Annotated in this window: 41 protein-coding genes and 2 pseudogenes (1 of these 43 running past the window's edge); 25 read left to right on the top strand and 18 right to left on the bottom strand. The window is 72.7% G+C overall.

Annotation, left to right across the window (positions count from 1 at the left end; all coding sequences use genetic code 11):
* Positions 1-493: the final stretch of a hypothetical protein gene (locus ABZX40_RS35790; RefSeq protein ID WP_355732733.1), read on the top strand. Its footprint begins 632 nt before the window's first position; 493 of the gene's 1125 nt are visible here — the last part of the coding sequence; its start codon lies off the left edge, out of view; it ends in the stop codon at positions 491-493.
* A gap of 944 nt (positions 494-1437) precedes the next feature.
* Here the strand turns inward: ABZX40_RS35790 and ABZX40_RS35785 are convergent.
* The gene (locus ABZX40_RS35785; RefSeq protein ID WP_355732660.1) at positions 1438-2397 is read right to left on the bottom strand and encodes a hypothetical protein; all 960 of its coding nucleotides are present in this window, start codon (positions 2395-2397) and stop codon (positions 1438-1440) included.
* Positions 2398-2958: 561 nt separating this feature from the next.
* On the opposite strand from ABZX40_RS35785, the pseudogene ABZX40_RS35780 reads away from it, so the two are divergent.
* The 9 genes and pseudogenes from ABZX40_RS35780 to ABZX40_RS35740 form a co-directional block, all read left to right on the top strand.
* Positions 2959-3235, top strand: a pseudogene (locus tag ABZX40_RS35780) (IS5/IS1182 family transposase); the annotation flags it as partial.
* A 641-nt stretch (positions 3236-3876) separates the two neighbouring features.
* A complete protein-coding gene (locus ABZX40_RS35775; protein WP_355732658.1) occupies positions 3877-8709 on the top strand; it encodes a beta-ketoacyl synthase N-terminal-like domain-containing protein in 4833 nt (1610 codons plus the stop codon).
* Entirely contained in the window at positions 8706-12479 is a 3774-nt protein-coding gene (locus tag ABZX40_RS35770; RefSeq protein ID WP_355732655.1) for an amino acid adenylation domain-containing protein, read from the top strand. The genes ABZX40_RS35775 and ABZX40_RS35770 overlap by 4 nt, the downstream gene beginning before the upstream one ends.
* Positions 12472-13548, top strand: a complete 1077-nt coding sequence (locus tag ABZX40_RS35765) for a thioesterase domain-containing protein (protein WP_355732652.1) — start codon at positions 12472-12474, stop codon at positions 13546-13548. Before ABZX40_RS35770 ends, ABZX40_RS35765 begins: the two co-directional genes overlap by 8 nt.
* Positions 13545-14801 (top strand): cytochrome P450, encoded by a 1257-nt coding sequence (locus tag ABZX40_RS35760; protein ID WP_355732649.1) that lies wholly within the window; start codon positions 13545-13547, stop codon positions 14799-14801. Before ABZX40_RS35765 ends, ABZX40_RS35760 begins: the two co-directional genes overlap by 4 nt.
* Positions 14798-16894, top strand: a complete 2097-nt coding sequence (locus ABZX40_RS35755; protein ID WP_355732647.1) for an NADH:flavin oxidoreductase — start codon at positions 14798-14800, stop codon at positions 16892-16894. The genes ABZX40_RS35760 and ABZX40_RS35755 overlap by 4 nt, the downstream gene beginning before the upstream one ends.
* 188 nt (positions 16895-17082) lie before the next feature.
* Complete coding sequence (pcaC, locus tag ABZX40_RS35750) at positions 17083-18372, top strand: 4-carboxymuconolactone decarboxylase (protein ID WP_355732645.1); 1290 nt, start codon at positions 17083-17085, stop codon at positions 18370-18372.
* Between the two features lie 86 nt (positions 18373-18458).
* Positions 18459-19097, top strand: a complete 639-nt coding sequence (locus tag ABZX40_RS35745) for an MBL fold metallo-hydrolase (protein WP_355732642.1) — start codon at positions 18459-18461, stop codon at positions 19095-19097.
* 51 nt (positions 19098-19148) lie between these two features.
* A complete protein-coding gene (locus ABZX40_RS35740) occupies positions 19149-19934 on the top strand; it encodes an exodeoxyribonuclease III (RefSeq protein WP_355732640.1) in 786 nt (261 codons plus the stop codon).
* 79 nt (positions 19935-20013) lie between these two features.
* Here the strand turns inward: ABZX40_RS35740 and ABZX40_RS35735 are convergent, their stop codons facing one another.
* Positions 20014-21816: an SGNH/GDSL hydrolase family protein gene (locus ABZX40_RS35735; RefSeq protein WP_355732730.1), complete on the bottom strand. Its 1803-nt coding sequence runs from the start codon at positions 21814-21816 to the stop codon at positions 20014-20016.
* Between the two features lie 264 nt (positions 21817-22080).
* On the opposite strand from ABZX40_RS35735, the gene ABZX40_RS35730 reads away from it, so the two are divergent.
* On the top strand, positions 22081-22530 hold the full coding sequence (locus ABZX40_RS35730) for a DUF6278 family protein (protein WP_355732637.1): 450 nt from the start codon (positions 22081-22083) through the stop codon (positions 22528-22530).
* Positions 22531-22781: 251 nt separating this feature from the next.
* Here the strand turns inward: ABZX40_RS35730 and ABZX40_RS35725 are convergent.
* Positions 22782-22978: pseudogene (locus ABZX40_RS35725) on the bottom strand (acyl esterase); the annotation flags it as partial.
* A 19-nt stretch (positions 22979-22997) separates the two neighbouring features.
* Complete coding sequence (locus tag ABZX40_RS35720) at positions 22998-23774, bottom strand: hypothetical protein (protein WP_355732634.1); 777 nt, start codon at positions 23772-23774, stop codon at positions 22998-23000.
* A 374-nt stretch (positions 23775-24148) separates the two neighbouring features.
* On the opposite strand from ABZX40_RS35720, the gene ggt reads away from it, so the two are divergent.
* Positions 24149-25978 (top strand): gamma-glutamyltransferase, encoded by a 1830-nt coding sequence (ggt, locus tag ABZX40_RS35715; RefSeq protein ID WP_355732631.1) that lies wholly within the window; start codon positions 24149-24151, stop codon positions 25976-25978.
* Positions 25979-26006: 28 nt separating this feature from the next.
* On the opposite strand, the gene ABZX40_RS35710 is transcribed toward ggt, so the two are convergent.
* Together ABZX40_RS35710 and map are read right to left on the bottom strand one after the other, a co-directional pair.
* On the bottom strand, positions 26007-28610 hold the full coding sequence (locus ABZX40_RS35710; protein WP_355732628.1) for an ATP-dependent Clp protease ATP-binding subunit: 2604 nt from the start codon (positions 28608-28610) through the stop codon (positions 26007-26009).
* A 239-nt stretch (positions 28611-28849) separates the two neighbouring features.
* Positions 28850-29632 carry a type I methionyl aminopeptidase gene (gene map / locus ABZX40_RS35705; RefSeq protein WP_355732626.1) on the bottom strand — a complete coding sequence of 261 codons (783 nt, stop codon included), beginning with the start codon at positions 29630-29632 and terminating at the stop codon, positions 28850-28852.
* 52 nt (positions 29633-29684) lie between these two features.
* On the opposite strand from map, the gene ABZX40_RS35700 reads away from it, so the two are divergent.
* The 9 genes from ABZX40_RS35700 to ABZX40_RS35660 all read left to right on the top strand — a co-directional run bounded on the left by ABZX40_RS35700 (position 29685) and on the right by ABZX40_RS35660 (position 41295).
* Positions 29685-29948 (top strand): helix-turn-helix transcriptional regulator, encoded by a 264-nt coding sequence (locus tag ABZX40_RS35700; RefSeq protein ID WP_355732623.1) that lies wholly within the window; start codon positions 29685-29687, stop codon positions 29946-29948.
* 265 nt (positions 29949-30213) lie between these two features.
* Positions 30214-31839: a hypothetical protein gene (locus ABZX40_RS35695; RefSeq protein WP_355732620.1), complete on the top strand. Its 1626-nt coding sequence runs from the start codon at positions 30214-30216 to the stop codon at positions 31837-31839.
* A gap of 370 nt (positions 31840-32209) precedes the next feature.
* On the top strand, positions 32210-33052 hold the full coding sequence (locus ABZX40_RS35690) for a nitrilase-related carbon-nitrogen hydrolase (RefSeq protein WP_355732618.1): 843 nt from the start codon (positions 32210-32212) through the stop codon (positions 33050-33052).
* A complete protein-coding gene (locus tag ABZX40_RS35685; RefSeq protein WP_355732615.1) occupies positions 33049-34335 on the top strand; it encodes an aspartate aminotransferase family protein in 1287 nt (428 codons plus the stop codon). The genes ABZX40_RS35690 and ABZX40_RS35685 overlap by 4 nt, the downstream gene beginning before the upstream one ends.
* A 41-nt stretch (positions 34336-34376) precedes the next feature.
* Entirely contained in the window at positions 34377-35948 is a 1572-nt protein-coding gene (locus tag ABZX40_RS35680) for a PucR family transcriptional regulator (protein WP_355732613.1), read from the top strand.
* 164 nt (positions 35949-36112) lie between these two features.
* Positions 36113-36955 carry a nitrilase-related carbon-nitrogen hydrolase gene (locus tag ABZX40_RS35675; RefSeq protein ID WP_355732610.1) on the top strand — a complete coding sequence of 281 codons (843 nt, stop codon included), beginning with the start codon at positions 36113-36115 and terminating at the stop codon, positions 36953-36955.
* Between the two features lie 121 nt (positions 36956-37076).
* The gene (gene hydA / locus ABZX40_RS35670; RefSeq protein ID WP_355732607.1) at positions 37077-38480 is read left to right on the top strand and encodes a dihydropyrimidinase; all 1404 of its coding nucleotides are present in this window, start codon (positions 37077-37079) and stop codon (positions 38478-38480) included.
* An 11-nt stretch (positions 38481-38491) separates the two neighbouring features.
* On the top strand, positions 38492-39517 hold the full coding sequence (locus tag ABZX40_RS35665; protein ID WP_355732604.1) for a TIGR03842 family LLM class F420-dependent oxidoreductase: 1026 nt from the start codon (positions 38492-38494) through the stop codon (positions 39515-39517).
* 197 nt (positions 39518-39714) lie between these two features.
* Positions 39715-41295, top strand: coding sequence for an NCS1 family nucleobase:cation symporter-1 (locus ABZX40_RS35660; protein WP_355732602.1), 1581 nt, complete (start codon positions 39715-39717; stop codon positions 41293-41295).
* Between the two features lie 21 nt (positions 41296-41316).
* Here the strand turns inward: ABZX40_RS35660 and ABZX40_RS35655 are convergent, their stop codons facing one another.
* Positions 41317-41979, bottom strand: a complete 663-nt coding sequence (locus ABZX40_RS35655; RefSeq protein ID WP_355732599.1) for a hypothetical protein — start codon at positions 41977-41979, stop codon at positions 41317-41319.
* A gap of 152 nt (positions 41980-42131) precedes the next feature.
* A complete protein-coding gene (locus ABZX40_RS35650) occupies positions 42132-43148 on the bottom strand; it encodes a carboxymuconolactone decarboxylase family protein (RefSeq protein ID WP_355732597.1) in 1017 nt (338 codons plus the stop codon).
* A gap of 166 nt (positions 43149-43314) precedes the next feature.
* On the opposite strand from ABZX40_RS35650, the gene ABZX40_RS35645 reads away from it, so the two are divergent.
* Together ABZX40_RS35645 and ABZX40_RS35640 are read left to right on the top strand one after the other, a co-directional pair.
* Positions 43315-44460, top strand: a complete 1146-nt coding sequence (locus ABZX40_RS35645) for a sensor histidine kinase (protein WP_355732594.1) — start codon at positions 43315-43317, stop codon at positions 44458-44460.
* Positions 44457-45119 (top strand): response regulator transcription factor, encoded by a 663-nt coding sequence (locus ABZX40_RS35640; RefSeq protein WP_355732591.1) that lies wholly within the window; start codon positions 44457-44459, stop codon positions 45117-45119. Before ABZX40_RS35645 ends, ABZX40_RS35640 begins: the two co-directional genes overlap by 4 nt.
* On the opposite strand, the gene ABZX40_RS35635 is transcribed toward ABZX40_RS35640, so the two are convergent.
* The 9 genes from ABZX40_RS35635 to ABZX40_RS35595 form a co-directional block, all read right to left on the bottom strand.
* Positions 45083-45913 carry a DUF817 domain-containing protein gene (locus ABZX40_RS35635; RefSeq protein ID WP_355732588.1) on the bottom strand — a complete coding sequence of 277 codons (831 nt, stop codon included), beginning with the start codon at positions 45911-45913 and terminating at the stop codon, positions 45083-45085. The two genes, ABZX40_RS35640 and ABZX40_RS35635, sit on opposite strands and share 37 nt — an antisense overlap.
* Positions 45914-45954: 41 nt before the next feature.
* A complete protein-coding gene (locus ABZX40_RS35630; protein ID WP_355732585.1) occupies positions 45955-47367 on the bottom strand; it encodes an FAD-dependent oxidoreductase in 1413 nt (470 codons plus the stop codon).
* A gap of 33 nt (positions 47368-47400) precedes the next feature.
* Positions 47401-48549, bottom strand: a complete 1149-nt coding sequence (locus ABZX40_RS35625; RefSeq protein ID WP_355732583.1) for a Xaa-Pro peptidase family protein — start codon at positions 48547-48549, stop codon at positions 47401-47403.
* Between the two features lie 36 nt (positions 48550-48585).
* On the bottom strand, positions 48586-49707 hold the full coding sequence (locus ABZX40_RS35620; protein ID WP_355732580.1) for a class II histone deacetylase: 1122 nt from the start codon (positions 49705-49707) through the stop codon (positions 48586-48588).
* Positions 49708-49720: 13 nt separating this feature from the next.
* Entirely contained in the window at positions 49721-50134 is a 414-nt protein-coding gene (locus ABZX40_RS35615; RefSeq protein WP_355732577.1) for a cupin domain-containing protein, read from the bottom strand.
* Between the two features lie 58 nt (positions 50135-50192).
* Positions 50193-51326 carry an ABC transporter ATP-binding protein gene (locus tag ABZX40_RS35610; protein WP_355732574.1) on the bottom strand — a complete coding sequence of 378 codons (1134 nt, stop codon included), beginning with the start codon at positions 51324-51326 and terminating at the stop codon, positions 50193-50195.
* A 1-nt stretch (position 51327) separates the two neighbouring features.
* Positions 51328-52131 carry an ABC transporter permease gene (locus ABZX40_RS35605; protein ID WP_355732571.1) on the bottom strand — a complete coding sequence of 268 codons (804 nt, stop codon included), beginning with the start codon at positions 52129-52131 and terminating at the stop codon, positions 51328-51330.
* A 2-nt stretch (positions 52132-52133) separates the two neighbouring features.
* Entirely contained in the window at positions 52134-53042 is a 909-nt protein-coding gene (locus ABZX40_RS35600) for an ABC transporter permease (protein ID WP_355732569.1), read from the bottom strand.
* A 150-nt stretch (positions 53043-53192) separates the two neighbouring features.
* Entirely contained in the window at positions 53193-54248 is a 1056-nt protein-coding gene (locus ABZX40_RS35595; protein WP_355732566.1) for an ABC transporter substrate-binding protein, read from the bottom strand.
* Between the two features lie 233 nt (positions 54249-54481).
* On the opposite strand from ABZX40_RS35595, the gene ABZX40_RS35590 reads away from it, so the two are divergent.
* On the top strand, positions 54482-55201 hold the full coding sequence (locus tag ABZX40_RS35590; protein ID WP_355732564.1) for a TetR/AcrR family transcriptional regulator: 720 nt from the start codon (positions 54482-54484) through the stop codon (positions 55199-55201).
* A 121-nt stretch (positions 55202-55322) separates the two neighbouring features.
* On the top strand, positions 55323-56603 hold the full coding sequence (locus ABZX40_RS35585) for an MFS transporter (RefSeq protein ID WP_355732561.1): 1281 nt from the start codon (positions 55323-55325) through the stop codon (positions 56601-56603).
* Positions 56604-56642: 39 nt separating this feature from the next.
* Here ABZX40_RS35585 and ABZX40_RS35580 read toward each other — a convergent pair whose 3' ends face one another.
* Positions 56643-57518 carry a helix-turn-helix transcriptional regulator gene (locus tag ABZX40_RS35580; protein WP_355732558.1) on the bottom strand — a complete coding sequence of 292 codons (876 nt, stop codon included), beginning with the start codon at positions 57516-57518 and terminating at the stop codon, positions 56643-56645.
* Positions 57519-57671: the final 153 nt, after the last annotated feature.

Genomic DNA, 57671 nt, shown 5'->3' with positions numbered 1-57671 from the left:
ACTCGCCCACCTGTTGGTGGCCTCCAAAGGGCAGCCGGTAAAGGTCCCCAACGGTCTGACCACGGACGTTTTCCAGCGCGCGCTCGACACCCTGCTGCCCGCAGGCCCGCCAACGCTGCGCGCCGTCCTGGCTGGACCAGGAGAACCTCCCCCCGACGCGGGCGTTGACATTCTCCTCGTACCGGCCCATCCCCAGACGGGTCGGACCTGGGCCCCCGCTGGCCCGGGTGCATCGGCATACCCGGTTCCCCTGCCGCTGGGGGTGTGGCTGTGGCTGGTCTCTCCCCGGCCGTACTTGTCGGTTCCCGCGTCGGGTGGCCTACCTCAGGACGTCCTCCGCGACGACCCGCTCCCGCCGCGCCCCAACTACCTGTTCAGGGCCGACCGGGGAGCGTTCGAGCGCACCTTGGTCCGGCTACTGGCCGTTCGCAGCCCGTGGCTGCGCACGATCCTTGAGAACCTCAGGCGGGACAGATCGGCCGACATCTTCTAATCGACTGGCAATCAAACGGCGCCGGACTCTCGTAACCCGACTTGTTCCCCCTCCGTACCCACCTGGACCGGGAGCTTTTTGGCCGGCCCTCGTCCCGCGATATCCCTCACAGGGAAACCGGTTCGTGCGCCCACGTTCCACTTGCCGTGCCGGTGCCGGTGCCGCTGAGGGCGGCTCTCGGCAGTCTTCGATGACGCGGACGGCACGGCCCGGTGCCCGGCGGCGCAGGTGTGAGGGCCGGTGGAGCAAGGCGTCGCCGAGGGCTGCGGTCGCCGCGTAGTCGTCCTCCCGCTGGGCCTCGTTGGGGGTAATGGCCACCCCGGTGACGTCCACGGACATCTGCACCGGACGGTTGATCAGCGCCGTCACGGTCTTCAGCGGCTTCTCGCGGTCCGCTCCGGCGCTGCATCTCATGGTGACGGCACAGGCCGGGCTGTCGTCGTCGGGCCCGACGGTGAGGGGGAGGGTGAGGGAGGGATGTGTAGCGCTCGTGGATGCTGTGGACCTCGTGGTCTTGGGAGGCGACGTCGCTGAGCATGGCGTTGTCGTAGCGGGCGCCGCCTCTAGGTGACCGTGGCGGTGACGGTGCTCGGGGTCGGTGGTGTCACGAATGCGGAGACACCGAAGAAGCCGAGGAGCAGTAGTCCGGCGACTCCCATGCACGCCGTGATGAGGACTGCCGTTTTGGCTCGCCGGCCGATGCCCGGTGGCGGGGACGGCGGGCGGGGAGGTAACCCCGGGCCGGGTAGAGGTTGCTTGATGCGGCAGTAGATCCGGCCTTCTGCCACCCGTTGCCAAGTCGAGTCATCGGGTACCCCGCGCTGGCACGGACCGCGGCGGCGCAGCCGGTTCCTGGGTCGGCTGCGCCGCTGGGGTGCTCGGTGGGCGGTCTCCCGGGTGTGTGCCGGGGTGATGGTGGTGCGCGGGGCGGGGTGCCGGGTGGGCTACGGGCAGGTGGCCAGGAGGATGGAGATGACGGTGCAAGTGGCGCTGTCGGTGTCGTTGGCCGGGTTCGGGTCCGCCGGGGTGGAGGCGGTGCGTGTCGCGGTGACGGTGATGTGGCCCAGGGAGAGCAGGTGCAGGGGTACGCGGAAGGACTTGGCCGCGCTGGTTCCGTTGGGGATGGCACCGTAGGTGCAGGTCACGGTTTGGGTGGCGGTGGTGCATCCGGACGGGAGGCCGGTGGCGGAGGCGCCGGGTGGCAGGGTGGCGGTGACGGTGGCGGAGATGACCACGCCGGGGCCGGTGTTGTTCGCGGTCAGGGTGTAGGTGAGGTAGGGGGTCAGGATGCCCAGGTGCGGCTGCGCGCTCACGTCGATGGCGAGGTCTGCGGGTGGTGGCGGGTCGGTGACGGTGATGGTCGGCCCGGACAGGGTGGTCTCGCCGCCCTTGTCGCCGAAGAGCTGGTAGCGCAGGACGAAGGAACCCGCCGGGGTCCCGGGGTTGACCCGGAGGGTGAGCGTGCCGCTGAATGCGTCGCCCGCCGCCAGGTCGCCCAGCGGTACGCGCTGGCCGAAGCCGAAGACGCTGGTGCAGGGGGCGGTGTTGCCCGTGCACGAGTCGATGGTCGTGAAGTCAGGGAGCGGGCCGAGGGTGGAGGAGCCGGCGTAGAAGTTCTCACCGGCGCCGGGGGTGTTGGCGTCCGCGGTGCCGTTGAAGATGATCGTTAAGGTGTCGCCGGCGGCGACGGTGGTGGAGGAGACGCTGACGTGGGAGACGGCGTGGGCGGTCTGGGGAACGGCCAGTGCCGCTCCGGCCGCCAGGGCCAGGGTCGCCAGACCGGACAGCACCCGTCGGCGCATGCGGCGCAGCGGGCCCCGTCCCGCGCCCGGGTTGTGGGTCCCGGGTCTGCGGTGCCATCTGGCAGGTACGGGTACGGGTACGGGGGTGGTGTTCGAGGACATGGAGGTCCCCCTTCACTCGGTTGCGCACCCGCCACGGGCGGGACCCGGCGGACCCCGACAACCAGCGGCGGTGCGGTCACACCAGGCGCAGGCGCGGCATGCCCGCCGGGATCACTGACCTGCCGGAACACGGTCCGCGCATCGCCCACCACCGTGGCAGGAGCCCGGCCTGTGGCGGCCTCGCCAGACTGACAGCAGACCGGCAGCTCCCGGACAGGGAATCCGCAATTGATCGGATGAGGCCAGTTGCCCACCGCATGACGTCCATGCCTGGCAGGATTCCCCCCCCGCGCGTAAGGGCGGTGCTTTCAATCCCGGCGGGTGCGAAGCCGATTCAAGGTCCGCAAAGTGGTACCCACGCGTGTCGGCACGCCGGTGCCCGCCACCTTGCCGACGGCAGCGCCTTGCAGGTGGTTGCACCTGTCCGCGCAGTAACAGGAAAGCCAGCCCGCGCGTGTCGTACCGGACGCAGTGCTCGAAACCCTTGCTGAGAGGTTGTTCTCGTCCGGGTGGTTGCGATATGGCCGTGTTTCTGCCGTCCGCTGATCTGGTGAGACCTGAGTGGACGGCGGCTACCGCAAGCGCTTCGTCGAGCCCGCCGCCACCCTCGGCATCGGCATTGACATCGACATCGAAATCACCGCCCGCAAGGCAGGGGTCAGGGGATTCACCTCGATACCCAGGCGTTGGGCAGGGGTGGTGGGGACCTATGGCTGACTCTTGCTGAACCGCCACCCGGCCCGCGAACCACGAGACCTTCCCGGCCCGCTCCGAAGCCGTCATCCACCTGGCCATGGGTGACCTGACTGCCCGCCGCCCGACCGGCGAGAGCACCATGGTCGAGCCACGAGGGTTGATGTCCGAATGTTCGGGCTCTCGTCCGGTGGGGCAGGGTGCCCGCCTGGACGGGTGGGCGGGAATCGGCCTGTGCGCTGTCCGTCTCTCGGCTTGTCACATCTGCCCCTTGGGGCAAGGCTGTTGCACCAGTGGGCCTACATTCCGGGAGGGTGGTGCGCGTGGTTTCGGGAGCGGGTGGGTGGCGCGGCGCGGTGGGCGCGAGTGACCGGTGGGGGCCCGGCCGGGCGCAGTGTCGTCCCAGCCGTCCCAGGAGGCGTCAGTGACGTCTTTCTCTCACGCTACCTGGGGATTCGCTGTGTGTTCGCTGGTACGGCGCCGCCGCTTCGGGCCCGGCCCGGCCGCCGCTTCCCGGGGCCCGAAGTGAGCCGGCAGGGGACGGTGTTCCGCTCCGAGCAGCCCCCCGTTGCCCCGCGCCTGTGCGCGACCCATAACACGAGGGATGAGCAAACGCAGCCAGTGCATATCACTTGACGGGATATCGCACTCTCTGCGAGGTTCCCACTCCAGATCGAGGACAGCGGTTGAGGTGCAGGGTCGACCCGGACTTCATCACCGTCGCAGACCTTGTCGACGGCCCCGGCTGAGTACTCCGCCGCCCTTTTCGACGGTGAAGGAACCCTGATGACAGCAACTGGACCCCCGCTGCGCGGAGTCGGCCCGTCGGTGGCGCAACCGGAAGGACCGGAAGGGCCGGAAGGACGCGACGACCGGTCGGTGACCGGCGCGGCGGAGCTGGAGACATGGCTCGTCGGACGAGTGGCGGAGTTGGCCGGGTTGCCACTGGACCAGGTGCGGTCCGGGGACCGGTTCCATCGACTCGGCCTGACTTCGGTCCAGTTGACGGGTCTGACCGCGGAGCTGTCCCGGTTCCTCGGCCGGGCGCTGCCGCCCACATCGGCTTGGACCTGGCCGACGCCCGGCGAGTTGGCGCGGGCGGTGAGCAAGGGTGAGATGTCGCCGGGTGCCGTGTCGGCGGCCGGGGGCGGGGACGGGCGGGACGAGAGGGACTTGCGGGACTTGCGGGACTCGTGGGCAGCCGCCCGCCACGACTTCGGGTCCGCGCCCACCCACCACTTCGGGTCCGCGCCCACCCTCGGCCTCGGGTCCGCGCCCATTCGCGACCTCGGGTCCGACCCCATCCGCGGCCTCGGGTCCGCGCCTATCCGTGACCTCAGGTCCGAGCCCATCGCCGTCGTGGGGATGGCCGGCCGGTTTCCGGGGGCGGACGGTGTCGAGGGACTGTGGCGGCTGCTCGCCGACGGTGGTGACGCGATACGCGAGATCCCCGCCGACCGCTGGGACGCGGACGCCTGGTACGCGTCGTCCGCCGGCACCCCGGGCCGAATGTCCACCCGGTGGGGCGGGTTCCTCGACGATATCGCCGGCTTCGACCCGCTGTTCTTCGGGATCTCCCCGGCCGAGGCCCGGCACATGGACCCCCAGCAGCGGCTCGCCCTGGAACTCGCCTGGGAGACGCTGGAGGACTCGGGCACCGTGCCCCGCGGTCTGCGGGGCCGCCGGATCGGTGTGTTCATGGGCGCGATGTGGACGACCTACGCGGCGCTGACGGCGGCCGACCCGGCGAGGATCACGTCCTACTCGGCGCCCGGCGGGGACCTCAGCGTCATCTCGGCCCGGATCGCCTACACCCTCGGCCTGCGCGGACCCGCGATCACCGTGAACACGGCCTGTTCCTCCTCGCTGGTCGCGCTGCACCAGGCGTGCCGGAGCATCCGGTCCGGCGAGTGCGAGGAGGCCCTCGCGGGAGGAGTCAATCTCATCTGCGGGCCGCAGGAGACGGTCGCGATGTCGCAGTTCGGGGCGATGGCTCCGGACGGGCGGTGCAAGCCGTTCGACGCGGCTGCGAACGGCTATGTCCGGGGCGAGGGCGGCGGCATGGTGCTGCTCAAGCCGCTGAGTCGGGCCCTCGCGGACGGGGACGACGTGTGGTGCACGGTGCTCGGCAGCGCCGTCAACAACGACGGTTTCAGCAACGGACTCACCGCGCCGAGCCCGCAGGCCCAGGAGGACGTCATCCGGCGGGCCTGCGAGGACGCCGGGATCGCGCCCGGCGACGTGGCCTACGTCGAGACCCACGGCACGGGCACCAGCCTGGGCGACCCGATCGAGGCCGGTGCCCTCGGCGCGGTGTACGGCACGGGCCGTCCCAAGAGGGACCGGCTGCTGCTCGGCGCGGTCAAGGGCAATCTGGGCCATCTTGAGGCAGCCGCCGGAATCACCGGACTGATCAAGGCCGCGTGCGCCCTGCACCACCGTGAGATACCGGGGAACCTCCACTTCCACCGGCCCAGCCCGCACATCGACTTCGAGGGCTGGCGCCTGGAGGTCCCGGTCCGGACGCGGCCATGGCCTGGACCGCCCGGCGCTCCCGCACTGGCCGGAGTCAGCTCGTTCGGCTTCGGCGGGACGAACTGCCATGTGATCCTCTCCGGGCACGGCACACGGGGCGCGGGCCCCTCCGCCGCTCCGGCCCGGTCGGCTCCCGCCCGTGCCGATGACACGGGCGCGACCAGTTCCCCCGCCTCCCCCGCCTCCCCCGCCTCCTCCGTCTCTTCCATCTCCTCCGTCTCCCTCGCCCCCGCCGACCGCGCGGCGCCGCCCCGTCCCCCCGGTGGTCCCCGCCGTACGCCGACGAAGGTGTCCGCCGTCCCCGGGGCGCACGGCCCGGTGTTCGTCTTCGGCGGTCAGGGTTCCCAGTGGCCGGGCATGGCCGCTTCGCTGGCCGGTGATCCGGCGGCGGGCCGGGTGCTGCGGAACTGCGACCGCGCCTTCGCACCCCATCTCGGTGGATCACTCGCGGACGCGCTGCTCGGCGGGGCCCGGCCGCTCACCGACACCCGCTGGGTCCAGGCGGCCGTCTTCACCCTCCAGGTCGCGCTCACGGAACGGTGGGCGTCGTACGGGGTGCTCCCCGCGGTGGTGGTCGGTCAGAGCATGGGGGAGGTGGCGGCGGCCCATGTGTCCGGTGCGATCGGTCTGGAGGACGCGGCCCGTGTGCTCTCGGAGCGGACCCGGCTGATCTCCCCGGCCCGAGGCCAGGGCGGTATGGCGCTGGTCCGTATCGACCGGGCGGCCCTCGCCGCCCTGATCGACGGACTCGGCCCGACGGACCTCGCGATCGCGGTGATCGGCGGCGAGGACCGTACGGTCGTCGCCGGAGGCGACGGCCATCTGCGGGCCCTGGCCGGGCGGGTCGCCGAGGCGGGGGCGGACTTCCACCGTGTCGACGTCGACTACGCGTCCCACAGCGCCCACATGGACCCGTTCCTGCCCGATCTGGAGGCGGCCCTGTCCCGGATGTCGACGGGTCCGACGCACGCCGTGTTCTGGTCGACGGTGACCGGCGGTCCGCTGGACGGCACCGCGCTGGGCGCCAGCTACTGGGCGCGCAACCTCCGTGAGACGGTCCGCTTCGGCCCCGCCCTGGCCCGACTGGGCGAGGCCGGACACCGTGTGTTCATCGAGGTGAACCCGCACCCGATCTGCCAGGACGACATCCGCTCCTGCGCGCCCGACGCGCTCGCGGTGCCCTCGCTCAGCCGGTACGCGGACCCGGACGAGGTGTGGGAGGCCGCCGTCGACGCGGTGCGCGCGGCCCGTGCGTCCGCGGCCGGGACGACATCGCCCCGGCCGCCCGCCACACGGGGTACGGGGGCGAGCGCGGAGGTGACCACGGGGGCGAGGACCGAGGCGAGCTCGGGGGAGCCGGAGCGCACCGACCCGGCCGAGGGACGACCGCGGCTGCTGGTGCTGACCGGTCACACACCCCAGGCCCTCACCGAGGCGGCGGCCCGAATGGCGCGTCACCTCTCCGAGGCGTCCGGGGCGTCCAACGTGTCCTGGGCATCCGGGATGTCCGGGGCATTCGGGGCGTCCGGGGTGTCGGAGGCCGACCTCCTCGACGCCGCGTGCCGCACGGCGGGCCGCGACCGGCAGCACCACCGCCACCGCCTCGCGGTCGTCGCCGACTCGGCGCACTCCGCGCGGCGGCAGCTGGACATGGTGGCCGACACCCCGGGGAAGGGGGTGGCGCCCGCCGAAGGACGGGACTGGTACCGCGGTGAGGTGTCCGCTCCGGTCGCCGGGGTCGCCCTGGTGCTGCCCGACGCCGGGACGGCGGACCCCTCCGCGGCCCCGGCCCTGTGCGCCCGGTTCCCGGCCTTCCGCCGGGCCGCCCACGAGTGCGCGGACGCGTTCGGCGCCCACGGCGGCCCCGAACTGGGCGACTGGCTGACCGGTGCCGCCCCTAAGGCTCCCGGCACGGCGGCCGACGCGACCGCGTTCACCTGGGGCGTGGGTCTCGCCACGCTGCTGATGTCCTGGGGACTGCCGGTGTCGGCGGTGACGGGCGCGGGGATCGGCGCGGTGGCGGCAGCCGCGGTGACCGGGGCACTCACCCTCCCCGACGCGGTACGGACCGTGCTGGCCCACCGGGACGGGCGGGGCGGGCGGGACGGGCGGGACGGGGGCCGGACCGGTACCGGGACCGGTGCGGAGGGCCGTCCCGGAGCGCGGGTCATCGACTCCCGCGCCCTCATGGCGCTGCGACCGCAGGAGCCGCGGATTCCGTTCCTGGAGCCGTCGACGCTGGCCCCGTACCCCGGCCGGGCGCTCAACGCCGAGTACTGGCGCCGCCTCGCCGCGTCGGACCGGCCGTGCGCCCCGGCGGCGGGGAGGATTACGGTCGCGGGCAGCGCCCTGTGTGTCCTGGACCTGCGGACGCGGGACCCGAAGGGCCAGGGGGGCCCAGAGGGCCCGGGGGGCCCAGAGGGCCCGGGGAGCCGAGGGGGCCCGGGGAGCCGAGGGGGCCCAGAGGGCCCGGACGAGTCGACGCAGGGGACACCCACCCCTGCCCCCGGCGTCGTACAACTCCGGCGCGCGGGCCCACCGCTGGATGTCCTGCTGCACGCGATGGCCGCGCTGTTCGTGGCGGGCGTGGACCTGGACTGGGACCGCCTGCCGGTCCCGGCCGGGGGCCGGGCACGGCTGCCCGCGTATCCCTGGCAGCGCACCCGCCACTGGATCACCGACGAACCCCCGCAGGCACCCGGCCTCTCACCCCTCGCCCCGGCCGCCCCGGAGACTCCACGCCCGGCCGCCGGACCCGGAGCCGACGCGGAACCGTCGACGCCCGACGACGACCTGGATTCCGTACGGGAGCACCTCGCCACCGCCGTGGGCGGACTCCTGGGCATTCCCCCCACGGAGGTGGCCCCGGATCGGACCCTGCGGAGCCTGGGCGCGGGCTCGCTGGCCGCCATGCAACTGCGCAATACGACGATGAAACGATTCGGCGTCGAACTGCCCGTATCACGCTGGCTGGCCGACACGGACCTGCTGGGCCTGGCAACGGAGATCCACGCCCGCGCGGGTGACGACGGCGCGGAAGCGGCGGGACAGGAGGACGCGTCGTGCAAGGAGATTCTGCTGTGAACGCACCGTCCGCCTCCGCCCACCCGGTCGGCGACCCGCCCGTGACGGCCGCCCTGGTGGCCGACCTGCTCGGCCGGGACGTGGCGCTGCAAGCACAGGACGGCCGACTGCGCCTGCGGGCCCCCGGCGGAGTGCTGGAGCCGCACCTCGTCGAGGCGGTACGCGCGCACAAGGATGCCCTCCTCGCCGAGTTGAGCGGCGACACGCTGCTCCCGCTCTCGGACGTCCAGCGTCGGCTCTGGTTCCTCCAGCAACTCGACCCGAGCGGCACCGGATATGTCTTCGCCCAGGTCACCCGGCTGACCGGCCCGCTCGCCCCGGACACGCTGATCGCAGCGGCCGAGGAGGTTCTCGCCGCGCACCCCGGGCTGCGGGCCGGTTTCCACGACCTCGACGGCACACCGGTCCAGCGCGTGCCGCTCCGCACGGCTCCGGAGGGTGCCGTGCGGGACGGGTGGGGAGGCGGTGTCGCCCCGCAGGGTGCCGTGCCGGGCGGGCGGGGACCCGGTATCGGCCCGGAGGGTCCCGTACCCGACAGGCAGGGAACCGGTGTCACCCCGGAGGGCGCCGTACCCGACTGGCGACAAGCCGATGAGCCGACGGCGCTCGCCCGGCTGCGCGACCGGCTGATACGCCCCTTCGACCTGTCGGCCCCGCCCCTCCTGCGCACCATGCTCGCCCGGACCGGCGACACCACCTGGCTGTGGGGCGTCGCCTTCCACCACCTGGTCGCCGACGGCTGGACCCACGCCCTGTTCCAGCGTGAACTCGCCGCCGCCTACCAGCGTCTCCTGTCACCCGCACCCGCACCCGCACCCGCACCCGGCGCCCCGCACCCCCACCCGCACCCGGCCCCGGCCCCCGGACGCACCGACTACGCCGACAACGCCGACTACACGGACTACACCGACTTCGTCCTCGCGGACGCCGAACGACGTGACCACCCGGACCGCGACACCGCCCTCACCCACTGGACGGAGCGGCTGCGCACCCGCGGTGACGGCGAGATCGCACCCGACACCGCCCGCCCCGCCCTGCGCACCCACACCGGCGCACGGGTCGATCTCGATCTGCCCGCCGAGGTGACGCGGCAGCTGCGGCGGATCGCTGACGACGCCGGTGGAACCCTCTTCGCCGCGCTGCTCGCGGTGCACGGCACCTTCCTCCACCGGCACACGGGCAGTGACCGCAACACCGTCGGCACCCCGCACGCGAACCGGCCCGAGGAACGATTCCACGACGTCATGGGCTGTTTCGTCAGCACCCTCCCCCTCACGGCGGACGTGTCGGGCGACCCGACCTTCCGGGAACTGACGGCCCGTACCGCGGCCCACTGCCTCACCGCCTGGGACCACGCCGACTTCTCGTACGCGCGCCTCGTCGACCGGCTGGCCCCGGAGCGGGACACCAGCCGCAACCCGCTGTTCCAGACCTTCCTCGCCCTCCAGGACATCCCCGGCTCCCTCGAACTGCCCGGCGTCGAGGCCGCACCGGTCGCGTTCGACACCGGGGTCAGCCAGTTCGAGCTGGAGGTCCATCTGACGCCCCGGCCGGACGGCACCCTGCGGCTGACCCTGCTGCACAACCGGGACCTGTTCACCCCGGGCACCGCCCGCCGCCTGGCCGCACGCTGGGCCGCCCTCGCCACCGCCGCCGCGCACACCCCCGACGCGCCGCTGCGGGACCTCACCGCCCTCACCCCGGACGACACCGCCTGCCTCGGACGATGGGAGACGGGCCCGGACGCGCCCGGCCACCCCCACCACACCACCGTCGACGATCTGTTCGCGGCGCAGGCCGCCCGCACCCCCGGGCGGACCGCCGTGACCGGCGACGGCGGCACCCTCACCTACGCCGAGCTGGACACCACCGTCGACCGTCTGGCCGCGCTGCTGCGCACCCACAACCCCGACCGTGCCCCGGTCGGTGTGCTCCTGCCGCGCACCGTCGACCTCCCCGCAGCGCTCCTGGCCTGCGTCCGGGCCGGCGCCCCCTTCCTGCCCATCCCGCTGGACGCCCCACCGGCCCAGGTCGACACCCTCGTACGCCGCAACGGAATCGGCGTGGCCTGGGCCGTCGAGGACACCGCGGCGGCCCTCCCGCCGGACGTCCGCCCCCTCGACCCGCGCACCACCGCGGACCCGGCACCGGAACGGCGACCGGTCGCGCGCGGCACGAACGAAACGAATAGGAAGAACGAAACGGCATACATCCTGCACACCTCCGGGTCCACCGGCGAACCCAAGGGTGTCGCCGTCGGGCATCCCGCCCTCCTCAACCTCCTGACCACGATGGCCGAGGCACCGGGGATCACCGAGGACGACACCCTCCTCGCCGTCACCGCCCCGTTCTTCGACATCGCGCTCCTCGAACTCTTCCTGCCCCTGATCACCGGCGCTCGCCTGGCCGTGGCCACGGACGAGGAGGCCCGCGACCCCGGAGCCCTCGCCGCCGCGATCGGCTCGGCCGGCGCGACCGTCATGCAGGCCACGCCGTCCACCTGGCGCATGCTCACCGACACCGGCTGGCGGGGCGACCCGAACCTCTCCGTGTGGAGCGGTGGCGAACCCCTCGCCCGTGACCTCGCGGAACGTCTGCTCCGGGACTGCCGCGCCCTGTGGAACCTCTACGGACCGACCGAGACGACGATCTGGTCCACCCGGCACCGGGTGGAGGGCGGTACCGGGCCGGTCCCCATCGGCGGACCGGTCGCGGGCACGGGAGTGCATCTGCTCGACGGGGACGGCCGTCCGGTGCCCCCCGGGGTGCCCGGCGAACTGTTCATCTCCGGCCGGGGCCTGGCGCACGGCTACGTCGGCAGGCCCGATCTGACCGCCGAGCGCTTCGTGCCGGTGACGACCGTCTCGGGCGCCCGGATCCGCGCCTACCGCACCGGCGATGTCGCCCGGTTCACCTCCGACGGCGACCTCGTCTGCCTCGGCCGCACCGACGACCAGCTCAAGGTAAGGGGGCAGCGGGTGGAACCCGGTGAGATCGAGGCCGCGCTCGTCCGGCATCCGGCGGTACGGGAGGCCGTCGTCGTCACCACGGACGACGGCCTGCTCGTCGCGCACCTGCGCGTGGGCCGTGCCACGGACGACGACACGGCGGAAGGGGACGGCGGCCCGGACACGACAGACGAGTCGGGCACGGCGAACGAGTCCGGCTCGGCGAACGGGTCGGGCACGGCGAACGAGTCCGGCTCGGCGAACAGTTCGCAGGAGCCGGACGACGACGACCTGACCGCCTTCCTCGCCGGACGGCTGCGCGCCGCCCTCGTCCCGCAGCGCTTCGTCGTCCACACGGCACTGCCCCGCACCGCGAACGGCAAGGTCGACCGCGCGTCCCTGCGGACCCGGCCCCTCCCCGCGCCGGGCGACGGCGACGACCGCCCCCGGACCGCCACCGAGGAACTCGTGGTCTCCCTGTACTCCACCGCGCTCGGCGGGGTCCCCGTCGGACGCGCCGACGACTTCTTCCGGCTGGGCGGCCACTCCCTGTCCGCCGTACGGCTCCTGCACCAACTGGCGGAACACAGCTCCGTACGTGTTCCGCTGCACGACTTCCTGGCCGACGGCAGGGCCAGTTCCGTCGCCGCCCTCATCGACCGGCAGACCCTGCGGGCCACCGAGGACCTGGACGACATCGCCCTCGCGCTCGCGCTGCTGGAGGGCATGACCGACGACGAGGCGGACGCCCTGCTCACCGCATCCCTCTCCGACCCGGATTCGACCATCGCACCCCACGCACCTGGGAACCCCCATGTCTGACACCACCGTCCCCGCCCCCACCGCCACCACCGCCCCCGCCACGACGGCCGCGTCCCTCGAAGACCGCGTCCGGGCGTTGTCCGACACCAAACGCCTGGCGCTGAGACGGCTGATAGCCGACCGCGACGCCGAAGCCCGGCTGCTCGCGCTCGACGGTTCGGCCCTGAAACTGCTGCGCGGCGGCCCAGGGCCCAACCTCTTCATCTTCCCGGCCACGGAAGGCAGCGTCGGCTACATGACCGGCTATCTGCCGCACATCCCCGACGACTGGAGCGTGTACGGCTGCCAGACGCCGGGCCTGGAAGGGGAACGGGAGCCGTACACGACCGTCGAGGACATCGCCGCGCACAATGTCCGGCAGATCCGCCGCGTCCAGCCACACGGCCCCTACTACCTCGCGGGCAACTGCATGGGCGGCCTCCCCGCCTTCGAAACGGCCCGGCAACTGCACCTGGAGGGGGCCGAGATCGGACTCGTCCTGCATCTGATGCCGACCTTCCGCCGGCAGTGGAACGACCTGCCCGCCCTCGACTCGCTGGACACCCGCGCCCTCATCGACTACGGGTTCATCATCGAACGCCTGGCCGGGGAACCCGTCCGTCTGCCCCTCGACGAGATCGCCCGGCTGCCGGAGGACGAACGCACCGACAAGGTCGTGGACTTCCTGGCCCGTCACCCCAGTCTCAAGGGCGTCGACACCGCCGTCGTGCGCCACCGCATCGGTGTCTACCGGGCCAACCTCGGCGCCATGTTCGCCTACCGGCCCGGCGGCGGCTTCGACGGCGGCCTCACCGTCGTGGCGGTGGGCCAGGACGAGCAGGACGAGGGTGTCGTGGACCCCGACTCCCCCTACGCGTCCGCCATCAACGCGATGGCCGAGGGCCGCGTCCGCGTGCTCCGCGTCGACGCCGACGCCAGCACCCTGTTCGACTGCGCGGAACCGCACATCACACGCGTCGGGAAGGTCCTGCGCACGGTCCTGACCGAAGCCGGAGTCACTACCCGAGCCGGAACCGGAGCCGGAGCCGAAGCCGGGACCAAGGCCACGCCCCCCGGACCCACCGCATGATCACCACACCCGACGGCTGCCCGGTCCGGCACGACTTCGACCCGCTCGAAGCCGGGTTCACCGCCGACCCCTTCACCCAGCTCGCCGAACTGCGCGCCGAGTCACCGGTGTTCTACGCGCCCGCGATCAAGATGTGGGTCGTCACCCGCTACCGGGACGTCGAACGCATCCTCAAGGACCACGAGCGCTTCAGCGGAGCCAACACCCAGCAACCCGTCTTCCCGCTGAGCGAAGAGGCCGCGGCCGTCATGGCCGACGGATTCGGCGCCACCCCCACCCTCTCCAACGGTCCCGAACCCCGCCACGGCCGCGTCCGCGCCCACTGCCTCAAAGCGTTCTCCGCCCGCCGCCTGGCCGTCCTCGCCCCCACGATCCGGACCAGGGCCGCCGAACTCATCGACGCGATGCTGACCCGCGACCGCTTCGAGGTCGTCTCCTCGCTCACCTACCCGCTGCCCGCCTCCGTGGTGTTCGCCCTCATCGGCTTCCCGCCCCAGGACGCGATCCGCCTCAAGGGCCTGGCCGCCGAACGCATGCTGTTCACCTGGGGCCGCCCCACCGAGGCCCAGCAACTCGACGTCGCCCGCTTCATGGTCGACTACTGGGCCTACTGCGAGGAGTTCGTCGCCCGGCGACTGGACGACCCCGACGACTCCTTCACCGGCGATCTGGTCCGCATCCACCGCGAGGACCCGGACGCCCTCACCCCGGACGAGATCGTCAACGTCATCCACGCCATCAGCTTCGCGGGCCACGAGACCACCACCAACGTCGCCACCAGTGCCCTGCTGCGCCTTCTGCACCACCGCGACCAGTGGGAGGCGATCTGCGCGCACCCCGAACTGATCCCCGGCGCGGTCGAGGAGGCGCTGCGCTACGACCCCAGTCTGTTCACCTGGCGGCGCATCACCACCACCGCCGTCGACATCGACGGGGTACGCCTCCCGGCCCACACCCCCCTGCTCCTCGCCATCGGGTCCGCCAACCACGACGAGCGGAAGTTCCCCGGCCCCGACACCTTCGACATCCGTCGGCCGGGCAACCAGCAGCACCTCACCTTCGGCAAGGGCGGCCACTACTGCTTCGGGGCACCCCTCGCCCGGATGGAACTGGGGGCCCTGCTGGAACTGCTCTCCGCCCGCGCCCCGAGCCTGCGTCTCGCACCCGGCCAGGACATCGCCTTCCACACCAATGTCGTCTTCCACGGCCCCCGGGAACTGGTCCTGGAGTGGGACGGGCCGGTGACCGCGTGACGGGGACCGGGCTCTGGACCCCGTTGACGATCCGCGGCAGACGGCTCAAGAACCGGCTGGTCTTCCCGCCGTTCGTCAACGGCTTCGCCGACGGGCACCGCGTCTCGCCCACCACCGTGGACTGGTACCGGCGCCTCGCCCGCGGCGGGGTCGGCACCATCATCACCGAAGCGCTGTTCGTCCACCCCTCCAGCGAACCCCAGCCCAACATGATCACCGGCTACCACCCCGACAACCGGGACCGCTGGGCCCGTCTCGCAGGGACCGTGGAGGACGCCGACTGCCGTCTCATCGGACAACTCGTCCACGCCGGACGCAGCCGGATGCTCACCGGCAGCCGCTACCAGGGCGTCGCGCCCTCCGCCGTCGCCGACCCCTACAGCGGCCATGTCCCGAGAGCACTGACCGGGGCGGAGATCGCCGAACTCGTCGACACCTACGCGCGCACCGCCGCCACCCTCGCCGCCGCGGGCTTCTCCGGCGTGGAGATCCACGCCGCCCACGGCCATCTGCTGTCCCTGTTCCTGTCACCGCGCTGGAACCGCCGCGACGACGCCTACGGGGGAGACCCCGAACGCCGCGTCCGGGTCATCGCCGACATCGTCACCGCCGTCCGCGCGTCCTGCCCCGCCGGGTTCCTGGTCTCCCTCGCCCTCACCGCCGAGGAGGGACCCGACGGCGGACCGACCGCCGACGAGGCCGCCGCCATGTTCCGCCGACTGACCGTGACCGCACCCGTCGACCTGGTCACCTACCGGGCGGGCACCATCGGCCCCACCCTCGCCGACCACATCCCGGACCTGACCTATCCACCCGCCCCCATGCTGGACCTTCAGCGCCGGATGCGCGCGGCCAACCCGGACACCCCCTCCCTAGCCGTCGGCCGCATCACCGACGGCGCCGCCGCGGCCCAGGTGCTCGACAGCGGCGCGGCCGACCTGGTGGCGCTCGGCCGACCCCTGGTCGTCGACCCCGACCTGCCCCGCCGCCTCCTCGCCTGTGACCTCCCCGAGCGGCGGTGCGCCTACTGCAACATCTGCTGGACCGAGGTCCAGTCCGGCAACCCGGGCCGCTGCCCCGTGGCCCCGGCCTGGGGCCGGCCCCCAGAAGAAGAACGACCGGAAGAAGAACGACCGGAAGAAGAACGAGAGGATCGAGAAGAACCGGAAGTACGAGAAGAACAGCGGGTCACCGAGGGCCGTACGGCGACGACGCCCCGTGGGACACCACCACACCCACCCCGCCGCCGCCCCCGTAACCCACGGGTCACCGTCGTCGGTGGCGGCGTCGCCGGTCTGACGGCCGCGGCTGTGTTCGCCGAGCGAGGGCACCAGGTCACCCACTTCGCCGGTGCCACCCCCGGAGGCCGGCTCGCCCGCCAGTCCCTGCTCCCCGCCCTGCGCGAACTGGCCGCGCTGGTGGACGCCCCACGCCTGCGCGGCCGGGCCGCCGACGTCCGCCACCTGGCCCGGCGGGCCGAGCCGACCTCCCTGCTGGCCACCGCCCCGGACCTCGTCGTCCTGGCCACCGGCGCCACGGGGCCGGTCCCGGCCTATGTCCGGTCCGCCCCCACCGGCCCGGCCGAGATCAGCGCCCTGCACGCCTGGGACGCGGAACGTCTGCGGACACTGCGCCGCTCGCCCGCCCCGGGCGGCACCGCCGTCATCGTCGCGGACGATGACGACCCCGCCGCCTACGCACTGGCCTGCGTACTCGCTCCGCTGCACCACCGGACGGTCGTCCTCACCACCGCACCCGAGCCGCTTCCCCACCTGTCCTGGATCTACCGCAGGGGCCTGGAGCGGATGCTGCGCCGGGCGGGCGTCCACCACCGCACGGGCCGCGTCCCCGTCGCCCTGCGGCCCGGCGAACTGGAGATCACCACCGGCGCGGCCACGGAGACCCTCGCCGACGTCACCCGCCTCGTCTGGTCGTCGCCCCGCGTCCCCGGCACCCCCCTGACCGGACCGCTCCAGGACGCCGGTGTCCCCTACCTCCTCCTGGGCGACGCCGCCCACCCGACCACCCTCCCGGACATCCTGCGGGACCTGCCCGCCGCCCTGCGGGCCGCCCACCTCGTCCCCACGAGCTGAGCCGCCCGGAGACGGCCACGCGGAGACCGGCGGGCGCAGCACGCGCGTGCCGAGGCAGGTCGGAGTGGTCGTAGCGGTCGCAGTGGTCGGAGACTCGGGTCGTGTCCGACGTGCCGCGTCGATAGGGTTTGGGGGCTGTCGGGTCCCCGGGCCGTATGGGATCCATGAGAGATGAGAGGGTCTGAGGCGTGAGTGAGACACCGCCGAACACCCTGCAATACCGCGTCGACGGGCCGGAAGAGGCTCCCGTCCTGATCCTGGGTCCCTCCCTGGGCACCACCTGGCACATGTTCGATCGCCAGGTCCCCGAGCTGGCCGAGCAGTGGCGGGTCTTCCGGTTCGACCTGCCCGGACACGGCGGCGCCCCCGCCTACCCCGCCGGTTCCGTAGGTGAGCTGACGGCCCGGCTGCTGGCCACCCTCGACTCACTCGGCGTGCAACGCTTCGGGTACGCCGGGTGTGCCCTCGGCGGTGCCGTCGGTGTGGAGCTGGCGCTGCGTCACCCCGAGCGGCTGGCCTCCCTCGCGCTGATCGCCGCCTCCCCGAGATTCGGCACCCCGGACGAGTTCCGTCAGCGCGGGGTGATCGTACGGACGAACGGGCTCGACCCGATCGCGCGTACCGCGCCCGACCGCTGGTTCACCGGCGGGTTCGCCGCCGCGCAGCCCGCGATCACCGACTGGGCCGTCCAGATGGTCCGCACCACCGACCCCGGCTGCTACATCGCCGCCTGCGAGGCGCTCGCCACCTTCGACGTCCGCCCCGAGCTGGGCCGGGTCGGGGTGCCGACGCTGGTGCTGGTCGGGTCGGACGACCAGGTGACCGGACCGGCCGAGGCCCGCACCCTGGTCGCCGGGATCCCGGACGCCCGGCTGGCCGTCGTCCCCGGCGCCTCCCATCTGGTGCCCGTCGAACAGCCGGCCGCCGTGACCGATCTGCTCGTCCGGCACTTCTCCACCGCCTGGCAGCACCCCCACGACACCGGCCAGACCGCGATCCCGGCCGCCCCCGCCAAGCCCGCGCTGACCGCGCCCGTGCCGGTCAGCCCGGTCGCCGAGATCGCCCCCGCCGTCCTCCCCGCCCAGCCGTCCGGACGGCCGGACCCGTACGACGCCGGGATCAAGGTCCGCCGCGAGGTGCTCGGCGACGCCCATGTGGACCGGGCGCTGTCCGAGGCCGACGAGTTCTCCGGCGACTTCCAGGAGTTCGTCACCCGCTACGCCTGGGGCGAGGTCTGGGACCGGCCGGGCCTGGACCGCCGCACCCGCAGCTGCATCACCCTGACCGCGCTGGTCGCCGGGGGGCATCTCGACGAACTCGCCTTCCATGTCCGGGCCGCCCTGCGCAACGGGCTGACCCCCGCCGAGATCAAGGAAGTCCTCCTCCAGGCCGCCGTCTACTGCGGGGTCCCCGCCGCCAACAGCGCCTTCAAGGTGGCCCAGCAGGTGGTCCGCGAGGAGACCACCCCGGCCGAGTAGGCGACTCCGGCCGGGTAGGCGACCCCGGCCCCGCCCCCGTGCCCCCACCTCGCGCGGCGCCCCGCCCCGGGCGGCAGGATGGGGGCATGAGGCTGATCAAGAAGTCGCACGCGTGTGTCCGGCTGGAGAAGGACGGGCGAACGCTGGTCATCGACCCGGGCGGGTTCAGCGAGCCGGACGCGGCTCTCGGCGCGGACGCGCTGCTCGTCACGCACGAGCACCCCGACCACTTCCACGAGGGGCGGCTGCGGGCCGCGCTGGAGGCCGACCCGGCGGTCTCGCTGTGGACCCTGAGGTCGGTCGCCGACCAGCTCTCCGCCGCCTTCCCCGGCCGGGTCCACACCGTCGGGCACGGCGACACCTTCACCGCCGCCGGATTCGACGTCCAGGTCCACGGCGAACTGCACGCCGTCATCCACCCCGACCTCCCGCGCATCACCAACGTCGGCTATCTGATCGACCGCGGCCGGATCTTCCACCCCGGCGACGCCCTCACCGTCCCCGACCACCCCGTCGAGACCCTGCTCGCCCCCGTCCAGGCACCCTGGAACAAGATCTCCGAGGTCATCGACTACGTCCGCGAGGTACGCCCGCGGCGCGTCCACGACATCCACGACGCCCTGCTCACCGACCTCGCCCGCCCGATCTACGACACCCATCTCACCCACCTCGGCGGCGGCGCCGACCATGTGCGGCTGGCCCCGGGAGACAGCGCCGACCTGTGACCCGGGGCGGGCGGAGCGGCGTTGTCAGACCCGGCGGGTAGTTTGGTGGACATGCGCATCGCGACCTGGAACGTGAACTCGATCACCGCTCGACTGCCGAGGCTGCTCGCCTGGCTGGAGAGCAGCGGCACCGACGTGCTCTGCCTCCAGGAGGCCAAGCTCGCCGAGGACCAGTTCCCGTTCGACCCGCTGCGCGAGCTGGGCTACGAGGCCGCGGTGCACGCCGACGGGAGATGGAACGGCGTGGCGATCCTCTCCCGGGTCGGCATCGAGGACACCGTCAAGGGCCTGCCCGGCGACCCCGGCTACGAGGGCAAGCACGAACCGCGCGCGATCTCCGCCACCTGCGGCCCGGTCCGCGTCTGGTCGGTCTACGTCCCCAACGGCCGGGAGGTCGGCCACCCCCACTACACCTACAAACTCCAGTGGTACGAGGCCCTGCGCGCCGCCGTCGCCCCCGACGCCCAGGGCAGCCGCCCGTTCGCCGTCCTCGGCGACTACAACGTGGCGCCGACCGACGACGACGTCTTCGACGTGGCCGCCTTCGAGGGCCTCACCCATGTCACCCCCGCCGAGCGCGACGCCCTCACCGCCCTGCGGGACACGGGCCTGTCCGATGTCGTCCCCCGCCCCCTGAAGTACGACCACCCGTACACCTACTGGGACTACCGCCAGCTCGCCTTCCCCAAGAACCGCGGTATGCGCATCGACCTGGTCTACGGCAACGAGCCCTTCGCCAAGGCCGTCTCCGACGCCTATGTGGACCGGGAGGAGCGCAAGGGCAAGGGCGCCTCCGACCACGCCCCGGTCGTCGTCGACCTGGACGTCACGCCGTAGCGGACGGCAGGGTGGTGCGGGTGCGGGTGCGGGTGCGGGTGCGGGTGCGGGTGCGGGTGCGGGTGCGGGTGTCGGTGTCTCATAGCGTCCCGAGGTCCACCGCCCCGGCCAGCGCCGCCAGCCCCGCGTCCCCGGGGTGGAGATGGTCCCCGCTGTCGTACGCCGGAAGCATCCGGTCCGGCTGCGCGGGGTCCCGGATGGCCGCGTCCAGATCGAGCACGGCGTCGAAGACCCCGCCGCCGTCCTCGCCACCCTCCCGGATCCAGGTGTTGACGGCGGTGCGCTCGGCGTCCACCGCCGCCGTGCAGCCGCTGCGCCCGCCGCACGGCAGGATCGTCGCGCCCAGCACCCGCAACCCCCGCGCGTGCGCCCGGTCGGCGATCTCCCGCAGCCCCGCCGTCAGCCGGACGGCGTCCCCTCCGGCGAGCAGATCGTTCACCCCGTGGAAGACGATCACCGTCCGCGCCGACGGCTGGGCGAGGACATCGCGGTCGAGGCGGTGCAGCGCGCTCACCCCGGCCGCGTCCGTGGACACCCCGTCGCCGGGGTAGCGGTCGGTGGTCACCCGGTTGCCCGCGATGCCCGCGTTCAGCACCCCGAAGCGCGGGACGAGCCGCTGCGCGAGCAGCCGGTCCGCCAGGGCGTCCGGCCAGCGGCGGTTGGCGTCGACAGTGGAGCGGTCGCCGTCGGTGATCGAATCGCCGAGCAGCACCAGCGCACCGGGCCCGTCACCGACCTCCACCCCGGTCAGCAGCGGCCAGTTGCTGATCGTCGCGGTGAACGCCGTCCCGGCCGCGTCGCCCGTGCGGTCGCCGGGGCCGCCGCCCACGTACGAGCGCTGCACCGCCAGCCGGTGCACCGGCAGGGCGTTCACCGTGCCGGGCAGATGGAAGCTGACCAGCAGATCGCTGTCGGCCGGGACCGCGAACGGCAGCGGGTCGCCGTACGCCTGCGCCCCGGCCGGGACGGTGGTGCCGGGCGTGCCGCCGAAGGTCACCGGCACGGGGGCGGCCCGCGCCGCCGCGCCCTCCGCCCGGACGGCGACCGTCGCCGCGCCGATCCGGACCGGGGTGCCCGCGAAGGCGTTGTCGAAGCGGAGCCGCAGGCGCGGACCGCCCGTCGAGGTGTGCACGACCAGCCGCAGCGTGCGGTCCGTCCAGGGGCCGACGGTGATCAGCCCGGACGGCGAGGTCGCCCAGGTGCCGGTCCAGCCGTCCGCCGGGGCCCGCACCGACACCGCGAAGACATGCGCCTCGGACGCCTGCGGCAGCCGGACGGCCATGACCTCGCGGCCCGGGTCGAGCGGCACCGTCACGGCGTACAGCCGGGCCTTCTCGGCGAGCGGCCCGGCGGGGGTGTTGAGCCGCGGCAGGGCGACGGCCTTGGTGGCGAGCGGCCCGGTCCGCCAGTCGGGCACGGTGAGGCCGTACGGGGCGAGGGTGCCGTCGGCGTACGCGACGAGGCCGGTGCCGCTCACCTCGGCTCCGGCGGTCCCGGCGACCAGGAACGCCAGCGCGTCCCCATGTCCGGCCACCGCCGCCCACTGCCCCGCGGCGCGTACGTTGTCCGGCTCGCCCGGCGCGGTCGCGGGCCAGGTCAGCCGGGTCCCGCCCAGGGTCAGCGCGGCGCCCGGGGCCCATCCGGCGGCGGCCAGCCCGGCGGCCGACAGCGAGGCACCCCGACCGTCGAAGTCGGCCTCGGCGGGGCGGTCGTCGTCGCTGATGCCGGTGTTGTCGAACAGCGCGGGGAGGGGAAGCGCTTCGAGCGCGTCGGAGGGCGGGGCCTTGAGATGGGGGGAGGGAGACGGGGAGGCGTGCGCCGGGGGTGGCGGTCGGCCGGCCAGGACCAGTACGACGGCTGCGGCGGCGACCGCCACCCGCACAGCCACCGCCGCCGCCGTCCGCCCCTTGTGTCCCGTTCGTCCCGTCCGTCGTCCCGTCGCCCCTTTGCCGCGCTCGGCCAATCGACCCTCCGTGTGCTGTGTCCGACTGCCGGTTCGGCCCGGCGTTCCGGGCGCGCATCGCGACCGTAGGCAGGGTCCGTGGGCCGGTCAACGCGCCATGCCCCGGGCGGGCGGGAAATCGACCGGTCGCCCGGGTGCGCGCGCCTGTGGTGCGTACGGGGGTGCGAATGACACGCTGGGCGTATGAACATCCCTTTCCTCAGCGGCAGACCCGGCAAGCGCCGGGGCGATTCCGGCCAGGTGGCGGTGGTCTCCGGCGGTGCCGGCGTCCGGGACCCCGCAGGGCTCAGCGATCTGCTCGCCGAGTGCGAGCTGCTGCGCCGGCAGGCGGGCTATGCGGGGGTGGAGCTGGACGACTCGCCGGAGTCGCTGGAGGCGATCGACCAGCTGCTGCCCCGCTGGCGGGACGACGAGGAGACCCTGATCTGGCTCGGCACGGACGCCGGTCTCTATCTGGGCACGGTCCTGGTGCGCACGGTCGAGGGCGCGGCCTGGAACCTCTGGCCGAGTGGTCAGCCGGTGGTGCGGCTGGCCTCGGGCCGGGAGTTCGACGTCGTGACCGCCGGGCACGAATGGGCGGCGAGCGGGGTCCCGGAGCTGTCCCAGCTGTACGCGGAAGTCGCGGAGGCGTGAAGCCCTGGCCTTAAGATCGAGTTAAATACGGCTTATGCCCGAAAAGTGCGTGTCGTGAGTTAACTCCTATCTTGTCTAGATAGTTTGCGGCAACCACGACTCGGCGGAGAGTGAGTAGGGCTGTCTATGGTCATCGATCCTTTGCCCGAGCTGCGGCGGGCGCTGCTGCCCGGCGGGGAGTTCCCGCACGGACCCTAGACGGGTCCGGCGGAGGCATCGCGGAGCCGTATCCGCCCGGCAGCGGCCGGAGATCACTGCTCGCGCAGCGGAATCGACACGCAGGACGGGTCGTTCGCGGGCGAGGAGAAGGTCAGCCGCGCGCCGGTCGGGTTGTGCTCGGTGCGGAGCGGGTCGACCGTGTCGACGACGGCGCGTTGCTGACCGGCTTGCCGAGGCCGAGCGGGCCCACGTCACAGAGGTACGCGACGAGGGTTCCGCTCTCCTCGGTCTGCACGACCCTCACGACCTCAGGGCTTGGCCCGGTGGGAGGCCCGGGATCCGGCCGTCGTCTCCAGCGCGGTCGTCGGCAGCGGGGCCTCGGCCGCCCGCGTCACATCGGCGACCACCTCCACCACATCCGGTCCGTACGCCTGGGAATTGCTCACCTTCAGCAGCAGGACGAACGAATGCCGCCCGTGCTTGCGCGCCAGCCGCTCATGATGCCGGGCCAGATAGCGCGTCGCCGCCTGATGGGTGATCGCCCGCTGCCCGCAGAACAGGAACACCGGCCGGACATCCGCCCCCTGACCGGCCGTCAGCCGTGCCAGGATCACATGCTCGGCCCGCCCCGGCTCCAGCCGGTAGCGCTCACCGCCGATCTGGAAGGCACCCCGGTCCGGGCCCGGCTCGGGATCCACGTTCACCCGCACCCCCGGCAGCAGCGACGCGAGGTGGGCCGTCATCCGGCGATTCGACGAGGGCCCGCCGACGCAGAACTCCGTCCGCTCCCCGAACCCCTGCTGCGTCGCGTCGTGCGCGACGACCTGGGCGGCGGCGTTGCAGTCCTTGATCAGCGCGGAGAGTTCCAGCAGCGCGAACACATCGTGCCGGGTCACCGTCAGCTCCGGCCCACCCGAGTCCCGGTTCACCACCAGCAGCGACTCGGCGTTGTCCGGCAGCCCGAAGAACGCCTGCTTGCGGCGGAGTCTGCGGCGCCACAGAGAGGTACGGGCCAGCCAGCCGATCGCGGCACCGAGCGCTACCGCTATGAGGCCGAGGACGATGTTGCGCACGTCGTCATTCATGGGCGCGCATGCTAGCGGTCCGGGAGGAGACGGCGCGTTCGGTGACGGGGGGTGGGGGGTGCGGGTGGTGGCGCGGCCGGTGGGTGCGCGGCTGGTGGCAGTGTGGCGCTGGACCGGCGACACGGCGACATGCGGCGCGGCGGCGCGTCCGGTGACGGGGGGTGGGGGGTGGGGTACTGGACTGGCAATGGGGGGCGGCGGCGCGCACCCGTGCCGGACCCGCCGTACGGCCGACGGCACCGGCGCGGGGGGCCGGGCGGCGCGAGGGCCGTGAAACGGCGAGGGAGTGATCTCCGCCGTGGCCCAAGTGTGCTCCTGACGCGCGCATGCTCAGTCCACTAGGCTGCGCGGACGGTCCCTGACTGGAGGTGCGCATGCGTCGCCCTGTCGTGCGGAAGCTCTCGGTCCTGGCGGTCTCGGCCGCCGTCGTCTCGGTGGGGGTCGCCGCGCCACCCACCGCGGCGACCGGCGGGGCGCCCGCGCCCGCAGCGGCAGCGGCAGCCGCACCCAAGGTCCCCGTCGCCGTCGGCTCCGGCGGTGCCGTCTCCAGCGTCGACGCGGACGCCAGCGCCGCCGGGATCGCCGTCCTCAAGCAGGGCGGCAACGCCGTGGACGCCGCCGTCGCCACCGCCGCCGCGCTCGGCGTCACCGAGCCCTACTCCGCGGGGATCGGCGGAGGCGGTTACTTCGTCTACTACGACGCCAAGTCCCGTTCCGTGCACACCCTCGACGGCCGGGAGACCGCGCCGCTCAGCGCCGGATCCGATCTGTTCCTGGAGAACGGCAAACCGGTCCCGTTCGCCGAGGCGGTCAGCAGCGGACTCTCCGTCGGCACCCCCGGCACCCCCCTCACCTGGCAGAGCGCGCTGGACCGATGGGGCAGCAAACGGCTCGGCACCCTGCTGCGCCCCGCCGAGCGCCTCGCCCGCGACGGCTTCACCGTGGACGCCACCTTCCGCGACCAGACCGCGAGCAACGAGGCCCGCTTCCGCAACTTCCCGGACACGGCCGAACTGTTCCTGCCGGGCGGACGACTCCCCGTCGTCGGCTCCACCTTCAAGAACCCCGACCTGGCCCGCACCTACGCCGAACTGGCCCGCGAGGGCGTCGGCACCCTCTACCGGGGCGACCTCGCCGACGACATCGTCGACACCGTCAACGCACCGCCCGTCGACCCCGCCTCCGGCTGGAACGCCCGCCCCGGCGACCTCACCGCCAAGGATCTGACCTCGTACCGGGTGAAGTCCCAGGCCCCGACGCGGACTTCCTACCGGGGGCTCGGCGTCTACTCCATGGCGCCCTCGTCCTCCGGCGGCACGACCGTCGGCGAGGCCCTGAACATCCTGGAGCGCACCGATCTCTCCAAGGCGAGCGACGCCGCGTATCTGCACCGGTTCATCGAGGCCAGCCGGATCGCCTTCGCGGACCGGGGCCGCTGGGTCGGCGACCCGGCGTTCGAGGACGTCCCCACCAAGGAACTCCTCTCCCAGCGGTACGCCGACTCCCGCGCCTGTCTGATCAAGGACGACGCGGTGCTCACCAGCCCCCTCGCCCCCGGCGACCCGCGCGACCCCGCCCCCTGCGCCCCCGGCGGAACGGCGGCGCCGACCACGTACGAGGGCGAGAGCACCACGCATCTGACGACGGCCGACAAATGGGGCAACGTCGTCTCCTACACCCTCACCATCGAGCAGACCGGCGGCAGCGGGATCACCGTCCCGGACCGGGGCTTCCTGCTCAACAACGAGCTGACCGACTTCTCCTTCGCCCCGGCCAACCCGGCCGTCCACGACCCCAATCTGCCCGGCCCCGGCAAGCGGCCCCGCTCCTCCATGTCCCCGACGATCGTCCTCGACGGCCACGGCAAGCCGGTCGTCGCCCTGGGCTCCCCGGGCGGCGCCACCATCATCACGACCGTCCTCCAGACCCTCACCGGGTTCCTCGACCGGGGCCTGCCCCTGGTCGACGCCATCGCCGCCCCCCGCGCCAGCCAGCGCAACGCCGCCCAGACCGAACTGGAACCCGGCCTGTACGGCGGCCCGCTGCGGGCGGAGCTGGAGGCGATCGGGCACTCCTTCCGGGCCAACCCGGAGATCGGGGCGGCCACGGCGGTGCAGCGGTTGAGCGACGGGACGTGGGTGGCGGCGGCCGAGACCGTTCGCCGTGGGGGAGGGGCGGCGATGGTGGTGCGGCCGTCGAAGTGAGGGGGGCCGCCCGGTACCTCCAGCGTCCCTAGGTGGTGGGCTGTGCCGCCGATGTCCGTTGTGTCGTGAACGTCAGCCGGTCGTCGCGCAGGTCGACGCTGACCTCATCCCCTGCCTTCGCCTCGCCGTTGAGGAGCAGGCGGGAGAGCCGGTTGTCGACCTCGCGCTGGATGGTGCGGCGCAGCGGGCGGGCGCCGTACTCCGGCTGGTAGCCCTGCCGGGAGAGCCAGTCGACGGAGGCGGGGGTGAAGTCGACGGCGATGTCCTGGGCGTGCATCAGCCGGCGGGTGCGCTCCAGGAGGAGATCGGTGATCCGGTGGAGCTGCTCGGGGGTGAGCCGGCGGAAGACCACGATCTCGTCGATACGGTTCAGGAACTCGGGCCGGAAGTGGTCCCGCAGCGGGCGCAGGATCCGCTCGCGGCGGGCCTCCTCGTCCGCGTCCGAACCGCCCGCGTCCGAACCGCCCGCGTCCGAACCGCCCGTGCCGCCGCCCGCGCCGAAGCCGATGCCTCCGCCGCCCCGGATGATCGCCTCCGAGCCCAGATTGCTGGTCATGACGATGACGGTGTTGGTGAAGTCGACCGTGCGGCCCTGGGAGTCGGTGAGCCGCCCGTCGTCCAGGACCTGGAGGAGGACGTTGAAGACATCGGGGTGCGCCTTCTCCACCTCGTCCAGCAGCAGCAGTGAGTACGGGTGGCGGCGGACCGTCTCGGTCAGCTGGCCCGCCTCCTCGTGGCCGACATAGCCGGGCGGCGCCCCCACCAGCCGGGACACCGTATGGCGTTCCTGGTACTCGCTCATGTCCAGGCGGACCATGCGGTCCTCGCTGCCGAACAGGGCCTCCGCGAGGGCGCGGGCAAGTTCGGTCTTGCCGACGCCGGTCGGGCCGAGGAAGAGGAACGAGCCGATCGGGCGGTCGGGGCTGGAGAGGCCGGCGCGGGAGCGCAGTACGGCGTCGGACACCACCGTCACCGCCTCGTCCTGGCCGATCACCCGGCGGTGCAGCTGCTCCGCCAGGCCCAGCAGCCGGTCCTTCTCCTCCTCGGTGAGCCGGGCCACCGGGACGCCGGTCAGCCGCGACACCACCTCCGCGATGTCCTCGCCGGTGACTTCGAGATGGCGGCCCTCGTCCGCCTCGCCCTCGCCGGAGTCCCGCGCGATCCGGTCCTTCAGCTCGCCGAGCCGGTCGCGCAGCCGGGTGGCGTCCTCGTACTTCTCGTCCGTGACCGCCTGGTCCTTCTCCCGGGTCAGCCGCTCCGCCTCGCGCTCCAGGGCCCGCACGTCCGTGCCCTTGGTGCGGGAGCGCAGCCGGACCCGGGCGCCCGCCTGGTCGATCAGGTCGATCGCCTTGTCCGGGAGGCGGCGATCGGTGAGATAGCGGTCCGACAGCTCCACCGCCGCGTCGAGCGCCTCATCGGTGTAGCGGACCTGGTGATGGGCCTCGTAGCGGTCGCGCAGACCGCGCAGGATCTCCAGGGCGTCGGCCGGGGTCGGCTCGGGCACCAGGATCGGCTGGAAGCGCCGGGCCAGCGCCGCGTCCTTCTCGATCCTGCGGTACTCCTCCAGCGTCGTCGCGCCCACGATGTGCAGTTCGCCGCGGGCCAGCGCCGGTTTGAGGATGTTGCCCGCGTCCATCGCGCCGCCGCCCTCGCCGCCGGCGCCCGCGCCGACCACGGTGTGCAGTTCGTCGATGAAGACGATCAGCTGGTCGGAGTGGGCGCGGATCTCGCCGACGATGGTGGTGAGCCGCTCCTCGAAGTCGCCCCGGTAGCGGGTGCCCGCGACCACGCCCGTCAGATCCAGGGCCACCACCCGCCGGTCGGCGAGCCCCTCGGGTACGTCGCCCTCCGCGATCCGCTGGGCCAGGCCCTCCACGATCGCCGTCTTGCCCACGCCCGCGTCCCCGATCAGCACCGGGTTGTTCTTGCCGCGCCGGGACAGCACCTCGATGGTCTGCTCGATCTCCTCGTCCCGGCCGATCACCGGATCGATCCCGCCCGCCCGCGCCAGCTCCGTGAGATCCCGCCCGTACTTGTCGAGGGTGGGGGTGCCGGTGGGGGCGGCGGGAACGCCCTCGGCGCGCAGACCGGGCGCGTCCGGCGCCTCGGGCGGCAGCCCGTCCGGGGCGAACCGGGCCGCGTTCAGGATGTGCCCCGCCGCCGAGTCCGGGTTGGCCGCCAGCGCGGTCAGGACGTGCTCGGGGCGGATGTACCCGGCGCCGCTCGCCCGCGCCAGGTCATGGGCGTCCAGCAGGGCCCGCTTCACGGCCGGGGTGAGGGACAGCGAGGTCAGCGGTGGGGCGGCGGCCTCCGGGTGCTGGACGGGGCCGGTGCGCTGGTCGATCTGCGAGGCCATCGAGTCGGGGTCGGCGCCGGAGCGGGTCAGCAGCCCCCGGGTCGGCTCCGCGGCGAGGGCCGCGCGCAGCAGATGTTCGGTGTCCAGATCCCGGCTGCCGTGCTCCGCCGCGTACTGGGCGGCGCCGCGGACGAGATCCCGGGCCGGGGGGCTGAGCAGCCGCCCGATGTCGATCTGGCGGGGGGCGGGGCGGGGGCCCCCGAAGAAACGGGCCAGGAAATCACCGAAGGGGTCCCCGTCCGGGGGGCCGCCCGGGGGAGGGTAGCCGGTGGTCATGGGAGGAGGTCCGTTCCGCGTGGGGGCGTGGAGTACGGGGGTCTACGGGGGCGTACGGGGGGTGGTGTGTGGGGTCCGTGGAGTCCGTGTATGTCCGGCGTGCCTGATGTGGCCGGCGGGTCCGGTGTGCCCGGCGGGCCTGGTGTGCGTGGCGTGTCCGGTGTGCGCGGTCCGTCTGGCGGGCGTACCTGTCTGAACACCTTCGCATGTTCTCGGGGGGCGGGCATTTCGCGTGGGGTCTACCCCCCGAGCCCCTCCCGGCTCGTCAGGATCCGTGGGCCCGCGTCCGTGATCGCCACGGAGTGCTCCGTGTGGGCCGCGCGGGAGCCGTCCGTGGTCTTGAGGGTCCAGCCGTCGGGGGCCACCCGGTAGTCGTCCCGGCCGCTCGCGATCAGCATCGGCTCGATCGCCAGGGCCATCCCGTGCCGCAGCCGCATGCCACGCCCCGGGCGGCCCTCGTTCGGCACCCCGGGGTCCTCGTGCATATGACGGCCGATGCCGTGCCCGCCGAAACCCTCCATGATCCCGTACCCGGCCGACCGGCACACCGTGCCGATCGCGTGGGCGATGTCGCCGATGCGATTGCCGACCACCGCCGCCTCGATCCCCGCCGCGAGCGCCCGCTCGGCCGTCTCCACCAGCCGCAGATCCTCCGGGCGCGCCCGGCCCACCACGAAGCTGATCGCCGAGTCACCGACCCAGCCGTCCAGCTCCGCGCCGCAGTCGATGGAGACGAGGTCGCCGTCGCGCAGCCGGTAGCCGGTCGGGATGCCGTGCACGATCGCGTCGTTCACCGAGGCGCAGATCACCGCGGGGAAGGGGACCGGGGCGAAGTGGGGGCGGTAGTGGAGGAAGGGCGCCCCGGCGCCCGCCTCGCGCAGCACCCCGCGCGCCACCTCGTCCAGCTCCAGCAGGGAGACGCCCACGCCGGCGGCCTCGCGTACGGCCGTCAGGGCCCGTCCGACGACCTGGCCGGCCGCGTGCATGGCGTCCAGGGATGTGTCTGTCTTCAGTTCCACCATGCCAATTACTATACCGGTATAAAAATGGGGTCCAGCCCGTACACTGGCTCGCATGGTGCGCACTCCTTTGACCCCCGAAGAGCGGGAACGCGGCGAGCGGCTCGGCCGGCTGCTGCGGACGGCCCGTGGCGACCGCAGCATGGCGGAGATCGCCGCCCACGCCGGAATCTCCCCGGAGACGCTCCGCAAGATCGAGACCGGCCGGGCCCCGACGCCCGCGTTCTTCACCGTCGCCGCCCTCTCCGACACGCTCGGTCTGTCGATGGACGATGTGGCCCGCGCGTGCAGCGCCGCCCCGGTGCAGGCGGTCGCCTGAGACGGCGCCCGGGGTCGGATGCCGGGACCGGTCGCCGAGACCGGGCGCCGGGATCGGACGGTGGGACCGGACGGTGGGACCTGATGCCGGGCCGGGCGGCGGAACCGGGCGCCTGGACCGAGCGCCGAGACTGGACGGCGGAACCGGGCGCCGGGACCGGACGGCGGGATTCCCTGACGCAGCCTGAAAAGCTCCCGTAGCAACGACGTAACACGACTGGTGTTCGCTGAGGCAAAAGTTCTCCCTTTAATGCGGGGGTGGGGCGATGGCTGTGGATCAACTCCCGGGCCGGATGCGGGAGTTCGGGAACTACCTGAGCGAACTGCTGGCACGCCTCGACCAACGGTCGGGCTGGTGCGCGGTGTTCTGGCAGCGCGACCCCGACGGCCTGCGGGCCTGCCTCGACGGATACGAGGTCGCCCCCTGGGACGTGGTCGAGGCCCTCCTCCAGGACCTCGCCGCGGCCCACGGTCCCGCCACCGCCGCCCGGGACCGCGACCGGGCCCGCGCCCTGCACGCCGCCGCGCTCATCGCGTACGACGCCCGGCCCGGCGCCCGGGACGACCTCGGCGACCGGCTCGACATCATGCTCCGCGAACAGCGGTACGCCGCCGACCGCCTCGCCCAACTGGGCCGGGCCCTGGTCGGCGCCGCCACCCGGCAGGAGTCCGACGCCCTGCGCCTCGACCTAGCCTGGGCCCGCGACGACCACGACCGCGCGGGCGCCCGCTGCGCCGAACTCCGCCACCGGATCGACCGGTTGGAGCATGCGCGGGCGGGGTCCGGACAACCGTGGGGGGCGGGCAGCCGGGAACGGGGTGAGGGGCCGCCACCGCCCGGGGCGTCCAGGGCCCGGACCCCGGCGCCTTCGGGCACGGACGACCTGCCCCGCCCCGCCGCGCCCCGCGCCGAAGGCTGGTCCGGCGCGGTGGCCGGGGGAGTGGCCCGCATCGAGCGGCGCCCGGAGGGTCGGGACGGCCGGGAGGGCCGTGGCGGCCGGGACGGGGGCGCCGGGAGAACGCCGGAGGAGCCCTTCGCGCCCCCAGAACTCCCCGAATTCCCAGACCCTCCCGACCTCCCAGACCACCCCCCCGACCCCTCCGTCCCCCCTGAACCCTCCAAGCCCGCCAAGTCCAAGAAGCGCGCCCGTGGCAGCGCCCGCTTCGCCGGGATGCTCGACGACGCCGAGACCGACACCGCCCCGGCGGCCCCCGTACCCCCCACCGCCGCCCCCGTGCCGCCCGACCGGCTCCGGGCACCCGCCCCGCAGACCGCCCCCGGCAGCCCGCGCGGGGCCCGGTTCGCCGGGGCCACCGATGCCGCCACGGCCGCCGCGCAGCCCTCGCCCCCGGCGTTCGACGCGGTCGCCGCGCGCGAGATCACGGAGACCGTCCACGGCCTCGTCCGGCTGCGCCGCCAGGGGCGGAGCGGGGAGGCGCACGCGCTGCTGGCGGAGGTCGCGCACTGGCCCGCCGAACGGTTCGCGCCGCTCGCCGCCGAACTGGAGCGCGCCGGGATGGCGGCGGACTGGGCGACGCTGCTGTGGGAGGCCGGCTCACTGCCCGCCGAGCAACTGGTCGCGGCGGCCGACGCGCTGGCCGCGGGCGGACGGGGCGCGGACGGGCAGCGGATACTGCGCCAGGGCGTCGCCCGGCCCGCCGGGGAGATAGGGCGTGACCTGGTCGGACTGGTCGCCGACGGGAGGCAGCGCGAGGTACGGGTACTGCTGGACGCGTACGTCCGGGTCCGCACCCCCGAGGAGGCGGTCCGCAGCACCGGCGCCGACCCCGACCGACTGGTCCCCCTGCTGCTGGAGGCGGCACGGGGCGTGTCCGAGGAGCGGTACTGGGATCTCGTGCATGCACTACGGGTGGCGGGCATCGGGGTGTGAACCCGGGCCGGTCGATCAGTTCCGGGTGGTGCCGGGCTGTGCCGGTCCGGGCCCGCGCCGTCTGGTCGGGTTGGGCTCGCGATGCCGACCGGTCCCGGCCTGCGCCGCCCCGCCCGCGCCGAGCCGGGCCCGCCGCAGATGCCCCCGAGCCCCCCCACCTACCCGTCCCCCACCCCAGAGCCCCCCCTCCCCCCTCACCAGCCCCACCCCCTCCCCCCGCCGGAGGCGCCCCCCACCGCCATGCGACACGCCGTCGACACTCCGGCCCGGTGGCAATGGTCTTGGCAAGGTCCCCACGGGGGCATACGTTCGTGCCTCTACGTCCGTTTCTACGGGCGTAGACGCTGACGTCCCGTCGAAGGAGCAGCTCATGGCGAATGTCGTCCGCGCCGCTCTGGTCCAGGCCACCTGGACCGGCGACACCGAGTCCATGCTGGCCAAGCACGAGGAGCACGCTCGCGAGGCGGCCCGGCAGGGGGCCCGCGTCATCGGGTTCCAGGAAGTCTTCAACGCGCCCTACTTCTGCCAGGTGCAGGAGCCGGAGCACTACCGGTGGGCCGAGCCCGTGCCCGACGGGCCCACCGTCCGCCGGACCCAGGCGCTCGCGCGGGAGACCGGGATGGTGATCGTCGTCCCCGTCTTCGAGGTCGAGCAGTCCGGGTTCTACTACAACACCGCCGCCGTGATCGACGCCGACGGCACTTTTCTCGGCAAGTACCGCAAGCATCACATCCCGCAGGTCAAGGGCTTCTGGGAGAAGTACTACTTCAAGCCCGGCAATCTCGGCTGGCCGGTCTTCGACACCGCCGTCGGCAGGATCGGCGTCTACATCTGCTACGACCGGCACTTCCCGGAGGGCTGGCGGCAGCTCGGTCTCAACGGCGCCCAGCTCGTCTACAACCCGTCCGCCACATCCCGTGGCCTCTCGGCACATCTGTGGCGGCTGGAGCAGCCCGCCGCGGCCGTCGCCAACGAGTACTTCATCGCCGCCATCAACCGGGTCGGGCAGGAGGAGTACGGCGACAACGACTTCTACGGAACCAGCTATTTCGTCGACCCACGTGGGCAGTTCGTGGGAGAGGTCGCGAGTGACAGCGAGGAGGAGTTGATCGTGCGCGACCTCGACCTCGGACTGATCGATCAGGTGCGGCAGCAGTGGGCCTTCTACCGCGACCGCCGCCCCGACGCCTACGAAGGGCTGGTACAGCCGTGACCAAGGATCTCTTCGCCCGCCACCGCTCCGTCCTGCCCGACTGGCTCGCCCTCTACTACGACGACCCGCTGGAGATCACCCACGGCGAGGGCCGGTACGTCTGGGACGCCGAGGGGCGGCGCTACCTCGACTTCTTCGGCGGCATCCTCACCACCATGACCGCCCACGCCCTGCCCGAGGTCACCAAGGCGATCAGCGAGCAGGCCGGACGCGTCCTGCACTCCTCCACCCTCTATCTCAACCGGCCCATGGTGGCGCTCGCCGAACGGATCGCCCAGCTCAGCGGCATCCCCGACGCCCGGGTCTTCTTCACCACCTCCGGCACCGAGGCCAATGACACCGCGCTGCTGCTCGCCACCACCTACCGCCGCGCCAACACCGTCCTCGCGATGCGCAACAGCTACCACGGCCGCTCCTTCAGCGCCGTCGGCATCACCGGCAACCGGAGCTGGTCACCCACCTCCCTGTCACCGCTCCAGACGCTTTACGTGCACGGCGGCGTCCGCACCCGGGGCCCCTACGCCTCCTTCAGCGACGACGAGTTCATCGCGGCCTGTGTCGCCGACCTCAAGGACCTCCTCGGCCACACCCGCCCGCCCGCCGCCCTGATCGCCGAACCCATCCAGGGCGTCGGCGGCTTCACCTCCCCGCCCGACGGCCTGTACGCCGCCTTCCGGGAGGTCCTCGCCGAGCGCGGCATCCTCTGGATCGCCGACGAGGTGCAGACCGGCTGGGGCCGCACCGGCGAGCACTTCTGGGGCTGGCAGGCACACTCCCGCAACGGCCCGCCCGACATCGTCACCTTCGCCAAGGGCATCGGCAACGGCAGCTCCATCGGCGGTGTCATCGCCCGCGCCGAGATCATGAACTGCATCGACAGCAACAGCATCTCCACCTTCGGCGGCACCCAGATCACCATGGCAGCCGGGCTCGCCAACCTCGCCTACCTCCTGGACCACGACCTCCAGGGCAACGCCCGCCGGGTCGGCGGACTGCTCATGGAACGGCTGCGGGCCGTCACCGCCCAGATCCCCGCCGTACGGGAGGTCCGCGGGCGCGGGCTGATGCTGGGCATCGAACTGACCCGGCCCGGCACCGACCAGGCCGACCCCGAGGCCGCCTCCGCCGTCCTGGAGGCCGCCCGCGACGGCGGACTCCTCATCGGCAAGGGCGGCGGCCACGACACCAGCGCCCTGCGGATCGCCCCACCGCTCTCCCTGACCGTCGCCGAGGCCGAGGAGGGCGCCGCCCTCCTCGAACACGCCCTGCGCAGTATCCAGTAGCAGCAGTCACCACCACGCGCACACCACCGCGAGGGACCGTCATGACCTCCACCACCGCATCCCCGTCCTGGCAGACCCTGGAACCGGCGCTGTCCGTCCGGCAGATCCTCACGCTGGAAAGGGTGCTCGCCGGGGAGCCCGAGGTGGTGGCCGGTGCCGCCCGGCTGGACCGGCCGGTGCGCTGGGTGCATGTCGCCGAGGCCGCCGATGTCGGGGTGATGCTCACCGGCGGCGAGATGGTCCTCACCACCGGCGTCCTGCTCGCCGGGGACGAGGACAAGCAGGCCGAGTACGTCCGTTCCCTGCACCGCGCGGAGGCGGCGGCCGTCGTCCTCGGGCTCGGCCGCGCCTTCCCCGCACCGCCGGACACCATGCGCCGGGTCGCCGAGCGGTGCGGGCTGCCCATGGTGGTGCTGCACCGGCCCTTCCCGTTCGCCCAGCTCACCGAGGAGGTGCAGTCCCGGCTGGTGCGCCGCAAGTTCGCCGCCGTCAGCCTCTCCGAGTCCGTCCGCACCGAACTCACCGCCCTGATCACCGCGGGCGCCCCCCTCCAGCGGCTCCTGGACGAGATCGCCAGGCACAGCGCCTGCCCCGTCGTCGTCACCAACCTCGCCCACCGCGTCCTCGCCACCGCCGGGGAACGGCCCGCCGTGGACGACGTCCTGCGCGACTGGGAGCGGATCGCCCGCCAGGCCGGACGCGCCGAGGGCGCCGGCTGGATCCGCGCCGACCTCGGCGGACGCGGCGAGCGCTGGGGCCAGATCGTGCTGTGCGGCCACCGCGGCGACACCGCCACCGGCCGCCTTCTCGCCGAGCGGGCCGCCGAGGCGCTCGTCCTGCACCGGATGCTCGGCGGCGGCCAGGCGTGCAGCTGGGAGGAGCAGTCGGCGCGCGGTCTGCTCACCGACCTGGTCAGCGGCGTCGTCCCGGCCCGCCAGCTCCTGCCGCGCGCCCGCGCCGCCGGACTCCCTGTCAACCGGCGCACCTTCGTGCCCCTCGTCGTCCGCGACCGCACCCCCGACCAGCTCGACCGGGTGCTGCGGCTGCTCGGCCTGTCCGGGATCGCCGCCGAACTCGCCGACGGGGCCACCGCCGTTCTGCTCAGCCTGCCCCGCGACCAGGACGCCACCGCGCTCACCGCCCACTTCGCCGCCCGGCTGCGCTCCGGTGCCCCCGCCGTGGTGGCCGCCGCCGACGCCCGGACCGCCTGGGAGGACATCCCCGCCGGACTGCGCGAGGCCCAGCATGTCGCCGACGCCGTCGCCGACTCGGCGCACGCCCTGGACCTGCCCGATGTGGTCCGGCTGCGGGACGTGCATCTGCGCGGTCTGATCCGGCTGCTGCGCGACGACCCCTACGTCCAGTCCTTCGCCGAACGCGAACTCGACGGCCTGCTGTGCGCCGCCGACGAGGACCTCCTCTCCGTACTGCGCACCTATCTCGCCACCGGCCGCAACAAGTCCCGGACCGCCCAGCTCCACCATGTCTCCCGGCCCGCGCTCTACCGGCGGCTGGAGCAGATACAGACCCGCCTCGGTGTCGACCTCGATGACTTCGAACAGGCGGCCTCGGTGCACATCGCACTCCTCGCGCATGATGCGCAACAGGGCTGAAACCTGCGACGACCTGCGAAAACGGCGGTGAAACATGGACCGGCACCGGCGTGACACGGTGACACGCCACACCCCCGCAACCGTGACACGGTGCACCTCAACGACAGCCCCCGGCCTCTCTACGCTCACCGGACACCGAGCTACCGGAGCTACCGGAGGTCCCGATGAGCCGAGTGATCCGAGCCGCCGTCTTCCAGACCGCGTGGACCGGCGACAAGGAATCGATGATCCAGGTCCACGAGCAGGCGGCCCGCGACGCCGCCGCCCAGGGCGCCCAAGTCCTCTGCTTCCAGGAGCTGTTCTACGGACCGTACTTCTGCCAGGTCCAGGACCCCGCCTTCTACGCGTACGCCGAACAGATCCCCGAGGGCCCGATCGTCCAGCGCTTCCAGTCCCTCGCCCGCGAACTGGGCCTGGTCCTGGTCCTGCCGATGTACGAGGAGGAGCAGCCCGGCGTCCTCTACAACACCGCCGCCGTGATCGACGCCGACGGCACCTACCTCGGCAAGTACCGCAAGACCCATATCCCGCAGGTCCGCGGCTTCTGGGAGAAGTTCTACTTCCGCCCCGGCAACTCCGGCTGGCCCGTCTTCGACACCGCCGCCGGGAAGATCGGCGTCTACATCTGCTACGACCGCCACTTCCCCGAGGGCTGGCGCGCGCTCGGTCTCGCGGGCGCCGAGATCGTCTTCAACCCCTCCGCGACCTCCCGCGGCCTCTCCGCCTACCTCTGGCAACTGGAACAACCGGCCGCGGCCGTCGCCAACGAGTACTTCGTGGGTGCGATCAACCGGGTCGGCGTCGAGGAACTGGGCGACAACGACTTCTACGGCACCAGCTACTTCGTGGACCCCGAGGCCCAGTTCGTCGGCGAGGTGGCCAGCGACAAGGAACCGGAACTGATCGTCAGGGACCTGGACCTCACCAAACTGAGGGAGGTCCGCGACCGCTGGCAGTTCTACCGCGACCGCGAGCCGGGAACCTATGGACCACTGACGGCTCCGTAGACGGCCTCCCCTTCAAACGCCTTGGGGGCGGACGTCCCTGTCTTTGGGGGCGCGGGGAACTGCGCGACCAGCCACATACCACCGCAACGCTCACGACGGCATCAACCCGGCAGGACACCCCATGACAAACCGCACGATCATCACAGGCGGCTTGGTCATCACCGCCTCCGACGAACTCCACGCAGACATCCTCATCGAGGACGGCCGAATCGCCGCCCTGGCCGCCGCAGGCACCCCCACCGCCGACACCTGGACAGCCGACCGCAAGGTCAACGCCACAGGCAAGTACGTCATCCCCGGCGGCGTGGACGCCCACACCCACATGGAACTCCCCTTCGGCGGCACCTTCGCCTCCGACACCTTCGAAACCGGCACCCGCGCGGCGGCGTGGGGCGGCACCACCACCATCGTCGACTTCGCCGTGCAGTCCGTCGGCAAGTCACTCCGCGACGGCCTCGACACCTGGCACGCCAAGGCCGAAGGCAACTGCGCCATCGACTACGGCTTCCACATGATCGTCTCCGATGTGCACGAGGAGACGCTCAAGGAGATGGACCACCTTGTGGAGGAGGGCGTCACCTCCTTCAAGCAGTTCATGGCCTACCCCGGCGTCTTCTACAGCGACGACGGCCAGATCCTGCGCGCCATGCAGCGCTCCGCCGACAACGGCGGCCTGATCATGATGCACGCCGAGAACGGCATCGCCATCGACGTCCTGGTCGAGCAGGCCCTCGCCCGGGGCGAGACCGACCCCCGCTACCACGGCGAGGTCCGCAAGGCGCTGCTGGAGGCGGAGGCCACCCATCGCGCGATCCGGCTCGCCCAGGTCGCCGGAGCCCCGCTCTACGTCGTCCACGTCTCCGCCGCCGAGGCCGTCGCCGAACTCACCCGCGCCCGCGACGAGGGACTGAACGTCTTCGGCGAGACCTGCCCCCAGTACCTCTTCCTGTCCACCGACAACCTCGCCGAGCCCGGTTTCGACGGCGCCAAGTACGTCTGCTCCACCCCGCTGCGCCCCAAGGAGCACCAGGCGGCGCTCTGGCGGGGCCTGCGCACCAATGACCTCCAGGTCGTCTCCACCGACCACTGCCCGTTCTGCTTCACCGGGCAGAAAGAACTCGGCCGGAGCGACTTCTCCAAGATCCCCAACGGACTGCCCGGCGTGGAGAACCGGATGGATCTGCTGCACCAGGCCGTCGTGGACGGTCATATCAGCCGCCGCCGCTGGATCGAGATCGCCTGCGCCACCCCGGCGCGGATGTTCGGCCTCTACCCCAAGAAGGGCACCATCGCGCCCGGCGCCGACGCCGACCTCGTGATCTACGATCCGCACGCCGAGCAGGTGCTGTCGGTGGAGACCCAGCACATGAACGTCGACTACTCGGCGTACGAGGGCAAGCGGGTCACCGGCCGGGTCGAGACGGTGTTCTCGCGGGGCGTGCCCGTGATCACCGAGCGGGAGTACACGGGCCGTGCCGGGCACGGTGTGTACACCCCCCGCTCCACCTGTCAGTACCTCATCTAGGAGGGGCGCTCATGGACTTCGGACTCGTCCTCCAGACCGACCCACCCGCGTCACGGGTCGTCGACCTGATGCAGCGGGCCGAGCGGAACGGCTTCACCCATGGCTGGACCTTCGACTCCGCCGTGCTGTGGCAGGAGCCGTTCGTCATCTACAGCCAGATCCTCGCCCGGACCGAGCGGCTGACGGTCGGCCCGATGGTCACCAATCCGGGCACCCGCACCTGGGAGGTCACCGCCTCCACCTTCGCCACCCTCAACGACATGTTCGGCAACCGCACCATCTGCGGTATCGGGCGCGGTGACTCCGCGATGCGGGTCGCCGGACGCAAGCCCAACACCCTGGCCCGGATCAGCGACGCCATGAAGGTCATCCGGGCACTCGGCCGCGGCGACGAGGCCGACCTCGGCGGCGGCGCGACGGTCAAGTTCCCCTGGATCAAGCCGGGCGCCCACCTCCCCGTCTGGATGGCGGCGTACGGGCCCAGGGCGCTGAAGATGACCGGTGAGGAGGCCGACGGGTTCATTCTCCAGCTCGCCGATCTGTATCTCACCGAGTACATGGTGAAGGCGGTCAAGGACGCGGCCGTCGCCGCCGGGCGCGATCCGTCCGAGGTGACCATCTGTGTCGCCGCCCCCGCCTATGTCACCGAGGACGACTCGCCCGAGGCGCTCGCCCACGCCCGTGAGCAGTGCCGCTGGTTCGGCGGGATGGTCGGCAACCATGTCGCCGACCTGGTGTCCAAGTACGGCGCCCACTCCGCCGCCGTACCGGAGGAACTCACCGACTACATCAAGGCCCGCGAGGGCTACGACTACTCCCACCACGGGCGCGCCGACAACCCCGACACCGCGTTCGTGCCGGACGAGATCGTCGACCGGTTCTGTCTGATCGGCCCGGTCGAGAAGCACATCGAGAAACTCACCGCGCTGCGCGAGCTGGGCGTCGACCAGTTCGCCGTCTACGACATGCACGACGCGCAGGAGACGGTGATCGACGCGTACGGCGACCGGGTCATCCCGGCACTCAACGCCGGCTGACCCGCACCTCTCCCCGCTTCCCCGCACCGCAACACAAGACACGCACCGCACCGCAACACAAGACAACACACCGCACCGCGCACACGGCACCGACCCCCCACCGCCCGCCGCCCCCTCCCCCCGCCGTCCCGGGGAGGGGCGGCGGGGCCATCCCGCACGGCCTCTCCCATCCGCTCCCCTCGCTGATTGGCCTGCCCATGACCGACACAGTTCCGACGGGGTCGCCCGCCTCCCAGCCCGCCACCGCCCGGACCACCAACCGGATCACCACCCAGACCACCGACGCCGGTGGCCGGATAGAACTCGTCCCCGGCGCCTTCCCCACCGACAGCCGCTTCGCCAACGACGATCTGAGGCCCGTCCCGGTCTCCGAACGCAAGTGGACCACCTACAACTTCGCCGCGCTGTGGATCTCCATGGCGCACTGCATCCCCAGCTGGACCCTGGCGTCCGGGCTGGTCGCGCTCGGTATGGACTGGAAGCAGGCGGTGTTCACCATCGCCCTGGCCAACATCATCGTGCTGCTGCCGATGCTGGCCACCGGGCATGCCGGACCCAAGTACGGCATCCCGTTCCCGGTGCTGGCCCGTGCCTCCTTCGGGCTGCGCGGGGCCAATGTCCCGGCGATGATCCGGGCGGCGGTGGCCTGCGGCTGGTTCGGCATCCAGACCTGGATCGGCGGCAGCGGTATCTTCGCCCTCGGCTCCAAACTGACCGGCGGGAACTGGGAGAACGCCGGGCAGATCGCCGGGAATCCCTGGCCGCTGTGGCTGTGCTTCCTGCTGTTCTGGGCGCTCCAGATCGCGATCATCTACCGGGGCATGGACTTTCTGCGGCACTTCGAGAACTGGGCCGCGCCCTTTGTCATCGTCGGCGCGTTCGTGCTGCTGATCTGGATCGCGGTGAAGGCGGACGGGTTCGGCCAGTTGCTGTCCCAGGAGTCGCAGCTCGGGTGGGGCCCGGACTTCTGGCCGGTCTTCTTCCCGTCCCTCATGGGCATGATCGGCTTCTGGGCGACGCTCTCGCTGAACATCCCCGACTTCACCCGCTTCGGCGCCAGCCAGCGCGCCCAGACCTGGGGCCAGTCCCTGGGTCTGCCCACCACCATGACCCTGTTCGCGATCCTCGCGGTGCTGGTCACCTCCGGCTCCGAGGTGGTCTACGGCACCGCGATCTGGGACCCGGTGGAGCTCGCCGCCCGCGCCGACAACCCCTTCGGGCTGCTGTTCGCGCTGATCACCGTGCTGGTCGCGACGGTGTCCGTGAACATCGCGGCGAATGTCGTCTCACCCGCCTACGACCTGGCCAATCTCGCCCCGCGGCTCATCAACTTCCGTACCGGCGCGCTGATCACCGGGGTCGTCGGCATCCTGATCTTCCCGTGGAAGCTGATCTCGACGCCCGAGTTCTATATCTTCACGTGGCTCGGCGTGGTCGGCGGGTTGCTGGGCACGGTCGCCGGGATCCTCATCGCCGACTACTGGATCATCCGCCGTACGGTGCTGCATCTGGCCGATCTCTACACCCCGGGCGGGCGCTACTGGTACACCAACGGCTGGAACTGGCGGGCGCTGGCCGCCTTCGCGCTCGGCGGGCTGCTGGCCGTCGGCGGCTCGTACTCCACGGTGAACGCGGAGGGCGTCAGCTCCGGGCCGTTCCCCGAGGACGGGCTGATCCCGTTCCTCCAGCCGCTCGCCGACTACGGCTGGGCCGTCGGCCTGGGCACCTCGCTGCTGGTGTACGTGGCCCTCATGGGCGGACGGCGCCGCACCGAATGACCCGGCCGCCGCCCTCCGGGCCTACGCCCCGGCGTCCTGGAGGGCGGCCACCGCCTCCTTCGCGGCCTTGATGGCACCGGAGTTGATGGTGTCGGTGCTCGGCGCGTCCTTCGACTCGAAGTCACTGCCGTTGTAGGTGATGATCACCAGCGCGTTGGCCGCGCGGGCCACGACCGTGCCCTCCCGGGTCTTCTGGTCGTCCTCGGTGGTGAGATTGACAACCGAATATGCGGCGTCACCCAGACCGGGGACGTCGCCCCCGCCGTCCTTCTCCCCGACGCGCTGTTTGTAGTACTTCTCGGCGTCGGCGTCCGTCTCCATCACCTCGAAGGAGACATCCAGCCAGCGGTAGTCATAGCCCTTGAGCGCGTTCCAGGAACAGGTGCGGCGCACCTCGGCGTCCGTCGACGGGATCTCCTTCCCGGCCGCCTCCGCACCCGGCACCAGCGAGGTCACCGTCTTCGCGGCGACGCTGTCGCAGGGTGCCGGGGCGGCGGCGTAGGTCTTGGGGACCGCCGTGGTGGACGGGGCGGAGGCCGACTGCCCGCCGGTCTCCTCGGGGGGTTTGTCCCGGGCGACGGGGGCGGTGTCGGGGCCGGATGCCATGGCCCAGCCCGCGAGGGCGAGCACGGCCACCGGGGTGAGCCGCGCGGTGAGGGCCAGCGGCAGCGGAAGAGAACGCACGGCGCACACTTCTCATGGGGGGACGGTGCGGAGCGGGGTCCGCACTGCGGACGGGACGCCAGTGTCACACGACTCCCTGTGGGACGAAAGAGCGAACTCGCTGCGTACCGGCCCGGTGACGCGATCCCGGGGACACCGCCCCGAGTGCCCTGTTATGTCGCCGCGTTGTCCCGGTGGCGCACACCCGCCTCCCACGCCGACTCGATCCGGTCCACCGCCAGGAACGCCCCGTAGGCCACCAGATGCACCAGACAGTGGTCCGAGTGCTCCGGCCGCCGCCAGGCCGCGACATCCTCCGGGGTGATCCGGTACGGCGCCAGCGCGGCCAGCAGCGCCAGCCGTGCCCCCGGCCGCTCCGCCCGCCCCGGGAAGATCCGCTGGGTCAGGGAGGGGTGCGTGCCGTCCCAGTCCCGCAGGACGCCCCGTACGAGGTGCTGGTCGTCGGCGTCCAGCAGGCCCGCGCCCATCAGCGCCGCCGCGCGCAGCGCCGCGTAGGCCGGGCCGACCGGGCTCCCGTCGGCCCAGGCGGGCGGCGGCCCGGCGGGAGCCCCGTCCAGCAGCGCCAGCGACGCCCCCGGCACCGGCTCCCGGCGCAGCGTCGACGCCAGCGACCGCCCCGCCAGATGACGCACCGCCCGGAACCGCTCCACCCCGCCCGGCAGCACCGTCTCCCTCAGCAGGGCCGACGCGATCCGGTTGATGAAGTGGAACGACAGCGCCGTCCCCAGATAGGCGGGCGCCTCCTCACGCGGGAAGGGACACGGCTCGGGCGGAGCACCCGGCGTCCGGGACCGCCGCCCCCACTCCAGCAGCCGCGCCTGCCCCGGATCCCGGGGCGTCCCCCCACCCGCCACCCGCTCGGCCAGCGCGTGATCGCCGGTGGCGTGCAGCAGCACCGTGTGCGCGGTCACGCAGAACGGGCACCGGTTGGCCTGGGACACCCCCAGCGCCACCAGCTCCTTCCCGGTCCGGTCACCGGGCCCGGCGAGCAGCGACTCGCGCATCAGCGCCCAGGTCGGGGCGAGGACCGCGGGGGCGGCGGACAGGACCACGAAGGTGGCCGGTTCATCGACGCCGAAGTCCCGGTCGAGCTGCCGGTACACCTCGGCGACCTGCCCGCTCGCCGACTTGGGCGGCAGGGGTTCGGTGTGCAGAAAGGATGAGGTCATGGCGGCAACTGTGGCCGCCGCGAGGGGTCCGGGGCGTCGTACGGGCGGTGGCGGTTCCGGCTGCTTCCGGTGGGGCGGCGGGGGCGGGGACTACTGCGCCGGGAGTAGTGCGGGAGTTGTCCCGAGGGCTGACGCCGGGGGCGGCGCGGGCGTCTAGGGTGCGGTCATGAGTGAGCGGCGGGAGCAGCGGATCCGTCCGGCCGATCCGGCCCTGGCGGCCGTCGTCGGCGCCCTGGTGGCGACCACGGCCGCCTTCGACGCCGGTACCACCCCCCTCGACTGGGCGCTGATCGCCGTGGCGAGCGGGGTGCTGGCGCTGTACCGGCCGGCGCCCCGGTTCGTGCTGGCGGTGGCCACGGCGGCGGGCACGGGGTACGTCCTGCACGCCGGGCCGGGGCCGCTGGCCGCGCTGCCGGTGCTGGCCGCCGTGCACATCGCCGCGCGGGCCGGGCACCGGGCGCTGGGGGCTGCGGCGGGCGGGCTGTTCCTCGCCGGGTTCGTGCTGACCGGGCCCGGCGGGCGGGAGATCGCCGAGAAGGCGGCGCTGCTCGCGGGCTGGTTCCTGTGCGCGGTCGTCACCGGGCTCGCCGACCGCAACTGGCAGGCGTATCTGAGGCAGACCGAGCAGCGGGCGCTGGAGGCCGAGCGGACCCGGGAGGAGGCGGCGCTGCGCCGCGCCGGGGAGGAGCGGCTGCGGATCGCCCGCGAACTCCATGACTCGCTCACCCACAGCATCTCCATCGTCAAGCTCCAGGCGGGCGTGGCCGTCCATCTGGCCCGCAAGCGCGGTGAGGAGGTGCCGCCCGCGCTGCTCGCCATCCAGGAGGCCGGGGGCGAGGCCATGCGCGAACTGCGGGCCACCCTGGAGGTGCTGCGCACCGACGAAGCCCCCGGCAGCCCCGCCCTGCTGATCGAGCGGGCCCGCGCGGCCGGGCTGACCGTCGGCCTCGCCGTGACCGGCGCCGAACGCCCGCTGCCCCCGCCCGTCGAGCGCGCCGCCTACCGGATCGTGCAGGAGTGCCTCACCAATGCCGCCCGGCACGCCGGACCCGCCGAGATCCGGGTCCGCCTCGACTACGGCCCCGCCCGCCTCACCGTCCGGGTCGACGACGACGGCGCCGCCGACCCGGACCGTCCGCCCCGGCCCGGCACCGGGCTCACCGGGATGCGCGAGCGGGTCACCGCCCTCGGCGGCACCCTGCTGACCGGGCCGCGCCCCGAGGGCGGCTTCGCGGTCCGCGCCGAACTGCCCCTGGACCCCGGCGAGAGCGCGGGGCGGGGCCGGGCCGCCGATCTGGAGGGCGTCCGGTGATCCGGGTCGCGCTGGTGGACGACCAGGCGCTGATGCGGGCCGGGTTCCGGGCGCTGCTGGAGGCCGAGGACGGTATCGAGGTGGTCGGCGAGGCCGCCGACGGCGAGCAGGGCCTCGCGCTGATCCGGACCACCGTGCCGGACATCGCGCTGGTCGATGTGCAGATGCCGGTGATGACGGGCATCGAGACGACCCGCCTGATCGCCGCCGACCCGGAGCTGACCGCCGTCAGGGTCGTCATCCTCACCAACTACGGGCTCGACGCCTATGTCTTCGACGCGCTGCGCGCCGGGGCCAGCGGGTTTCTGCTCAAGGACACCGAACCCGCCGAACTGCTCCAGGCCATCGAGGTGGTCGCCGGGGGTGAGGCGCTGCTCTCGCCGTCCGTCACCCGCACCCTCATCGGTGAGTTCGTCGCCCGGCCGCCCGACCGGGCCACCGCGCCCGGCCTCGGTCATCTCACCCGCCGCGAACGCGAGGTCACCGCGCTCGCCGCGCGCGGACTGACCAACGAGGAGATCGCCGCCCACATGGTGATCAGCCCCCTCACCGCGAAGACCCACATCAGCCGGGCCATGACCAAGCTGGGCGCCCGCGACCGGGCCCAACTGGTGGTGTTCGCCTATGAGTCGGGGCTCGTCACCGCCCGCGCCACCTGAACCGGCGCGGCCTCCGGCAGCGGGCGCCCGCCCCGGCTCGCCGCCGCGAGTACGAACGTCACACTCACCAGCAGCGCCCACGCCCCGAACTTGGTGACCGCCACCGGCTCCCAGCCGTCCAGCTGGTGCGGATAGCGCCAGGCGCCGCTGTAGGTGGCGAGATTCTCGGCGATCCACAGGAAGAACCCGATCAGGACGAACGCCAGCGCCAGCGGCATCCGCAACTGCCGGGTGCCGACCGTGTAGTGGACGGTGGTGCCGGTCAGCGTGATCAGCAGCAGTGCCGCCAGCGGGCCGCGTGCGTCGGGGAGCCAGTGGTGGGAGAAGAAGTTGAGATAGACGCCCGCCGCCACCACCGCCGTCCACCGGGGCCGGTAGCCCACCAGTTGCAGATCCATCAGCTGCCACGCCCGGCACACATAGCTGCCCAGCGCCGCGTACAGGAAGCCCCCGTACAGCGGCACCCCCGCCAGCTTCAGCACCCCCGGCTCCGGGTAGCTCCACGACCCCTGTGCCACCTTGACGATCTCGAAGGCCAGCCCCACCGCGTGGCACACCGCGATGACCGCCACGTCCCGGGACGTCTCCCAGCCCCGCGCCCAGAACAGCACCGTCAGCCCCACCGCGTAGGCGAGGAGCACGTCGTAGCGGGCCAGCGGGAGGCCGGGCAGGACATCGGAGACGGCGACCCCGAGCAGCAGGGCGATGGCGAAGGCGCAGCAGCGGGTCTGGAGCCAGGCGAACAGCAGCAGATCCCGGACCGCGTCGCGCAGGGCGGTGTGAGATATCGGCACCTACCGCATCCTTCAGCACCGGGGTGCCGGGCGCCGCCCGTTCAGGAGTCGAAGCCCAGCCCGCACCGGTCCAGGGTGCGCAGCCACAGATTGCGGTGGCCGCCGTTGCGGTCGGCGTGGTCCAGGGAGCGCCGGGTCAGCTCCACCCCTGCGTAGCGCGCGGGCTCCGGCGGGAACGGCAGCGGCTTGGTGCGCACCATCCGCAGCCGGGTCCGCTCGGTCTCCCGCCCGGACAGCAGGTCCAGCATCACCTGGCCGCCGAACCGGCTGGCGGCGACCCCGAGCCCGGTGTAGCCGAGGGCGTAGGAGACCCGGCCCCCGAGGGCGGTGCCGTAGAACGCGGTGAAGCGGGTGCAGGTGTCGATGGCGCCGCCCCAGGCGTGGCTGAACCGCACGCCCGCGAGCTGCGGGAACGTGGTGAAGAAGTGCTCCGCGAGCCGGGCGAAGGTCTCCGGGCGCTGGTCGAGTTCGTCGCGCAGCCCGCTGCCGTAGTGGTAGATGGCGTCGTAGCCGCCCCACAGGATGCGGCGGTCGTCGGTGAGGCGGAAGTAGTGGAACTGGTTGCCCAGGTCGGACATGCCCTGCCGGCCGCGCCAGCCGATCGAGTCGAGCTGGGCCTCGGTGAGCGGCTCGGTGGTCAGGACGTAGTCGTAGACCGGGACGGTGTACAGGCGCAGCCGCTTGAGGAGGGACGGGAAGACATTGGTGGCCAGCGCCGTGCGCCGGGCGCCGATCCGGCCGTACGGGGTCTCCAGGAGGACGGCCGGGGTGCCGACGCCCTCCCGCAGCCGCCGCACCGGGGTGTTCTCGTACACCCGGACGCCCGCCTTCACACAGGCGTCGAGCAGGCCCCACACCAGCCGGGCCGGGTCGGTGAGGGCATAGCCCTCGCGGTCGTGGGCGCCCGCGAGGAAGGTGGGGGAGTGGACCTCGGCGCGGATCTCCGCACCGGTCAGGAAGTCGATCTTCCGGCCGTGCGCGGCGGCCAGCCGGCACAGCGCCTTGACCTCCTCCACCTGGTGCGGCTCGGTCGCGGCCCACAGTTTGCCGTCCCGGCGGAAGCCGCAGTCGATGCCGTACCGGGTCAGGGTCTCCTGGATCTCGTCCAGGTTCTCCAGGCCCAGCCGCTCCAGCTCGGCGAGTTCCTCCGGCCAGCGTTCGGCGCCGTTGCCGAGGCCGTGGGTGAGGCTGGAGGAGACGAAGCCGCCGTTGCGGCCGGACGCGGCCCAGCCCGCCGTGCGGGCGTCGACCAGGACGACATCCTGCGACGGGTCGCGCTCCTTGGCGAGCAGCGCGGTCCACAGCCCGGTGAACCCCCCGCCGACCACGGCGAGATCACAGACCGTGTCACCGGTCAGGGCGGGGCGGGGCGCGGGCGCGTCCGGGCTGTCGAGCCAGTGGCTGCGCGGCAGCGCCTCGGCGAGCGCGTCGGCGTAGGGGACGCTCACGGTCACGGGAACAACTCCACTTCGGGTAGGGGGGTGCCGTCAGGCGATGTGCAGGGTGTGCGGGAGCCGGGACATGCTGCGCGCCCCGTCCGGGGTGCAGAGCACGGTGTCGCCCATCTTGATCCCGAACCCTTCGTCGGGCAGATGCAGATTGGGCTCCACGGTGAAGGACATGCCGGGCGCCAGCAGGTGCGGATCGCCCTCGACCAGCGTCATCGGCTCCAGCCACCCGGGCGGATAGGCCACCCCGAGGCTGTACCCGATGCGATGACAGCGACGCCGTACGAGATCCAGCTCGGCCAGCACCGCGTTGCAGGCGTCGTCCGGGGCGGGCGCGGACGCGCCGGGACCGGCGGCGGCGATGGCGGCCTCGGTGGCCCGGCCCACGCACGCGGCGACCTCCCGCACCCGGGGCGTCGGCTCGCCCACCACGGCCGTCCGCATCAGCACCGCGTGGTACCGGTGCACCACCCCCGCGAACTCCACGCACACCACATCGCCGCGCGACAGCGTGCGCCGCGAGGCCATGCCGTGGACCATGGCGCTGCGCTCCCCGGACACCACCATCGGCGGGATCGCCGCGAACTCACTGCCCGCCTCACCCAGCGCCAGACTCGCCACCCCGGCCAGCTCGGTCTCCGAGATCCCTGGCCGTACGGCGGCGAACACCCGCTCCATGGCGTAGTCGGCCATCTCGGCGGCCTGCGTCTGATAGGCGATCTCCGCCGGTGACTTGATCAGCCGCTCCTCCGGCACCAGATCGGTGGCGTCCACCCAGCGCACCTCGGGCAGCAGCGCCCGCAGCCGGTCCCAGTTGCCCGGCAGCAGGGTGAACGCGCCCAGCTCGATCCCGACGGCGGCCTTGTCCAGGCCCCGCTGACGAATCGAGTCGGCGATCACCTCGACGGCGTCCTCGGTGGCGATGTCGTACACCCGGGGGGCGCGCAGCCAGGACAGGGCGTGCACGCCCGGCTCCTCGGTGGTGCGGGTGATGTACTCGGGTTCGCCGTCGCCGGTGTCGATGACCAGGGCCTGCGGCCAGAGGTAGCCGACCGAGCTGACGCCGGTCAGCCAGTGCACGACGTCGGGCATGCTGACGACCAGTCCGTCCAGGCCCTGCGCGGTCATCCGGGCCCGCACCCGGCGCAGCCGGTCGTCGTAGGTGGGCAGGCCGAAGGGGAGTTCCATGGTGACCTCTCGGAAGGGAAGGAGGTGAAGGGGGAGTCAGAAGGCGGTCGGCCAGTGGGGCGCGAGGGCCGTGCGGGTCCGCTCGATCGCGGTGTCACCCCGGTGGATGTCGTCCGGTACGTACGCGATCGGGTCGGCCAGTGAGGCCGGGCGGCCGAGGAGTCCCTCCACGGTGGCGTGCAGACAGTGGGCGGCGTAGCTGCGGGCGTAGCCGCCCTCCTGGGTCAGCACCAGCCGCCCATCGGTCAGTTCACCGGCCAGCTCGCCCAGCAGGGTGCCGAGGCGGTGGAACCCGGCCATGGTGACGTTGTGCCGCCCATTGGCGTCGAAGGCGGAGGCGTCCTGCCCGGAGGCGGCCACGATCAGCCCCGGCCGGAACGCCCGCAGCACCGGCGCCACCACCCGCTCGAAGGCGTCCGCGTACGCCCGGTCCCCGGCCCCGACCGGCAGCGCGACATTGATGTTGTGCCCGAGCCCGGCCCCGCGCCCCAGCTCCTCCGGGCCGCCGGTCTGCGGATGGCTGGCCCCCCAGGCGCCGTGCGCCATGTGCAGGGAGACGGTCAGCACATCGGGGCGGTCGTAGAAGCACTCCTGGGTGCCGTTGCCGTGATGGACGTCCCAGTCCACCACCGCGACCCGCTCGACGCCCCGCTCCCGGGCCCGCTGTGCGGCCAGCGCCGCGTGCCCGAACACGCAGTAGCCGTCGGCCTGTTCCGGCTGGGCGTGATGCCCCGGGGGCCGCACCAGCGCGTACGCCGTCCGGCAGTCCCCGTCCAGGACGGCGTCCACCGCGGCCAGACAGGTCCCGGCGGCGGCGAGCAGCGGCTCCCAGGAGCCGGGCGCGACGGTGGTGGTCGAGGTCAGCCAGTGCCGCCGGGTGCCGCCCCGCTCGGTCAGCTCCCGCACCTGACGTACGTACGACGGGCTGTGGACGGTGGTGAGTTCGGCCTCGGTGGCGAGGCGGCCGGGGCGCCAGACGACGGCGTCGGCGACCGGGCCGCGCTCCAGGACCGCCTTCATATTGCGGATCCGGGGCGCGCTCTCGGGATGGAGTTCGGGCTCGGCGAGCAGCGCGGAGGGGGCGGCCTCCCAGAAGCCGGAGCCGGTGTCGTGGTCGAGGACGCGGGCGTCCCAGAAGACATGGATACGGTCGTTCATACGGGTGCTCCGGTCACTCCTGCGAGGGGGTCATCGAGTAGGTGAAGAAGGCCGGTTCGTCGCCGGTGTTCTCCAGGTGGTAGGTCCAGCCCGGCGCGAGATAGACGCAGTCCTCGGGGCCCAGGTCGAAGTGGCCCTCGTCCCAGGTCAGCCGGAGCTGCCCGCGGATGATGAAGTAGGTCTCCTCGACCGGGCCGTACCAGTGGTCGCCGTCGCCGGTGTCGTCGGCGGAGCGGGACGACCAGACGTTGGTCTTCTCACCGGGGTCCATCCAGGCGGCGCCGAGCATCAGATCGGAGCCGTTGCGGCCCTTGGTGATGGCACGGGCGATCCGCACCCGGGTGACCGCCTCGGCGGCCGGGGTGACGGGGACATCGGAGAGGGCGACGACGCTGGGGGGCACACGGGTGGGGTCGGGGGAGGACATGGGGGCTCCTTGGAGTCGGGAGTGGGGAGTCGGGCGTTCTCGGTGTTCGGGGTTGGTTCTAGGGGCCGACCGGGACCAGGGCGGACCGTTCCACCGCCCAGACCACCCGCGCCGCCGTCCCCGGCACGGCGGGCTGCTCCTGCCCGGCCGGTTCGCGGAGCTGGAGGCGGTGGCCGCCGGGCAGGTCGACGGCGACCCGGCGATGGGCGCCGAAGTAGACGGTCTCGGTGACCGTGCCGTCCAGATGGTGATGGCCGGCCGGCACCGGGGCGCCCGACGCCAGCAGCCGCATCCGCTCCGGGCGGACGACCAGGGCGACCTCCGCGGGTCCCGCCGTCGCGCCGGACGGCACCGGCAGGTCACCGTCCGGGCCGCTCAGCACACCCGGGGTGCGGCAGTGCCCGGTGAACACATTGGACTCGCCGAGGAACCGGGCCACGAACAGTGTCGCCGGAGCCTCGTACAGCTCCTCCGGGGTGCCGACCTGTTCGATGCGGCCCTCGTTGAAGACGGCGATCCGGTCGGAGAGGGCGAGCGCCTCCTCCTGGTCGTGGGTGACGAACACGAAGGTGATGCCGAGGTCCCGGTGCATCCGGGAGATCTCGCCCTGGAGCTGCTCGCGCAGCTTCTTGTCCAGCGCCCCCAGCGGTTCGTCCATCAGCAGCACCCGGGGGTTGAACACCACCGCGCGGGCCAGCGCCACCCGCTGCTGCTGGCCGCCGGAGAGCTGGCGGGGCAGCCGGTCGGCCATGCCGTCGAGCTGGACCATCGTCAGCGCCTCGGCCACCCGCCGCCCGATCTCCGCCTTCGCCACCTTGCGCTGCTCCAGCGGGAAGGCGATGTTGCGGGCCACGGTCAGATGCGGGAAGAGGGCGTAGTGCTGGAAGACCATGCCCAGGTCCCGCCTGTGCGGCGGGAGCGCGGCCACATCGGCGCCGTCGACCGTGATGGCACCCTCGGTCGCGGTGGTGAACCCGGCGATCATGTTGAGGGTGGTGGTCTTGCCGGAGCCGGACGGGCCGAGGAAGGTCATGAACTCCCCGGTCTCGATGTCCAGGGACACCCGGTCGACGGCGGCGCGCGAGCCGTACCGCTTGGTCAGCTCGCGCAGCCGGACGGCGGCGCCGGACGTCGTCGCGGGCCCGCCGGCCGTGGTGGCGCGGCCGGGGACGGTACCGGTGGTGTCGGGCATGTCAGTGCTTCCCCTCGCGCCCGGTGCGGCGCAGCAGTTGCGGCAGCAGGATGAGCGCGGTCGTGGCGACGAGCACGATGCTCGACGCGGCGGCGATCGTCGGATCGGTCTCCACGGTGACGCTGCTGAACATGGTCACCGGGAGGGTGTGCAGGGTCGGGCTCTGGAGATAGAAGGCGATGACCACCTCGTCGAGCGAGGTGACGAAGGCGAACACCGCGCCCGACAGCACCCCCGGCGCGATCAGCGGGGCGGTGATCCGGCGGAAGGTGGTCAGCGGGCTCGCGCCCAGCATGGCGGCGGCCCGGTCCAGCCGGCGGTCGTAGCCGCGCAGACTGGTGGAGACGGCGACCACCACGAACGGCACGGCGAGCGCGGTGTGCGCGACGACGAACCCGATCGCGGTCCCGGCCAGCCCCCAGTTGAGGAAGGCCGCGTACACGGCGATGGCGGCCACGATCTGCGGCACCACCATCGGGGCCATCAGCAGCCCGTTGATCAGCCCCTTGCCGGGGATGCGCCCCCGGTCCAGGGCGAGCGCGGCGAGCGTGCCCAGCACGGTGGCCAGCACGGCGACGGCCAGGGCGATCTGGAGCGAGGTGAGCAGCGAGTCCCGCCACACCGGGTCCGTGAAGAAGGTCCGGTACCACTCCAGGGACCAGTTCTCCGGCGGGAAGGCGAAGCTGCGCCTGCCGGTGAAGGACAGCGGGATGACCACCAGCGTCGGCGCCACCAGCAGCGCGCCCACCAGCGTCGCCCACAGCCGCAGCCCCAGGCCCCCGCGGAACAGGGAGTTGTCGTCCATGGTCAGTCCTCCGCCCTGCCGTGACCGGTCCCGGAGAGCCCCAGCGCCGCGCCCGCCCGGCTCACCCGAGCCACCAGGAGCAGCAGCAGCGCGGTGATGGCGAGCAGCAGCACCGAGAAGGCACCGGCGCCGCCGAAGTCGAGGAGCTTCTCCACCTTGGTGCCGATGACCTGCGCCACCATCGACTCCTTGGGCGAGCCGAGCAGCTTCGGCGTGACATAGAAGCCGAGGGCCAGCACGAACACCAGGGTCGTCCCGGAGATCACCCCGGGCAGTGACAGCGGCAGATAGATCCGCCGGAAACAGGTCACCTTCGACGCGCCCAGCCCCGAGGCCGCGCTCATCAGCCGCCGGTCGATGCCGCTCATCACGCTGTAGAGCGGCAGCACCATATAGGGCAGCAGCACCTGGATCATGCCGATGGCGACGCCGGGCGCGGAGCCGAGCAGCCCGCGCCCGTCCCGCCCGAACAGCGAGCCCAGCATCCCGAGCGGCCCGCCGTCCTGGAGCAGCACGATCCAGGCGAAGTTCCGCGCCATCAGACTCGTCCAGAACGGCAGCAGCACCAACGCCATCAGCACGGCCCGCGCCTTCGGCCCGGTCACCGTCATCAGATACGCGTACGGATACGCCAGCAGCAGTGTGGTCACGGCGACGACCAGCGCCATCACCAGCGTCCGGACGATCACCCGGGCGGTCGTCGGATCGGCCAGCAGCTCCCGGAAGTTCCCGAGCCCCACCTCGGGTTCGGTGAACGCCTGCCGCACGATGTCCACGAGCGGATACCCGAAGAACACGAGCAGCACGAGGAGGGCGGGGAGCAGGAGCAGTGCCGTCCGGTCGATGACCCCTCGCCTCTTGCGCACCGGAGCGCTGGGTGCTCGGGCGGCTCCGGCCAGCAGATCGGTCATGACGGTCTTCCTCATTTCTGAGAAGCGGCGAGAGGGAACGCGGGTCGCTGCGGCGCGGGCATCTTTGGGGGCGCTGGGGGTACCCCCTCTGGGGGAGGAACTGCGCGACCAGCCACACTCAACCCGCACTCGGCAACGGTGAATCCCCCCTCACCCGGTAGCCCACGCAGTCCACTTCTCCGTAGCCGCATCCTGGTTCTCCGCCCACCAGGCCACGTCCTGATAGAACCCCTTCTCCTGGATATCGGCGCGAGCCGTGTTCCACTCCTCCGCCACCGCGTCCAGCTCAGGCTTCGCATCGGAATTGACCGCGGCGTAGGGCTGGTCCTCGGCAAACGCGGACTGCGGACCGGCGCTGGTCGCATACGCGATGAAGTCCATCGCCAGATCCTTGTTCGGCGCCCCCTTCGGCACCATCAGCACGGCGTACGCCAGCATGTTGTCCTCCCACACCGGCGTATAGGCGGAGCCGTTCTTCGCGGCCATGTAGGCGCGGCCCGACCAGACCAGGGCCATATCGGCCTGCTTGGACTCCAGGGCCTGCTGGCTCTGCGCGGAGGTCTCCCAGAAGGCGAGGTCGTCGCCGAGGGTGTCGAGCTTGCCGAAGGCGCGGTCGTAGTCCAGCGGGTAGAGCTGGTCCGGGGTGACCCCGTCGGCGAGCAGCGCGGCCTCCATGGAGCCGCCGGTGGCGAACCCGGGGGCGAGCCGCTTGCCGGGGAACTTCTCGGTGTCGAAGAAGTCGGCGACCGAGGTCGGCGGTGTGTCCTTGTACTTCTCCGGGTCGTAGACCAGCACCAGGGAGTACATCGCGTCCGGCACCGCGCAGTCGCTGACCGTGCCCTCGGGGAACTTGGACTTGTCGATCTTCGTGAAGTCCAGCTTCTCGGCGTACTTCCCGCACGCCCCCACCGGGAAGAAGGGCTCGGTGTCGACGACGTCCCAGGTGACGCGTCCGGCGTCGACCATCGTCTTGATCTTGGCGTAGTCGGTCGGCTGGTCCTCGACCGCCTTGACGCCGGCCTCCTTGGCCCAGGGCTCCAGCCAGGCCGTGGCCTGCGCCTTCTGGTAGCCGCTGCCGTACGAGGTGAAGGTGAGGCTGCCGGAGCCGCTCCCGGTGGAGCCGGAACCGGTGGAGCAGGCGGTCGTGATCAGGGTCAGCGCGGCGGCGAGCGCCGCCGCGCCGAGACAGCGCGAAGGTATCTGCACGGTCGGTCCTCCAGCCGGGAAATGGCGGGGCGGTGTCAGGTGTGCCCCGGACGTCAGGTGATGTCGGGTGACATCGGATGACATCCGGAGATATCCGGAGATATCCAGAGGCATCCGGAGATGTCCGGGGGTGACAACCGCTGAAGTGGCAATATGCGCTTATTATTGCCACCGGCTCGCGCTTGGCAATACCCTCGGGCCAACTCGTTGACACCCCGGGAGGGCACACACACATGGCCGAGGTCGATCTCAAGGACCTGCGCCGCCTCCAACTCATCAGCGCGGCCAGCGAAGTGATCTGCCGCAACGGAGTGGACGGCGCCCGGCTCAAGGACATCGCCGAACAGGCCGGTGTCTCCCTCGGACTGGTCCAGCACTACTTCCGGCGCCGCGAGGAGCTGATCAGCGAGACGATCAGTTCCATGCTGGAGCTGACCCTCGCCACCTGGCGGTCGGTCTCCGAACGCGAACCCGACCCGGTGCGCCGGCTCTTCGCGCTGCTGCGCTTCCAGGTCGCCGGCTGGGCCCCGTTCACCAAGCGCTGGTCGTTCTGGATCGAGTTCTGGTCCGCCGCCAACCGCGACGAGACCCTCCAGACCTACGCCCGCGATGTCTACGAGCGCTGGCAGGAGCCGTTCCGCACGGCCATCGACGGCGGGGTGCGCACCGGCGACTTCAGCACCGCCATCCCCGCCGAGCGGGTCAGCCTCATCCTGATGTCCCTGGCCGACGGCGCCGCCATCCATGTCCTGATGGCCCATGACTCCCTCGACGAGGACGGCATGTTCGACCTGCTCATCGACATGGCCTGCCGCATCCTCGACATCGACACCGAGGTCCGCGACCGCGCCCTCGCCGACCTCCCCCGCATCATCAGCCCGCGCTACCCCGAGGAGCCCGCGCCCGCCGACAGCATCGACTGGTCCCCGCTGATCGAGGCCCGGCCGCGCTGACCGCCGCCCCCGCTTCCCTGTGAGTGCCGGTCACAGGACGAACGCCTGACTGGTTGCCGCCGCACCCCGCGGAAACCATGGGCGGGTCCCGACCACACCCCTGGAAAGCGAGTGATGCAGCGTGAGCGCCAGCGGACGAACGGGTCCGCCCGCCGGGCCGGCGGCCGGACCCGACCAGTCCTCCAAGGAGTCCTTCCCCCGGTGGCGGTACGCCGGGGTCTTCCTGCTCCTCTTCCTCTTCGGCACCGAGACCTTCCTCGTCTCCCCGCTGCTGCCGACCATCGCCGACGACATCGACGTCTCCGAATCGGCCGCCGCCCAGAGCGTCACCGCCTATGTGCTGGCCTACGCCGTCAGCGCGCCCTTCCTCGGGCTGCTCAGCGACCGCTTCGGGCGCCGCCGCACCCTGCTGGCCGGGACCGCGCTGTTCCTGCTCTCCAACGCCGCCGCCGCGCTCTCCGGCTCCCTCGCGCCGCTGATCGTCTCCCGCGCGGTCGCCGGACTCGCCGCCGCCGCGGCGGGCCCCGCCATCTGGGCCCACATCGCCGAGACCGCCCCCGACCGGGTGCGGGGCCGGGCCCTCGGCCTCGGTATGGCCCTGTTTTCCTGCGGCCAGGTCATCGGCGTCCCCCTCGGCGGACTGCTGGCCGGGGTGGCCGGCTGGCGCTCCGCGTTCTGGGCGCTCGCGCTGGGCACCCTGGCCGCCGTCCCGCTGCTGCTGCGGCAGGTCGGCGCCGACCCGGTCGGGGCGGTGGAGGCGGGGAGCGCCCGGGGGGCCGTCGCCTCCGTCGTCGCCGCCTGGCGCCATCCCGCGCTGCGCCGCGCGCTGACCGTCAACACCGTCTTCCACGCCGCGAACCTCGGCGCGTACACCTTCCTCGGGGTGGTCCTCGTCCAGCGGTTCGATCTGTCGGTGACGGCGCTCGGGCTGGTCGGGATCCTGGTCGGCGCGGGCTCGGTCGCCGGATCGCTGCTCGGCGGGCGGCTCGGCGACCGGGACCGGGCCGCAGGCCGCCACCATCTGCCGCTGCTGCCGCTGTGGGGGCTGCTGCTCGCGGCCGGGATCGCCCTGTCCGCGGTCGGCCCCGGCATCGTGCTCGCGCTGCTCGGCGTCACCCTCTGGTTCGTCGCCAGCGGGGGCTTCGTCACCGATCAGCAGACCCTGGCCGGGACCGCCGCCCCCGATCTGCGGGCCACCTCCAGCGCCTGGCTGACCTCCACCATGTACGCCGGGACCGGGCTCGGCGCCTGGGCGGTCGGCGCGTTCGACGACACCGCCCTCGCCACCCTGATCGCCGGGGGCGGGCTCGCCCTGGTGGCCGCCGGGGCGGCCCTCGCGGTGACCGGCGGACTGCGCCGCACCGCCGGGACACGGCCGGCGGGGGAGCCCGCCGTGCCCTGACCGGACCCGGACGGTACCGATGCCGACCGGCGGACGGGTTCAGCCCGCCCGCCGGTCTCCCGTGTCACGGGGCACCGACCGCAGCGGGCGCCGGCACAGCTCCGTCATCCGCTCCCGGTCCGCCTCGGTGAGCGGGGTGAACAGCAGCACCAGCGCCGACGGGTCGTCCACCGGATGGAACGACGACAGGGACAGCGCGGTCGGTTCACCGCCGGGCGGCTCGACGGTCACCGAGCGGGCGGTCAGCTCCGCCACCGAGTGGCAGCCCCACCAGTGGCTCAGCTCCGGCGCGTCCTCGGCGAGACGCTCGTACAGCTCCCCGGTGCGCGGATCGGCCAGCGCGGGACCGGCCTGGGCGCGGAAGTGCTGGAAGATGTTCATGGCCAGCGGCTCCCAGTCGTGCAGCACCGTCCGCAGCCGGGGATCTGCCACCATCAGCCACATCAGATTGCGCCGGTCCGCCGGAACCGCCTCCGGGCTGCCCCACAGCGCCGCCCAGGCCGCGTTCCAGGCCAGCAGATCGAAGTGCCGGTCCAGCAGCACGGCCGGGCTCGACGGCCAGGAGTCCAGCACCGGCCGCACCGTCGCGGCCAGCCCGCCCCCGGCGCCGTCCGGCGTCACCGGCTCGTGGTACCCGGCCAGCCGCATCGCGTGCCGCAGCCCGGCCGCGTCCAGCCTGAGCGCCCGCGCCACCGAGGTGAGCACCTGCCGCGAGGCGGTCACCCGGCCCTGCTCCAGCCAGGTGTACCAGGCCAGTCCGACCCCCGACAGCGACGCCACCTCCTCCCGGCGCAGCCCCGGGGTACGCCGCCGGGGCGTCGCGGTCAGCCCCACATCGGCCGGTTTCAGCAGCTCGCGGTGGGCCCGCAGAAAGGCCCCGAGTTCCTGGCTGGGTCCGGGCGTTGTGGTGGACATGGACGGGCTCCTCGACGTACGGGGGACGGGGGGAAGGGGGACGGGACGTGAGAAGTGGGGGGGGGGGGGCGGGGCCGCCCGGGGAAAGGAGCAAAAAAATAAAAAAAATCATAAATATTTAATTAAGTATATGGCTTGAAGTTTGTTGGGGGT

The organism is Streptomyces sp. NPDC004610 (assembly GCF_040609715.1).
GTDB lineage: Bacteria > Actinomycetota > Actinomycetes > Streptomycetales > Streptomycetaceae > Streptomyces.
The sequence above is the reverse complement of the archived record's forward strand: the minus strand, read 5'-3'. Positions and strand labels throughout refer to the sequence as shown.

Coding starts and splice junctions, on each gene's coding strand:
- map (WP_355732626.1), bottom strand. CDS start 29,632: ATGGTGGAACTGAAGACAGACACATCCCTGGACGCCATGCACGCGGCC.
- ABZX40_RS35600 (WP_355732569.1), bottom strand. CDS start 53,042: ATGACCGATCTGCTGGCCGGAGCCGCCCGAGCACCCAGCGCTCCGGTG.
- ABZX40_RS35590 (WP_355732564.1), top strand. CDS start 54,482: ATGGCCGAGGTCGATCTCAAGGACCTGCGCCGCCTCCAACTCATCAGC.
- ABZX40_RS35675 (WP_355732610.1), top strand. CDS start 36,113: ATGAGCCGAGTGATCCGAGCCGCCGTCTTCCAGACCGCGTGGACCGGC.
- ABZX40_RS35760 (WP_355732649.1), top strand. CDS start 13,545: ATGATCACCACACCCGACGGCTGCCCGGTCCGGCACGACTTCGACCCG.
- ABZX40_RS35745 (WP_355732642.1), top strand. CDS start 18,459: ATGAGGCTGATCAAGAAGTCGCACGCGTGTGTCCGGCTGGAGAAGGAC.
- ABZX40_RS35690 (WP_355732618.1), top strand. CDS start 32,210: ATGGCGAATGTCGTCCGCGCCGCTCTGGTCCAGGCCACCTGGACCGGC.
- ABZX40_RS35610 (WP_355732574.1), bottom strand. CDS start 51,326: ATGCCCGACACCACCGGTACCGTCCCCGGCCGCGCCACCACGGCCGGC.
- ABZX40_RS35720 (WP_355732634.1), bottom strand. CDS start 23,774: ATGAATGACGACGTGCGCAACATCGTCCTCGGCCTCATAGCGGTAGCG.
- ABZX40_RS35660 (WP_355732602.1), top strand. CDS start 39,715: ATGACCGACACAGTTCCGACGGGGTCGCCCGCCTCCCAGCCCGCCACC.
- ABZX40_RS35620 (WP_355732580.1), bottom strand. CDS start 49,707: ATGAACGACCGTATCCATGTCTTCTGGGACGCCCGCGTCCTCGACCAC.
- ABZX40_RS35710 (WP_355732628.1), bottom strand. CDS start 28,610: ATGACCACCGGCTACCCTCCCCCGGGCGGCCCCCCGGACGGGGACCCC.
- ABZX40_RS35730 (WP_355732637.1), top strand. CDS start 22,081: ATGAACATCCCTTTCCTCAGCGGCAGACCCGGCAAGCGCCGGGGCGAT.
- ABZX40_RS35605 (WP_355732571.1), bottom strand. CDS start 52,131: ATGGACGACAACTCCCTGTTCCGCGGGGGCCTGGGGCTGCGGCTGTGG.
- ABZX40_RS35625 (WP_355732583.1), bottom strand. CDS start 48,549: ATGGAACTCCCCTTCGGCCTGCCCACCTACGACGACCGGCTGCGCCGG.
- ABZX40_RS35775 (WP_355732658.1), top strand. CDS start 3,877: ATGACAGCAACTGGACCCCCGCTGCGCGGAGTCGGCCCGTCGGTGGCG.
- ABZX40_RS35650 (WP_355732597.1), bottom strand. CDS start 43,148: ATGACCTCATCCTTTCTGCACACCGAACCCCTGCCGCCCAAGTCGGCG.
- ABZX40_RS35680 (WP_355732613.1), top strand. CDS start 34,377: ATGACCTCCACCACCGCATCCCCGTCCTGGCAGACCCTGGAACCGGCG.
- ABZX40_RS35665 (WP_355732604.1), top strand. CDS start 38,492: ATGGACTTCGGACTCGTCCTCCAGACCGACCCACCCGCGTCACGGGTC.
- ABZX40_RS35740 (WP_355732640.1), top strand. CDS start 19,149: ATGCGCATCGCGACCTGGAACGTGAACTCGATCACCGCTCGACTGCCG.
- ABZX40_RS35645 (WP_355732594.1), top strand. CDS start 43,315: ATGAGTGAGCGGCGGGAGCAGCGGATCCGTCCGGCCGATCCGGCCCTG.
- ABZX40_RS35615 (WP_355732577.1), bottom strand. CDS start 50,134: ATGTCCTCCCCCGACCCCACCCGTGTGCCCCCCAGCGTCGTCGCCCTC.
- ABZX40_RS35700 (WP_355732623.1), top strand. CDS start 29,685: ATGGTGCGCACTCCTTTGACCCCCGAAGAGCGGGAACGCGGCGAGCGG.
- ABZX40_RS35580 (WP_355732558.1), bottom strand. CDS start 57,518: ATGTCCACCACAACGCCCGGACCCAGCCAGGAACTCGGGGCCTTTCTG.
- ABZX40_RS35695 (WP_355732620.1), top strand. CDS start 30,214: ATGGCTGTGGATCAACTCCCGGGCCGGATGCGGGAGTTCGGGAACTAC.
- ggt (WP_355732631.1), top strand. CDS start 24,149: ATGCGTCGCCCTGTCGTGCGGAAGCTCTCGGTCCTGGCGGTCTCGGCC.
- ABZX40_RS35785 (WP_355732660.1), bottom strand. CDS start 2,397: ATGTCCTCGAACACCACCCCCGTACCCGTACCCGTACCTGCCAGATGG.
- ABZX40_RS35765 (WP_355732652.1), top strand. CDS start 12,472: ATGTCTGACACCACCGTCCCCGCCCCCACCGCCACCACCGCCCCCGCC.
- hydA (WP_355732607.1), top strand. CDS start 37,077: ATGACAAACCGCACGATCATCACAGGCGGCTTGGTCATCACCGCCTCC.